At 63.5% G+C, this 57,042-nt stretch carries 51 protein-coding genes and 1 tRNA gene (2 of these 52 running past the window's edge); 24 read left to right on the top strand and 28 right to left on the bottom strand.

What is annotated here, in order from left to right; genetic code table 11:
• From ACODTA_RS02615 to ACODTA_RS02640, 6 genes are all read left to right on the top strand, one after another.
• A protein-coding gene (locus tag ACODTA_RS02615) for a TonB-dependent receptor plug domain-containing protein (RefSeq protein WP_489064248.1) crosses the window boundary here: on the top strand, positions 1-808 show its 3' end. 2,030 nt of this gene lie to the left of the window's left edge; the window shows 808 of its 2,838 coding nt (coding positions 2,031-2,838); its start codon lies beyond the left edge, outside the window; the stop codon is at positions 806-808.
• 108 nt (positions 809-916) lie between these two features.
• Positions 917-3,151: a prolyl oligopeptidase family serine peptidase gene (locus tag ACODTA_RS02620; RefSeq protein ID WP_489064249.1), complete on the top strand. Its 2,235-nt coding sequence runs from the start codon at positions 917-919 to the stop codon at positions 3,149-3,151.
• A 5-nt stretch (positions 3,152-3,156) separates the two neighbouring features.
• Positions 3,157-4,842, top strand: coding sequence for a DUF885 family protein (locus tag ACODTA_RS02625; protein ID WP_489064250.1), 1,686 nt, complete (start codon positions 3,157-3,159; stop codon positions 4,840-4,842).
• The gene (locus tag ACODTA_RS02630) at positions 4,843-5,322 is read left to right on the top strand and encodes a DUF3830 family protein (RefSeq protein WP_489064251.1); all 480 of its coding nucleotides are present in this window, start codon (positions 4,843-4,845) and stop codon (positions 5,320-5,322) included.
• A gap of 25 nt (positions 5,323-5,347) precedes the next feature.
• Positions 5,348-6,250 (top strand): bile acid:sodium symporter family protein, encoded by a 903-nt coding sequence (locus ACODTA_RS02635; RefSeq protein WP_489064252.1) that lies wholly within the window; start codon positions 5,348-5,350, stop codon positions 6,248-6,250.
• A gap of 228 nt (positions 6,251-6,478) precedes the next feature.
• The gene (locus tag ACODTA_RS02640) at positions 6,479-7,696 is read left to right on the top strand and encodes an NAD(P)/FAD-dependent oxidoreductase (protein WP_489064253.1); all 1,218 of its coding nucleotides are present in this window, start codon (positions 6,479-6,481) and stop codon (positions 7,694-7,696) included.
• A gap of 28 nt (positions 7,697-7,724) precedes the next feature.
• On the opposite strand, the gene ACODTA_RS02645 is transcribed toward ACODTA_RS02640, so the two are convergent.
• Positions 7,725-8,213, bottom strand: coding sequence for a MarR family winged helix-turn-helix transcriptional regulator (locus ACODTA_RS02645; RefSeq protein WP_489064254.1), 489 nt, complete (start codon positions 8,211-8,213; stop codon positions 7,725-7,727).
• Positions 8,214-8,378: 165 nt separating this feature from the next.
• On the opposite strand from ACODTA_RS02645, the gene ACODTA_RS02650 reads away from it, so the two are divergent.
• Positions 8,379-10,109: a DUF885 domain-containing protein gene (locus ACODTA_RS02650; protein ID WP_489064255.1), complete on the top strand. Its 1,731-nt coding sequence runs from the start codon at positions 8,379-8,381 to the stop codon at positions 10,107-10,109.
• A gap of 45 nt (positions 10,110-10,154) precedes the next feature.
• Here the strand turns inward: ACODTA_RS02650 and ACODTA_RS02655 are convergent, their stop codons facing one another.
• The 4 genes from ACODTA_RS02655 to ACODTA_RS02670 form a co-directional block, all read right to left on the bottom strand.
• The gene (locus tag ACODTA_RS02655; protein WP_489064256.1) at positions 10,155-11,639 is read right to left on the bottom strand and encodes an indolepyruvate oxidoreductase subunit beta family protein; all 1,485 of its coding nucleotides are present in this window, start codon (positions 11,637-11,639) and stop codon (positions 10,155-10,157) included.
• 2 nt (positions 11,640-11,641) lie between these two features.
• On the bottom strand, positions 11,642-13,765 hold the full coding sequence (locus ACODTA_RS02660; RefSeq protein WP_489064257.1) for a thiamine pyrophosphate-dependent enzyme: 2,124 nt from the start codon (positions 13,763-13,765) through the stop codon (positions 11,642-11,644).
• Between the two features lie 4 nt (positions 13,766-13,769).
• On the bottom strand, positions 13,770-14,549 hold the full coding sequence (locus tag ACODTA_RS02665; RefSeq protein ID WP_489064258.1) for a cyclase family protein: 780 nt from the start codon (positions 14,547-14,549) through the stop codon (positions 13,770-13,772).
• Positions 14,550-14,622: 73 nt separating this feature from the next.
• On the bottom strand, positions 14,623-16,437 hold the full coding sequence (locus tag ACODTA_RS02670; RefSeq protein WP_489064259.1) for a tetratricopeptide repeat protein: 1,815 nt from the start codon (positions 16,435-16,437) through the stop codon (positions 14,623-14,625).
• 133 nt (positions 16,438-16,570) lie between these two features.
• On the opposite strand from ACODTA_RS02670, the gene ACODTA_RS02675 reads away from it, so the two are divergent.
• On the top strand, positions 16,571-17,956 hold the full coding sequence (locus ACODTA_RS02675; RefSeq protein ID WP_489064260.1) for an amidohydrolase family protein: 1,386 nt from the start codon (positions 16,571-16,573) through the stop codon (positions 17,954-17,956).
• A 46-nt stretch (positions 17,957-18,002) separates the two neighbouring features.
• On the opposite strand, the gene ACODTA_RS02680 is transcribed toward ACODTA_RS02675, so the two are convergent.
• The 3 genes from ACODTA_RS02680 to ACODTA_RS02690 form a co-directional block, all read right to left on the bottom strand.
• On the bottom strand, positions 18,003-18,497 hold the full coding sequence (locus ACODTA_RS02680) for a MarR family winged helix-turn-helix transcriptional regulator (protein ID WP_489064261.1): 495 nt from the start codon (positions 18,495-18,497) through the stop codon (positions 18,003-18,005).
• A 174-nt stretch (positions 18,498-18,671) separates the two neighbouring features.
• The gene (locus ACODTA_RS02685) at positions 18,672-19,655 is read right to left on the bottom strand and encodes an ornithine cyclodeaminase family protein (RefSeq protein WP_489064262.1); all 984 of its coding nucleotides are present in this window, start codon (positions 19,653-19,655) and stop codon (positions 18,672-18,674) included.
• A complete protein-coding gene (locus ACODTA_RS02690; RefSeq protein WP_489064263.1) occupies positions 19,652-20,533 on the bottom strand; it encodes a bile acid:sodium symporter family protein in 882 nt (293 codons plus the stop codon). The genes ACODTA_RS02685 and ACODTA_RS02690 overlap by 4 nt, the downstream gene beginning before the upstream one ends.
• Before the next feature lie 240 nt (positions 20,534-20,773).
• On the opposite strand from ACODTA_RS02690, the gene ACODTA_RS02695 reads away from it, so the two are divergent.
• Positions 20,774-21,649 carry a LysR family transcriptional regulator gene (locus ACODTA_RS02695; RefSeq protein ID WP_489064264.1) on the top strand — a complete coding sequence of 292 codons (876 nt, stop codon included), beginning with the start codon at positions 20,774-20,776 and terminating at the stop codon, positions 21,647-21,649.
• 86 nt (positions 21,650-21,735) lie between these two features.
• Positions 21,736-22,893: a CaiB/BaiF CoA transferase family protein gene (locus ACODTA_RS02700; protein WP_489064265.1), complete on the top strand. Its 1,158-nt coding sequence runs from the start codon at positions 21,736-21,738 to the stop codon at positions 22,891-22,893.
• Between the two features lie 9 nt (positions 22,894-22,902).
• Here the strand turns inward: ACODTA_RS02700 and ACODTA_RS02705 are convergent, their stop codons facing one another.
• Complete coding sequence (locus ACODTA_RS02705) at positions 22,903-24,573, bottom strand: MFS transporter (RefSeq protein WP_489064266.1); 1,671 nt, start codon at positions 24,571-24,573, stop codon at positions 22,903-22,905.
• A 219-nt stretch (positions 24,574-24,792) separates the two neighbouring features.
• On the opposite strand from ACODTA_RS02705, the gene ACODTA_RS02710 reads away from it, so the two are divergent.
• Positions 24,793-25,311 carry a hypothetical protein gene (locus ACODTA_RS02710; RefSeq protein WP_489064267.1) on the top strand — a complete coding sequence of 173 codons (519 nt, stop codon included), beginning with the start codon at positions 24,793-24,795 and terminating at the stop codon, positions 25,309-25,311.
• Positions 25,312-25,561: 250 nt separating this feature from the next.
• Positions 25,562-28,420 carry a M14 family zinc carboxypeptidase gene (locus ACODTA_RS02715; RefSeq protein WP_489064268.1) on the top strand — a complete coding sequence of 953 codons (2,859 nt, stop codon included), beginning with the start codon at positions 25,562-25,564 and terminating at the stop codon, positions 28,418-28,420.
• 33 nt (positions 28,421-28,453) lie between these two features.
• On the opposite strand, the gene ACODTA_RS02720 is transcribed toward ACODTA_RS02715, so the two are convergent.
• From ACODTA_RS02720 to ACODTA_RS02730, 3 genes are all read right to left on the bottom strand, one after another.
• A complete protein-coding gene (locus ACODTA_RS02720; RefSeq protein WP_489064269.1) occupies positions 28,454-29,623 on the bottom strand; it encodes a winged helix-turn-helix domain-containing protein in 1,170 nt (389 codons plus the stop codon).
• On the bottom strand, positions 29,620-29,880 hold the full coding sequence (locus ACODTA_RS02725) for a hypothetical protein (RefSeq protein ID WP_489064270.1): 261 nt from the start codon (positions 29,878-29,880) through the stop codon (positions 29,620-29,622). Before ACODTA_RS02725 ends, ACODTA_RS02720 begins: the two co-directional genes overlap by 4 nt.
• A gap of 67 nt (positions 29,881-29,947) precedes the next feature.
• Complete coding sequence (locus tag ACODTA_RS02730) at positions 29,948-30,580, bottom strand: carbonic anhydrase (RefSeq protein ID WP_489064271.1); 633 nt, start codon at positions 30,578-30,580, stop codon at positions 29,948-29,950.
• A 68-nt stretch (positions 30,581-30,648) separates the two neighbouring features.
• Here ACODTA_RS02730 and lipA point away from each other — a divergent pair, with 68 nt between their 5' ends.
• Together lipA and ACODTA_RS02740 are read left to right on the top strand one after the other, a co-directional pair.
• Positions 30,649-31,581: a lipoyl synthase gene (gene lipA / locus ACODTA_RS02735; protein ID WP_489064272.1), complete on the top strand. Its 933-nt coding sequence runs from the start codon at positions 30,649-30,651 to the stop codon at positions 31,579-31,581.
• 13 nt (positions 31,582-31,594) lie between these two features.
• Entirely contained in the window at positions 31,595-32,071 is a 477-nt protein-coding gene (locus ACODTA_RS02740) for a type II toxin-antitoxin system RatA family toxin (RefSeq protein ID WP_489064273.1), read from the top strand.
• Here ACODTA_RS02740 and ACODTA_RS02745 read toward each other — a convergent pair.
• From ACODTA_RS02745 to ACODTA_RS02755, 3 genes are all read right to left on the bottom strand, one after another.
• Positions 32,017-32,559 carry a CinA family protein gene (locus tag ACODTA_RS02745; RefSeq protein ID WP_489064274.1) on the bottom strand — a complete coding sequence of 181 codons (543 nt, stop codon included), beginning with the start codon at positions 32,557-32,559 and terminating at the stop codon, positions 32,017-32,019. The genes ACODTA_RS02740 and ACODTA_RS02745 overlap by 55 nt on opposite strands.
• A gap of 190 nt (positions 32,560-32,749) precedes the next feature.
• On the bottom strand, positions 32,750-33,190 hold the full coding sequence (locus tag ACODTA_RS02750) for a hypothetical protein (protein WP_489064275.1): 441 nt from the start codon (positions 33,188-33,190) through the stop codon (positions 32,750-32,752).
• Positions 33,187-34,338: a bifunctional 2-C-methyl-D-erythritol 4-phosphate cytidylyltransferase/2-C-methyl-D-erythritol 2,4-cyclodiphosphate synthase gene (locus tag ACODTA_RS02755; protein ID WP_489064276.1), complete on the bottom strand. Its 1,152-nt coding sequence runs from the start codon at positions 34,336-34,338 to the stop codon at positions 33,187-33,189. Before ACODTA_RS02755 ends, ACODTA_RS02750 begins: the two co-directional genes overlap by 4 nt.
• Before the next feature lie 106 nt (positions 34,339-34,444).
• Here ACODTA_RS02755 and dusB point away from each other — a divergent pair, with 106 nt between their 5' ends.
• The 8 genes from dusB to ACODTA_RS02795 all read left to right on the top strand — a co-directional run bounded on the left by dusB (position 34,445) and on the right by ACODTA_RS02795 (position 44,114).
• On the top strand, positions 34,445-35,443 hold the full coding sequence (dusB, locus tag ACODTA_RS02760) for a tRNA dihydrouridine synthase DusB (RefSeq protein WP_489064277.1): 999 nt from the start codon (positions 34,445-34,447) through the stop codon (positions 35,441-35,443).
• Positions 35,419-36,540: a two-component system sensor histidine kinase NtrB gene (locus tag ACODTA_RS02765; protein ID WP_489064278.1), complete on the top strand. Its 1,122-nt coding sequence runs from the start codon at positions 35,419-35,421 to the stop codon at positions 36,538-36,540. The genes dusB and ACODTA_RS02765 overlap by 25 nt, the downstream gene beginning before the upstream one ends.
• Positions 36,537-37,976, top strand: coding sequence for a nitrogen regulation protein NR(I) (ntrC, locus tag ACODTA_RS02770; protein ID WP_489064279.1), 1,440 nt, complete (start codon positions 36,537-36,539; stop codon positions 37,974-37,976). Before ACODTA_RS02765 ends, ntrC begins: the two co-directional genes overlap by 4 nt.
• A 126-nt stretch (positions 37,977-38,102) precedes the next feature.
• The gene (locus tag ACODTA_RS02775; RefSeq protein WP_489065381.1) at positions 38,103-40,337 is read left to right on the top strand and encodes a sensor histidine kinase; all 2,235 of its coding nucleotides are present in this window, start codon (positions 38,103-38,105) and stop codon (positions 40,335-40,337) included.
• A gap of 3 nt (positions 40,338-40,340) precedes the next feature.
• The gene (gene ntrX / locus ACODTA_RS02780) at positions 40,341-41,732 is read left to right on the top strand and encodes a nitrogen assimilation response regulator NtrX (RefSeq protein WP_489064280.1); all 1,392 of its coding nucleotides are present in this window, start codon (positions 40,341-40,343) and stop codon (positions 41,730-41,732) included.
• The gene (gene hfq / locus ACODTA_RS02785; RefSeq protein ID WP_489064281.1) at positions 41,729-42,343 is read left to right on the top strand and encodes an RNA chaperone Hfq; all 615 of its coding nucleotides are present in this window, start codon (positions 41,729-41,731) and stop codon (positions 42,341-42,343) included. Before ntrX ends, hfq begins: the two co-directional genes overlap by 4 nt.
• A gap of 57 nt (positions 42,344-42,400) precedes the next feature.
• Positions 42,401-43,690, top strand: a complete 1,290-nt coding sequence (hflX, locus tag ACODTA_RS02790; RefSeq protein WP_489064282.1) for a GTPase HflX — start codon at positions 42,401-42,403, stop codon at positions 43,688-43,690.
• Between the two features lie 256 nt (positions 43,691-43,946).
• On the top strand, positions 43,947-44,114 hold the full coding sequence (locus ACODTA_RS02795; RefSeq protein ID WP_489064283.1) for a hypothetical protein: 168 nt from the start codon (positions 43,947-43,949) through the stop codon (positions 44,112-44,114).
• A 33-nt stretch (positions 44,115-44,147) separates the two neighbouring features.
• On the opposite strand, the gene mazG is transcribed toward ACODTA_RS02795, so the two are convergent.
• The 10 genes from mazG to ACODTA_RS02845 form a co-directional block, all read right to left on the bottom strand.
• Positions 44,148-44,903 carry a nucleoside triphosphate pyrophosphohydrolase gene (gene mazG, locus ACODTA_RS02800; RefSeq protein WP_489064284.1) on the bottom strand — a complete coding sequence of 252 codons (756 nt, stop codon included), beginning with the start codon at positions 44,901-44,903 and terminating at the stop codon, positions 44,148-44,150.
• 51 nt (positions 44,904-44,954) lie between these two features.
• Positions 44,955-45,551 carry a retropepsin-like aspartic protease family protein gene (locus ACODTA_RS02805; RefSeq protein ID WP_489064285.1) on the bottom strand — a complete coding sequence of 199 codons (597 nt, stop codon included), beginning with the start codon at positions 45,549-45,551 and terminating at the stop codon, positions 44,955-44,957.
• Entirely contained in the window at positions 45,548-46,315 is a 768-nt protein-coding gene (locus ACODTA_RS02810) for an MBL fold metallo-hydrolase (protein ID WP_489064286.1), read from the bottom strand. Before ACODTA_RS02810 ends, ACODTA_RS02805 begins: the two co-directional genes overlap by 4 nt.
• A gap of 25 nt (positions 46,316-46,340) precedes the next feature.
• Complete coding sequence (locus ACODTA_RS02815; protein ID WP_489064287.1) at positions 46,341-47,117, bottom strand: TatD family hydrolase; 777 nt, start codon at positions 47,115-47,117, stop codon at positions 46,341-46,343.
• A gap of 3 nt (positions 47,118-47,120) precedes the next feature.
• Entirely contained in the window at positions 47,121-48,671 is a 1,551-nt protein-coding gene (metG, locus tag ACODTA_RS02820) for a methionine--tRNA ligase (RefSeq protein WP_489064288.1), read from the bottom strand.
• 128 nt (positions 48,672-48,799) lie between these two features.
• Positions 48,800-49,780: a DNA polymerase III subunit delta' gene (locus ACODTA_RS02825; RefSeq protein WP_489064289.1), complete on the bottom strand. Its 981-nt coding sequence runs from the start codon at positions 49,778-49,780 to the stop codon at positions 48,800-48,802.
• Entirely contained in the window at positions 49,777-50,418 is a 642-nt protein-coding gene (gene tmk / locus ACODTA_RS02830; protein WP_489064290.1) for a dTMP kinase, read from the bottom strand. Before tmk ends, ACODTA_RS02825 begins: the two co-directional genes overlap by 4 nt.
• The gene (locus ACODTA_RS02835; protein WP_489064291.1) at positions 50,415-51,575 is read right to left on the bottom strand and encodes a D-alanyl-D-alanine carboxypeptidase family protein; all 1,161 of its coding nucleotides are present in this window, start codon (positions 51,573-51,575) and stop codon (positions 50,415-50,417) included. The genes tmk and ACODTA_RS02835 overlap by 4 nt, the downstream gene beginning before the upstream one ends.
• A 31-nt stretch (positions 51,576-51,606) precedes the next feature.
• Positions 51,607-52,632: a septal ring lytic transglycosylase RlpA family protein gene (locus ACODTA_RS02840; RefSeq protein WP_489064292.1), complete on the bottom strand. Its 1,026-nt coding sequence runs from the start codon at positions 52,630-52,632 to the stop codon at positions 51,607-51,609.
• Positions 52,616-53,638 (bottom strand): lytic murein transglycosylase, encoded by a 1,023-nt coding sequence (locus tag ACODTA_RS02845; RefSeq protein ID WP_489064293.1) that lies wholly within the window; start codon positions 53,636-53,638, stop codon positions 52,616-52,618. The genes ACODTA_RS02840 and ACODTA_RS02845 overlap by 17 nt, the downstream gene beginning before the upstream one ends.
• A gap of 161 nt (positions 53,639-53,799) precedes the next feature.
• Here ACODTA_RS02845 and ACODTA_RS02850 point away from each other — a divergent pair.
• Together ACODTA_RS02850 and ACODTA_RS02855 are read left to right on the top strand one after the other, a co-directional pair.
• Positions 53,800-53,889: transfer RNA gene (locus ACODTA_RS02850), tRNA-Ser, on the top strand.
• 133 nt (positions 53,890-54,022) lie between these two features.
• On the top strand, positions 54,023-55,369 hold the full coding sequence (locus ACODTA_RS02855; protein ID WP_489064294.1) for a hypothetical protein: 1,347 nt from the start codon (positions 54,023-54,025) through the stop codon (positions 55,367-55,369).
• Between the two features lie 190 nt (positions 55,370-55,559).
• Here the strand turns inward: ACODTA_RS02855 and ACODTA_RS02860 are convergent, their stop codons facing one another.
• The 3 genes from ACODTA_RS02860 to ACODTA_RS02870 form a co-directional block, all read right to left on the bottom strand.
• On the bottom strand, positions 55,560-56,048 hold the full coding sequence (locus tag ACODTA_RS02860) for a hypothetical protein (protein ID WP_489064295.1): 489 nt from the start codon (positions 56,046-56,048) through the stop codon (positions 55,560-55,562).
• On the bottom strand, positions 56,045-56,485 hold the full coding sequence (locus ACODTA_RS02865) for a hypothetical protein (protein ID WP_489064296.1): 441 nt from the start codon (positions 56,483-56,485) through the stop codon (positions 56,045-56,047). Before ACODTA_RS02865 ends, ACODTA_RS02860 begins: the two co-directional genes overlap by 4 nt.
• Positions 56,486-56,836: 351 nt before the next feature.
• On the bottom strand, positions 56,837-57,042 hold the 3' portion of the coding sequence (locus ACODTA_RS02870) for a hypothetical protein (RefSeq protein WP_489064297.1). Its footprint extends 58 nt past the window's final position; the window shows 206 of its 264 coding nt (coding positions 59-264); its start codon lies off the right edge, out of view; the stop codon is at positions 56,837-56,839.

Genomic DNA, 57,042 nt, shown 5'->3' on the forward strand with positions numbered 1-57,042 from the left:
GAATGTGCAGATCCGCGCGATCACGGGCGGCAATCCGGATCTGAGCGAGGAAACGTCCGACACCTGGTCGGTCGGCGCGGTCTTCCGGCCCGAATTCGTGCCCAATCTCCAGATCTCGGTCGACTACTACAATATCAAGATCAAGGACGCGATCGCCGTGTTCGGCGGCGGTTTGCAGCCGACGATCACCGCGTGTCGCGCCAATCTGTCGCTCACCAATCCGTTCTGCGTGCCGCTCAACCACCGCACACCCGACGGGCAGCTTTACGACGTGTCGCTGCTCAACGCGAACATCGCCAATATCTCGTCGTCGGGCATCGACTTCCGCCTCGACTATCGCTTCGATATCGGCAGCATGGGATCGATCAGCTATTTCCTGGCCGGCACTTATCTGCTCGAGAATACGACGAAGAGCAGCCCGGTGGTCGCAGCGGTCGATTGCGCCGGTTTCATCGGCGGTGGAAGCTGCGGCAGCGCCAATCCCAAATGGCGCCTGGCGCAGCGCGTGACCTGGGATATCGATCCCGTGCAGGTCTCGCTGCGGCATCGCTTCATTGGGTCGACCAGGGATGGCCGCATCGCCGCTGCGATTGCGTCGGGCGCGGCGATGCCGCTGCTCGCCGTGCCGGAAACGGGCGACGTGCACTATTTCGATCTTAGCGCCTTCGTGAACGTGACCGACAAGGTCACCCTGTTCGGCTCGATCGACAATCTGCTGGACAAGAATCCTCCCTTCCAGCTGTTCGAGCGTGAAACGTTCGACGCGATCGGCCGCCGTTTCTCGGTTGGCTTCAAGGCTACGTTCTGAGTGGCAAACGGACGGCGGCGGCGGCATCATCGCGCCGCTGTCGTCCGGTGCGCGGGGAAGGGGACGTCCCCATCATGCCGGATCGCGTTTTGTAAGGTGCTGGGTGCCATGAAGACATATCGCTTTCTCGACCGCGGCGTCGCGGCCGCCATTCTGCTGGCGCTTGGTGGCACTGCTGCGTACGCGCAGCCGCATTCCCATGCGCCCGCTGAGGGCACGGCGTCGGTCGCAGGCACCAATCTTTCGATCGATCAGCTCTATCAGTTCAAGAGCCTGATTGGCACGACGCCGGAGGGTTTCGCCTGGTCCGCTGACGGCGGCAGCGTGCTCTTCCTCTGGAATGACGAAGGCTACAGCTTTCGCGACATCTGGGCCTATTCCATCAAGACAGGCAAGAAGACGCGACTGACGTTCCTGGCCCGCGATGCGAAGCCCGAAGCCGAACAGCGCGGCATCTCGCAGGCGGTGTTCCTGGGTAAGGATCGGATCGCCTATGTGTTGAACGGCCGGCTCAACATCCTCGGCGCCGATGGCAAGGCGCAGGCTGTCGAGACCGACAAGCAGGCGGTCCGCCGCCTGACGGTGTCGCCCGACGGCAAGCGGCTTGCCTTCATTTCCGGCAATCCCGTCGATACCCGCAATCGCGTGACGCTCGGCGGAATATTGTGGGTTCGCGACGTCGCGGCGACAGGGGACTCGGAGGCTCGCCGCCTGGCCGGCAACGATGATCCGAAAATCTATGTACAGGATTATCAATGGTCCGCGAACGGCCGTTCGATCGCGTTCCAGCAGGCCGACGACCGGCTGATGCCGGAGCGCGATATCTATTATTACGCGAAGGGCGGCCTCCAGAACAATCGCGTCGCGCGCGCCTTTCCCGGCGACGAGACGACGCGTGCGACGATCGGCGTGGTCGATGTGGCGACGGCGGCCGCGCGCTTCTACGAACGCCCCGACGCCAGGCACCATATCTGGAATTATGGTCTGTCCGCCAACGGCAAGCGGCTGTTCGTCAATGGCTCCGACATGGAGGCCAAGGAACATAGCGTCTATGTCTTCGACGTCGCGACGGGCGCGCGCGAAACCTTCTACCAGCTCCGCGAAGAGAAGCATCTGCGGCCCGACTGGCAGGTCGAATGGGCACCGGGCGATGACGGGCTGATCATCCTCACCGATCGCGACGGCTGGCTCCACCTCTATCACCAGCGGACGGCAGGCGAGAAACCGCGCCAGTTGACCAGCGGCAATTGGGAGATCGCGTCGTTCAACGTCGATGCGGCGCACGGCCAGCTCTATTTTCTGGCCAATGAATCCTACCTGCCGGAGCGCCAGATCTACCGCGTGCCGGCCAAGGGCGGTGCGATCCAGCGCGTGAGCGCGGCGACACCGGGCACCTATGAGCCGGTCTTCTCGCCCGATTTTCGGCATGCGGCGAGCATGTTCACCAACGACACGACGCCGCCCGAGCTGGTGCTGACCGATTTGTCGCGACCAGGCAGCAATACCCAGGTCACGAAATCGCCCCAGCCCGAATTCTACCGCCAGACCTGGGCGAATATCGGCTATGTCGAGTTCCCCAGCCACATCGACGGCACCAATCTGGTCGGTCGACTGAGCCTGCCCGCCAATTATGATCCGTCGAAGCGCTATCCGCTGATCGTCGGCTCGATCTATTCGGACGCGGTACGCAACCAATGGGGTGGGCGGCGCGCGCATCCCACCTGGGGGCTCGACCAGTATTTCGTGGCGCAGGGCTATATCGTGCTCAACGTCAACATCCGCGGAAGCTGGGGGCAGGGGCGCGCGCATAACCAGGGCCAGCTCCACAGCTATGGCGAAACCGACATCAACGACCTCGAAAGCGGCGTGCGCTATCTTGTCGCCAAGAACTATGTCGATCCCAAGCGCGTCGGCATCTGGGGATCGAGCTATGGCGGGCTGATGACGATCATGTCGCTGGCGAAGAAGCCCGGGGTTTATGCGGCCGGCATCGCCGGCGCGCCGGCGACCAATGTCTGGCATGCCTATCCGTCGCAGATGTGGATCATGGGCCCACCCGATGGCCCCGACATGCCCGGCCGCTACGAGGCGCAGTCGGCGCTCTACCAGAGCAAGGGGATCAAGGATCCGCTGATGATCATTCACGGTACCCGCGATCCCGTGGTGCTGTATTCGGACACGATCGCGCTGACCGAGAAACTGATCGCCAACGAACAGATGTTCGAGCTGGTGACGCTGCCCGGCGCCAACCATGCCTGGGCCAGCGACAATCTTCCGCAGGCGCGATTCGCCTTCAAGAAGATGATCGCGTTCTTCGATCGCAATTTGAAGCCGGGGCAGTGAACAGCATGTCGCGTCGGCTGCTTCCGCTGTTGCTCGGCTTTGGGGCGCTGTTCGCGGCCCCCGCCGCGCATGCGGACTCCGTTCAGGAACTGGGAGCGGAGTTCTGGGCATGGCGCGCGACGACGCAGCCGGCGACAAGCGACGATATCCCCCGTATCGTCCGACCCAAGGGGTGGACGCCGGACTGGTCGGCGGATGCGGTCAAGGCGCAGAAGGAAAGGCTTGCCCAGTTCGAGGTGCGCCTGAAATCGCTCGCGGACGCGCCGCGCGGCGTTGGCGAGCGGGTCGACTATCGTCTTGTCGGATCGGCGCTGGCGCGTGTGCGCTGGGAACTCGACCATGTCGCGGCGTGGCGGCATCAGCCACATTTCTACGTCGCGCAGGCGCTCAACCCGATCTTCGAGACCCTGCTGCCGCCGCCACCGGTGGGAAGTGCGCGAGTGGAGGATGTCATCCGCCTGCTCGAACGCGTTCCCGCGACGCTTCAGGCGGGGCAGGCCAATCTTACCGATATGCGCGGGCCGTTCGTCGATGTGGCGCTGCACCAGATCGCCGACGTGCCGGCCAGCTTGCAGGGCATGGCCGCGGGGCTTCGGCCCTTCGCCAGCGCGGCGCAGCAGCAGCGGATGCAGACCGCGCTGGTCGGCGCAATCGCGGCATTTGACGGCTTCGGCGCGAATCTGAAAGCCAGGCGCGCCGGGCTTCCCGGTGGCACCGCGATCGGGCGCGACAGCTATAATTTCTTCCTGCGCAACGTCGCGCTTTATCCCTATTCGCCCGAAGACCTGTTGATCATGGGGCGGCAGGAATGGGCGCGCTCGGTGATGTTCGAGGAGCTCGAGCGCAACCGCAATCGCGGACTGCCCAAACTGCCGATCGGTTCGTCGATCGGCGCGGTGACGCAGCGGCTCGACGCCGAGGAACTCAAGGTCCGCAAATATCTGACGGATCATAAGCTGCTGACCGTTCCCGCCTGGGTCGGCCATTACAAGGCACAGCCCTTTCCAGCCTATCTGGCGCCGGTCGGCTGGCTTGGCCGCACCTTCGATCTGACGAGCCAGGCGCGCGTCGGGCAGGATGCGACGGTCTATCTTCCTGACCCTTCGCCCAAACTCGGCTATTTCAACCTGTCGATCACGCGCGATCCGCGTCCGATCATCGTGCATGAGGGCGTGCCCGGGCATTTCTTCCAGCTCAGCCTGTCGTGGAAGCATCCCAACCCGCTGCGTCGTCACTATTACGACAGCGCCGCGAACGAGGGCACGGGCTTTTACGCCGAGGAGATGATGCTCCAGGCCGGCCTGTTCGCCGATGCGCCGCGCACGCGCGAGATCCTCTATAATTTTGCCCGGCTTCGCGCGCTGCGCGTCGAGGTGGACGTCAAGCTCGCGCTTGGCCTGTTCACGATCGCGCAGGCCGCCGACTATCTCGAAAGGACGGTGCCGATGGACCGCGCGACCGCCGAGGAGGAAGCGGTCTTCTTCGCGGCCTCGCCGGGCCAGGCGATCAGCTACCAGATCGGCAAGATGCAGACGCTCGATTTCCTGGCCGAAGCGAAGATCCGCAGGGGCAAGGATTTCGATCTCAGGCATTTCCATGATTATCTCTGGCAGAACGGCAATGTGCCGATCGCGCTGCAGAAGGAAGAATATCTGTCCGCAGCAGCGGGTGAGCAGGGGAAGGGGCTCTAGATGCGTCATATCCGGTTTATCGAGCCTCGGTCGGGGCTCTCCGCCCGGTGCCTGCTGCTCGACGACAAGGCACCGGTTTCGTGCGACTTCCTCTGGGATCTCGCCGAACGCCGCGCCAGCTTCGAAGCGATGCACGCCATGTGGACAGGGCCGGAAATCTCGGTGCCGATCCCTTCAGGCATATTAGCCCAGGACATGCCGCGGCCGGTGGTGCCTGACGAGAACGCCACCGCCTTTCCAGAACAGGGCGATATCGTGCTTGCCTATCTGGCGGCAGGCAGCACCAAGGGGCTGCCGCCGGGCGATTTCTACGACATCGGGCTGTTCTACGGGCCGGGAGGGCGGCTGCTGATGCCGTTCGGCTGGATCAAGGCCAATGTCTGCGCGCGGATCCTCGACGAGGATTTCGCCAAGGCGCAGGCCGATTTCCGCACCATCCGGCGCAACGGCGCCTGCGATCTCACGATCGAAACCGCTTGACGCCGCCGGGAAGGATCACGCGACCATGCAATATTCCGATCTGATGGCGCTGATGGGCAACTGGCTGCTGCCGGGATCGCTCGTCTGCGTGATGGCCTCGATGGGGCTGTCGCTGACCGCCGACGATTTCCGCCAGGTGTTCCGCAACAAGCGCGCGTTGATCTTCGGCGTCTGCTCGATGCTGATCGTGCCGCCGCTGATCGGGCTCAGCATGGCGCTGACGGTGGCGCCGACGCCGGCGCTGGCGGTGGGCTTCGTCCTGCTCGCGACCACGCCGGGTGGCATGCTCTCCAATTTGTTCACGGACATGGCGAAGGGCGATCTCGCGCTCTCGATGTCGATGACCTTGCTGCTGAGCATGATCTATATCTTCGTCGTGCCGTTCTATGCGCATTTCGCGCTGCTCCATTTCATGGGGCTTGCGGCCGATGTGAACGTGCCGCTCGCATCTTTCTTCTGGGACATCTTTTCGATCACGGTGCTGCCGGCCGGTACCGGTTTCATCATTCGGGCTCTACGCCCGGCCTTCGCGCTCTGGATCAAACCGCATCTGAAGAATGCCGCCACGATCGTGCTGTTCACCTCGTTCGGCTTTATCCTGGTCGATCAAATCCCTGTGCTGCGCCAGAATCTCGGCGCGCTGTTCTGGATCACGGTGGCGCTGAATGTGATCATGGTCTGCGTCGTGATGACGATCGTCCGCTTCGCCGGCTTCACACGGCGAGAGAATATCGCGATCGGGATCGAACATCTGATGCGCCAGGAGGGCACGGCGATCTTCATCGCGGTGTCGATCGTCGGTAATAACGAAATGTCATTGCCGATGATCATGAACACGCCCGTTGCGCTCGTCATCGTGCTGATCTTCGTCGCCATCGCCCGCCGCACCGCCCGGAGCGGTGGCGCGGCCGAAACCGCACCCGCCTAATTCAGGAAAAACGGCCCCAGCGCGGGGCGTTCAGGAAAGTTCAGTCATGACGTTGCCGAGAAAGCCGGATCTCGCGAGGGCGCAAACCGCCACTCTCGCGATGTCCTCCCTTACCATTCGAAGCCGGCCATCGATCGGGGCATGATGCGTCATCAGCCCATCGAGCCGCGGCGCGGCAATGCGCCTTCGGGGGACTCTGTCTGGCATGCGACCGCGCGCCCCGGTCCCATGCTGGATCGTCTCACCGGAACAGTGGAGACCGACATTCTCGTCATCGGCGGGGGTATCGCCGGCCTTTCGACCGCGTTGCACCTCGCCGAAGCCGGCCTGACCGTCACCCTGGTCGAGGGCGGCCAGCTCGGCAGCGGCGCCACCGGCCAGAGCGGCGGCCTGGTCGCGCCCGACTATATCCGCCACAGCCCGGAAACGATCGGAAAGACGATCGGGCGGCAGGCCGGCGAGCGGCTGACGCGGTTCCTGGGTGGTTCTGCGCAATTCTGCTTCGACCTGATCGAACGTCATGGGATCGAGTGCGATTCCCGGCAGGACGGTTTCTGGTGTCCGGCGCATACCGATGTGCTTGTCGATGCGCAGCGCGCTTATGCCGCGCAATGGAGTTCGCGCGGCTTTGATGTCTCGTTCGTCGAGGCGAACGAGACCCGACGGGCACTGGGATCGCACCGCTATCGCGGCGCGCTGCGCTTCGCCGCGGGTGGTTCGCTCAATCCTCTGGCATATGCCCGCGGCCTGGCGCATGCCGCGCTCAAGGCCGGCGGACGAATCTTCGTGGAGAGCCCCGTCGGAACCCTGACCTCTACGGGCGACACCTGGCGCGCCGAGACGCCGCAGGGAGCGGTTGTTGCGCGCCGGCTCGTGCTCGCCGCCAATGGTGGCAATGCCGCGTTGCATCCGGCGCTCCGGCAGACGACGCTGCCGTTGCACGTCGTCGAATTCGCGACCGCACCGCTGACCGGCGATCAGCGCGCTCACGTACTGCCGCAAGGGGGAAGTTTCACCGACAAGAACCCCTATGTCTTCACCGCGCGCTATGACGGGCTTGGTCAGCTCATCTCGGCTTTTCCGGTCTCGCTGCTGGTGCGCGGCCAGGATGCGTTCCATCGGGAAGCGCGGCGGCGCCTGGCCAGCCATTTCGACGCTTTGCCGGTGCCGGAGATTGACTATCTCTGGGAAGGAACCGCCTGGATCAACACGTCGTTCCTGCCGGAAATCTACGATCTGGGCGACAATGCCTATGCCATCCAGGCGTGCAATGGACGCGGCATATCGATCAACAGCGCGATCGGGCGGGAGATGGCAACCGCGATCGCGACCAACGATCTGAACGCGCTTTCGATCGCGCCGCGCAAGCCGGTTCCGGTACGCATGCACGGCATGGCGGCGCTGATGCCGAAACTGCTGATGTCGCTCGCTTATCTGTCAAGTTGACCAGGAATGGGGTGTCTGGTCTTTGGACTTAGCCCCGCGCCAAAGGCTCCAGGTTATCGTGCATCCTGTTGAGCAGGCCGATCATCCGTTCGAACTCTTCGGGGGCCAGGCCGGTGACGAGATGCTCATAGACCGGAGCAGACGCGCGCCGGGCTTCCCGAAGCTTGTCGCGCCCGTCCTGCGTGAGCGTGACGAGCGTGACGCGTGCGTCCTCCACGCTTGCAGTCGCGGAGACGAGCCCGGCCGCCGTCATCCGCTGGATGATCCGCGTCATCGTCGAAAGGTTGATCACCGCGGCCTCGGCGATCTCGCGTGTGCCACGTGGACTGCGTTCGCCCAGGATCATCAGCACGCGCCAGGAGGGGATATCGAGCCCGATCGCGCGCAACCGCGCCTCGATGACGCCGTTATAGCGGCTCACCAGCCGATTGAGCAGGTAAAAGGGATATCGCTCCACCTTGAAAGCCGAGGTGCCGGGATTGCTCGACCGGAACGCGTCCATGCTCTCATTCTCCATGATGTCGCTGTAGGGCCTTGATCATCGGGTCGCAATCCGGGCAATTTATTTGCATATTCACGCAATAACGGTGATTGTTCGAGCGGAAAAACACAGAGGACCAACGTGCGAATCCCATTTCTCGCCTCGCGCCACAAATCGCGATCTCTTCTGCCGCCATTGTTCATGATGATGGCCGTCGCTGCATCCGGACAAGCTGCGCACGCCGGCGAAGGGGGATCGACCGGACTGGCGAACGTGATCGACGAATATGAGCGTTTCACCGAAGAGTATCCCATGGAAGCCGGTCGATCCGACCCATCCCGGGCACGGCAGGGCTGGCCGCGCGAGAAACCCGAGAACATGGCGGCGCGGCGGGCCGGATTGACGACTATCCGGAGCCATCTGCTTGCGCTGCCCTCCGCGGCGCTTGGCGACGAAGACGGGATCAATCGTGACTATCTGCGCGCCGTGCTCGACTGGCGTATCGCTGGCCTGGATTTCGACGAGCGACGCTTCGCCTTCGTCGCGCATGAGGGGTTCTATAACACCCCCTATTACAGCGCGCGCGGCACGATATTGAAGAGCGAGGCGGAGGCGCGCGACTGGATCGGCCGGCTGCGCCAGATTCCCGGTTATTTCGCCGAACAACGCGCCAATCTGGAACGAGGCATCGCGACCGGCTGGACCCAGCCCATACGGGTGGTCGATGTCGCCGTTGCCGTGCTGCGCAATCAGGTCGCGAGGCCGGTCGCGGAAGACGGGTTGCTCGATCCCATCCGTGGACTTCCTGCAACCATACCGGAAGCGAAGCGCCATGCGCTGCTGACGGAAGCGTCGGAGGTGGTGACGCGGCAGGTTCGCCCGGCCCAGCAGGTCATGCTCGCCTTTATCGACAGCCCCTATCGGGCGAAGGCGCGCCCGGAGATCGGCATCGCCTCGATCCCGGAGGGGAGAGCCTATTATGATTTCCTGCTGCGCTATTATACTACCACCGACCTGACGGCCGAACAGATCCACGCGATGGGGCTGAGCGAGGTCCGGCGGATCCGGGCCGAAATGGACGCGGTGATCGCCAGCACCGGCTTCAAGGGCAGCTTCGCCGACTGGCTGCATTTCCTGCGTACCGATGCGCGTTTCTATGCGACCAGCCGCGAACAGCTTCTGGAAAAGGCGAGCGCCGCCGCCAAGCGGATCGACGGCGTGCTGCCGCGCTGGTTCGGCACGCTGCCGCGACAGCCCTTCGTGGTCGAGCCGGTGCCGCGTGATCTGGAGGAAGGCTATACGACCGCGCGCTATGGCGGCGGCGATTTCGCGCGGGGCTTTCCCGGACGCTTCATCGTCAACACGTCGCATCTCGATCAGCGCCCGCTTTACGAACTGCCTGCGCTCACGCTGCACGAAGCCGCGCCCGGCCATCACACTCATTTCGCGATGACGAGCGAACTGGAAAAGCTCCCCGCTTTCCGCCGTCAGCGCGACATGCTCGCCTATCGCGAGGGCTGGGCGCTTTACGCCGAGCGGCTGGGGCACGAAATGGGCGTTTACCGCGATGCCTATGAAAAGTTCGGCAGCCTTTCGACGGAGATGTGGCGCGCATGCCGCATGGTCGTCGATACCGGTATTCATGTGCTTGGCTGGAGCTATGCACAGGCCAGGGCTTGCTTCACAGAGAACAGCGCGCTTGCCGACATCAATATCGACACTGAACTCGCCCGTTACATCGGTGCGCCGGGTGGGGCCGTGGCTTACAAGGTCGGTGAACTCAAGATCGTCGCGCTGCGGACACGAGCCGAAAAGATGCTGGGCGGGAAATTCGATATTCGGCGTTTCCACGATCTGATCCTCGCACAAGGCCAGGTGCCGATGAGCGTGCTGGAAACCAAGGTTGATCGCTGGATCGCGGAACAACGGTGAGCCCCAGTCCCTTTCCCCTGAAGGGGGATTGGGAGAGGGCGCGGGTCACGATGCCAGTTGCAGCTCTTCCAACGCGCCGGTCAGTGCGATGCCATCCTCATCCGCAAGGGCGGCTTCGCGAAGTTTCTTGATCGTCGCGGCGTCGACGCTGGCACCCAGTGTGCGATAACGATCGATGATCCGCGAATAGCTGGAAAGTCCGCGTGCGAAGGTATCGCCATAGCCCTTGATCAGCCGCTGGCAGAGGATCAGTTCGGTCGCGAGTGCGGAATCGCGGCCGGCAGCCTCGCGGGCAAGGTCCAGCCAGTCCTCGACACGGGCCTGTTCGATCTCGTAGCGGAGCGTGCCGCGCCGCCATCGCCGAAAGCCGGCGAGCAGCGAAAGCATCAGGAACCAGCGCAAGCTGGTGGTCTTCACATGGCGCCCCTTTTTGAACAGGGGGTGCAGCCGCCGCGACAGGCTCTCGTTTTCGAGGATCCGCCGACCAAGTCCTGCCGGCAAGGTCTCGCAAATCTCCTCGAGCCGGGGATGCATATATTCGGTGATATGGAGAAGTTGGTCGGGTGCCGCCTTCACCTCGTCACGCACGCGCGCGAAACGGCTGGCGCGGACCTTCAGGTCAGCGACGCGGATCGTGTCTTCGTAGCTCATCCAGAGCGCGAGATGGCGCGCCGCCTCGCGCGTCATCCGCCAGTCGTCGGCGCCATCGTCGACTGAACGGATGCCAGCCAAGCGATCGAGATAAAGCTCGGCATAGCGCGCGTCCTGATAGTCCATCAGGCGGCGCACGCCCTCGATCGCGAATTCATGCGCCGATGCCGGAAGCTCGCGCGCGATCCGCTCGGCAAAGGCCTTCCCCGCCGGGCTGGTCGCCTGCGGGGCAGCCTCGGCCTCCACGGTTTCGGCCATGCGCCCTTGCGCCGCATCATAGCCGGCCGCGAAGCCCGCGAGATTGGTCTGGATCGCCTTGCCGCCAGCTCGGATCGCCGCCTCGAACGCCTCGCGCGGGAAGGGCAGGGCGCCGCTGCCAGCAAGCGCGCCGAACATCACCGAGCTGATGACGCTGCCGGTTTTCGCCGACAGCGCATCCATGTCGAAGCCGATGAAGGCCCTTGAGCGTTCATTGGCGGCGGCCAGGATACGCTCGCCGCTCGCACGTCCGTCGCCCATCGCCGATTTCTCGGAAATGGCATAGACACGGTGGATCGATCCGATCAGCACCGTCCGGTCGGCGCTGACGAAGCCGCGCAGGATGGCGCGCCCCGCTTCCATCAGTTCGGAGGCGATGACGATATCGACGTCACCCGGCACCGGGGTCAGCGCCAGCACCGGCTGGGCGGGGCCATCGGGGATCATCTCGATATAATAGACGGTCGATCCGGTGCGCTGGGCGACGCCGGGCACTGATGTCCCCTGCGAAACGAAGCCGTTATGCGCGCCCAGTTCGACGATCCAGTCGGCGAGCACGCCACCGCCCTGGCCACCCAGGCCGAGCACGGCGATTGCGATGCGCTTGCGATCCTCTGTCATGGTCAGAATGTCCTTGCCGCGATCGAACGCGCCGACCGCTTCTGCACCGCGCCGATCACCCAGCCCCGCAACCGGTCGCGCGTGCGATCCCAGCGGGTGGGATTGGCGACGATCTCCGCCTTGTAGAAGGACGGGCAGAGCACCGCCGCATGGCTGACCTCGCCGCATACGCCGCAGCCGACGCAGCTATTCTCGACATGCGCGATCGGATCCTGGCGCAGCGGATCAGGATTGGGCTTGATCGTCAGCGACGGGCAGCCCGACAGACGGATGCAGCTATGATCGCCGGTGCAGGTGTCGGGATCGACGCCGAAACGTTCGCGCACCACACGCTGGCCGGATTTGATCGCCTTCGCCATCAGCGGCTTCACGCGGCGCTGGCGGTTGAGCTGGCATTCGGACTGGGCGACGAGCACTTTCGGGCCCTTTTCTGGGCTGGTCAGCGCCTCGCGGATCGCATCGCGCATGCCCGCCACGTCATAGGTGCGCGTAAGCGTCCTCGCCCAGCCGATGCCGATGCCGCGCACCGCCTTTTCGATCGGGTTGTTGGTCTGGCGATTGGCGTTCTCTGCTTTGGAGGAGAGGATGTCCTGCCCACCCGTCGCCGCCGAATAGCCGTTGTCGACGATGATCGTCAGATTGTCGTCCTGGTTGAAGACGGCGTTGCCGATGCCGGAGGTCAGGCCGTTATGCCAGAAGCCGCCATCGCCCATCATCGCGATCGCCCGCTTGCCGCGCGGCTTGAACGCCGATGCGCCGGCGGTCCCCAGACCATAGCCCATGGTGGTGTTGCCGATGTTGAAGGGCGGCAGGATGGAGAACAGGTGGCAGCCGATATCGGCCGAGACATGGAAATCGCCCAGTTCCTTCTGGACCAGCTTCATCGCCGAGAAGATCGGCCGTTCGGGGCAGCCGGTGCAGAAACCGGCGGGGCGCTGCGGCACCATGGCGGGTGTCAATGCCGGAGGAGTAGCCGGCGCTTCCGGCGGCGCCCGGTCTGGCGCCCAGGCGCGCAGAAATTTGGCGACGCCGTCGCGGATCACCTGTCCGCTATATTCGCCGGCGCGCGGCAACACCTCCTTGCCGATGATCCGCGTCTGCAGGTCTGCACGGCGTACAAGGGTATTGAGTTCATGCTCGATGAACTCGGGCTGGCCTTCCTCCACCACCAGCACGGCGCGCTTGTCCGAACAGAAATCGCGGACTTCGTCCGGGATCAGAGGATAGGTGACGTTGAGCACATAGATTGGCAACCGGGCATTGCCATAGGCGTCCGACAGGTCGAGCAGCTCGAGCGCGCGATTGAGCGAGTTGAACAGCCCGCCCTGGACGATGATGCCGATATCGTCGTTTTGCGTGCCGAAATGCTCGTTGAGCCGGTTCTCCTGGATATAGCGGATGCCCGCCGGCCAGCGCTTCTCGATCTTCTCCACTTCATGGAGGAAATTGGCGGGCGGCAGCACGATCCGTTCGGTATCGCGCGTCGGCGCTTCCGCCGCTTCCGACACGGTCAGTTTCGGTCGCTGATTGTCGCGGGCGACGAAGCTGCCGGTGACGTGGCAGGCGCGAACGCGCAGTTCCAGCATCACCGGCGTGTTGGAGGCTTCGGAGAGTTCGAAGCCTTTTTCCACCATGTCGACGATCGCGGTCAGGTTCGGGCGCGGATCGAGCAGCCACATCTGCGACTTCATCGCAAAGGCATGGGTGCGCTCCTGCATGATCGAGGAGCCTTCGCCATAATCCTCGCCCAGGATGATCAGCGCCCCGCCGGTCACGCCGCCCGACGCGACGTTGGAGAGCGCATCGGACGCGACATTGGTGCCGACCACCGATTTCCAGGCAACCGCGCCGCGCAGGGGGTAGTTGACTGATGCGGCAAGCATCGCCGCCGCACTGGCCTCGCTCGCGCTCGACTCGAAATGGACGTCCAGTTCGCGCATCAGGTCGTTCGCGTCGGCGAAGACGTCCATCAAATGGCTGATCGGCGATCCCTGATAGCCGCCGACATAAGCGACGCCCGACTGGAGCAGCGCCTTGGTGACGGCCAATATGCCTTCGCCGTGGAACACCTCGTTCGCCCCGATCCGGAGCTGCTCCACCTCGGCCTTGAACGACCGTTCCGCCACCGGTTCAGCCCCCGACCAGCGCCAGCACGCGCAGCGGGCTGCCCGATCCGCCCGCGATCTTGAGCGGGGTGGCGATCACCACGCTGCCGGTTGCGGGAAGCTGGTCGAGATTCTGCAGGCATTGCAGGCCGTAACGGCCGGCACCGTGGAAGATGCCATGCGCGGGGTAGGGCGGGTTGAGCAGATGCGCCTGGCCGGCATCGGTGCCGATCGTCTCTACGCCGAAGCCATGCGCGTCGCGCTCTTCGACGAGGAACTGAACGGCTTCAGCCGATGGCCCGGGCGTGTGCGCGCCGTCCTCGCGGCGATTGACATAATCCTCCACCGAACGCTTCGACCAGTCGGTGCGCAGCAGCACCCAGTTGCGCGGCGGGATGCGGCCATGCTCGGCTTCCCAGGCCTCAATATCGGCGACGGTCAGCAGATAATCGGGATCGGCGGCGGATTTTTCGGAAATATCGATGACGACCGCAGGCGCGATGAAATCGGCGGGCTTGATCGTGTCGAGCGCGTTATCGGGCAGGTCCTTACCCGTCACCCAGTGGATCGGTGCATCAAAATGGGTGCCGGTATGCTCGCCGACCGTGAAATTATTCCAGTACCAGGCGACGCCGCGATCGTCGTAGCGCGAGATTTCCTGCTGGCTGAAGCCGGCGCATTGGCCGAATTCGGGGGGAAGCACCAATGTCGGCGTGTCCGGGGACAGCGTCTGGGTCAGGTCGACGGTGCGGATCGCACCCGATGCGACCGCTGTGGCGAACTGCTGAAGCGTCTCAGTCGTCATTGATATTTCTCCCTCTCTCCGATCGAGTATGACTCGAAAAACGTGCACATGCAACTTTTCTTGAGTGGTGATTTCAAGCTGGAACCACGTCGAACGCGATCGTGGTTCGGTGGCCGGCATCCTCGAAGGGAATGGTGCCGTGATAAAAATAGGATGGGAAAAGCACGAGCTTGCCGATCTCCGGCCTGACCAGCCTGGAGACACGCTCGCGCGCGCCGAGATTCAGCGCGGTTTCGCCGAACTTCAGCCAGCCCTGATTGCCAGGCATGTCGTGCACGGCACGCGGCAGGCCGACATAATAGCAAGAACTGATCCAGCCCTCAGGATGGAGATGGTTCATGTGGAAGCCGGCGCTGCGCAGCCGGACCGACCATGATCCGGCGAACGCGAAATCGCTGGATCGACGGCGGAGAAAGGGATGGGCAGGATCGTCGGGCAGCGCCGCCAGATAGGCGCGTATCCGGCTTTCTATCATCATGCGGACGGCGGCGATCTCGGGAATGTCGCGATCGAGCAGATCGCCGATAGTCTGCGTGCCACCACGCAGGGTCTGTTCGAGCGGATGATGCGACATAGTATGGAGATCGGCGAGCACAGCTTCCAGTCTAGCGTTGAATGTGGCGACGTCCCCCATGCCGGCGGGAGGCGTCAGGATCGCTTCATCGACGAGACGCATATGATCGTTGATGGACCCTTCGCGCTGATCGCCTGTCAGCCGCCAGCACAATGCCCGGTAAGCGATCGCCTGCTGGTCATCAGGCTCGGCCCTCAGCAGCGGGCCGAGTTCTGCAAGGGCTTTGTCCGGTTGGTCGAGAATGATGAACGCGCGCGCAATTTCGCGGCCGATCGCGGGATTGCCCGGATCCTGCGCACGCGCCGCCGCATATGCCGCGAGCGCGGCCTCGTGTTCGCCCTGAGCCCAGAGTGACTGGCCGAAGCGGTATCTCATCTCGCTGCCGTCGACGCCACGCGCGAGTGCCGGGGCCAGCAGGGCGATGCTATCGGCGGAACGGCCGCCGAGGTTGAGCCGGTTCGCAAGGTCGGCGAGCAAACCGGAATTGTCGGGCAGATGTTTCAGCGTATCGAGATAGCTACGCAGATAGTCCGTCACATTCCCGGTCTGCCAATGAAGCCGGGCCAGCGAATCGTGCACGGCACGGTCCTCGGGGCGCAGATCGATCGCCGCGCGATAGGCGGTAGCGGCCTCGTCGAAGCACTTCAGATCCTGAAGGCAATGTCCCAGATTGTAGCGTATCTCCGCGGAGTCCGGTTGGGCGCCAGCGCAATGTTCGAACAGGGGAAGCGCCTGTTCCGCTTTCCCCGACAACCGCAGGGCCACCGCAAGATTGTGCATCGTCGGGACATGGGCCGGGCGGATGTCGAGCGCCGCACGGAATGCGGCCACCGCGTCCTCCAGCCGGCCGGCCGAACGATATGCTCGCCCCAACGCCGCCCACGCCTTGCCATTGCCTGGCGCGCTATCGACTGCGATCCGCAGGGCGTCGCAGGCGACGGCACTATCGCCGGCCGAAAGCAGTGCCAGGCCGAGATTGACCTGTGCATCGCGATGACGTGGCGCCAGCCGCAGGGCATCACGATACGCCGTGATCGCTTCGGCATGGCGATCGAGGTCGAGCAGGCTATTGCCGAGATTGTTGAGCACATCGGGTTGCACGGGGTTCGCGGCGAGAGATCGGCGGAAGAGATTGGCGGCCGCTTCATTGTCCCGCCGGCTTCGAGCGACGATGCCCAGCAATTGCAGCGCATCGGGCTGTTCTGGAACCGCGGCCAATACACGCCGCAGCAGATCGGTCGCCGTTACATGATCACCGGCGCGCGCCAGTTTCATGGCATGGTTGAGCGCATCCTGGATCGTCATCTGCCGCATCGGAGCCCGGCGCCCTTTCAACCCGCTCGCGAAATTCGAGCGGTCTGAACGAAACCAAGCAAAAGCGGCTTGTGCGGTCAAGCGAATCGCGCTTTAAATCACGTGCATATTCACATAAAATGGGAGCGTGGTAATGACAGAGGGTCGGAAATCCGGGCCAATGCGGCTTGGCGCGGGGGTGGCGCTGGCGCTTGCCGCCATTTCTGCTGGTGTCGCGCAGGCGCAACAGCGCCCGCTGGGCGACACGACCGACGATGTCCGCCGACTGCCTATTCCGCCGGTCGATCGCAGCCGAGAGCCCGTGATCGTGCTGAAGGGCGGCACGTTGCTCGACGGTCGCGGCGGTGCGCCGGTGGCCAATGCCATGGTGGTGATGCAGGGCGATCGTATCGTTTCGGCGGGGCCGGCGGGATCGACGCCGGCGCCTGTCAATGCCGCCCGAGTGATCGATGCGAGCGGGCTCTACATCCTGCCCGGATTGATCGACCTGCATATCCATTTCACCCAGCAGCGCGGCGACGACATGGGCAAATACTCGGATAGCCCCGCCGCCGCCGCCATTCGCGGCACGGCATTGGCCGGCCAGCTCATCGATGCCGGCATCACCGCCGTGCGCGATGTCGGCACGATGGATGACGTCGCGTTGCGCATCAAGGAGGGCGTCGATCGCCGGATCATCCGTGGCCCGCGGGTGATGTGGAGCGGCCGGATCATTTCAAGCACGGGCGGACACGGCGACGAAGTGACCTCGACCGCCACCGGGCGGCAGAAACCGGCGCTTGGCGGCGCCCCGCGCGGCTTCGACGGACCGTGGGAATGGCGCACGGCCGTCCGTGAGCAGGTGCGCAGCCTGGCCGACTGGATCAAGCTGGGCGCGCCGGCGGACAAGGAGGAACTCGCCGCCGCCATCGAGGAAGCCCATTCGCTCGGCACGCCGGTCGCGATCGACAGTTTCGGCGCCTACACCGACATGGCGATCGAAGCGGGTGTCGACACGCTCGAACATCCGCTGGCGATGACCGACAAGGCGGTGCCGCTCATGAAGAAGCACGGTACGGCATTCGTGCCGACGATCGGCGCGTTCGACAATCTGCTGGAGGGGGGATATCCGGTCGCGGGCATTCCCACCGGCGGCTTTTACCACACTCACTCGCGCCGCTTCGTCATCAACCAGCAGGATCATTTGAAGCGCGTCACGGAGGCTCATCGGGCAGGCGTGCCGATCGGCGTTGGAACAGACATCCCCTTCGAGAACGAGCGTCGCTATCCCGACGCTTATTTCCGCGAACTCGACTATCTGAGGCAGGCGGGGCTTTCCAATGCAGAGGTGCTCGCGTCCGCCACGCGCGTCGGCGCGCAGATCATGCGGATGGGGGACAAGCTTGGCACGATCGAACCCGGCAAGATCGCGGACATATTGGTGGTCGGCGCCGATCCGCTGGCGAACCTCTCGGGGCTGCGCGATGTTCGCTATGTGGTAGCGGACGGCCGGGTGGTGGTGGAGAAGGGGGCTCGGTAGAGATTCTGTGTCATTCCCGCGAACGCGGGAATGACATCAAGGGGCGTTACTCTATCGGTAACTTGCTCAGATTATGGCTGATCTTCTGCAACGTCTTGAGCAGTTGCGCGATGTCGCGGTCGCTGATGCCTTCGGTGGCGCGAACGAACTGACGGCCGACAATCGGGGTGAGTTTGCGCAGGGTCTGCTGACCAGCCGGGGTCAGCGTCACCTCGGTGATGCGATTGTCCTCTGGATTGGGTTCGGTGCTGACCAACCCCTGTTCGAGCATCCGGTCGATGATCCGGCTGACGGTGGAGCGTTTGGTCAGCGCGACTTCGGCAAGTGCGCCGATGCTGGCCGGCTGATGCTCGCGAAGAACCGTCATGATACGATAGATCGGCTTGGACACGCCATGCTTGTGTAGCACCTTGTCCATGTCCTCGTGATATTTATAGTCGGCATGCGCCATTAGATAGAATGGCGAATTTTCGAGCCTGAACCCCGGATTGCTCGGATCGTAGACGCTGCGTCCGTTCACCTTGTCTTCTGATTTGCTCATCGACTTCATGACCTGTTCCGGCAAAGCCCTGTTTCAACTACGCTGATGACGCTGCTCCCGCAACGCCCCGTCCGGCTCCCTTAGCAGGAGAGGCCGGGTTGTGGAGGGGATAATCTGACAAAAGACACGTGTCTTTTCACCTAATCTCCGTGAAGACGCCTGGATCTCGGAACATCAGAACGCGACCCGTGTGCCGGCGGAGGTGGAAGCTGCCGCGCGACATACCCACGCCGCGCTTGCGAGGTCCTGCACGACATGGCCGAGCGATTTGTAGATGGTGATATCGGCGACATCGACCCGGCCATCCAGACGGCCATCCATCACCGCGCCGATCTCCCCCAGGACATGCTCGTCGTCGATGAGCCCGGCCGCCTTGGCGTTGATGAACTCTGCGCCTTGCGAGAGCACGCCGGGGCGATAATCGGCGATGAAGCGCGCCCGCGCCACAAGCGTGTTTGCGATTTCTGCGGGGCCGGCACGGCTCGATCCCACCGCGTTGATATGCGTGCCCGGCTTTACGTCCTCAGTATGGAGAATGGGATCGTGCGCGGCTGTCGTGGTGCAGACGATATCGGCCTCAGCCACCGCCGACGCGACATCGGAAGTGGCCTTTGCCTCTACCCCGAGAGTTTCACCGACCCGATCGGCGAGCGCCGTGGCGATTGCGGGATCGCGACCCCAGATCGCGACATGCGAAAGCCGGCGGACATGGGAAATCGCCTCGACATGCCGCCACGCCTGCTCACCATAGCCGAGTATGGCGAGCCGCGAGGCATCGGGCCGGGCCAGCACGTCGGTCGCGGCGGCCGATGCGGATGCCGTGCGGATCGCCGTAACCTCTCCCGCATCGACGATCGCGGCCAGGGCGCCGGTCTCCGGATCGAACAATGCAATGATGCCCTGGTGCGATGGCTTGCCCGCCGCAAAATTCTCCGGAAACACGCTGACAAGTTTGGCGCCGAATGGTCCGTCGCCCCCCATGGCGCCGGGCATGACGCCGAAGGCCCGTCCTGCATCGAGATCGATGATGCCGCGAAGCAATTGTTTCGTCTGGCCGCGTGACAGGGCAATCATGGCTTCGCGCATCAACGGGATGCAGGCCTCATATGTCAGCAATCGGGCGACATCGGCGTGATTCAGGATCAGCAGGTCGCTCACGCGCTTGCCCCGGCAAGGCGTGAACGAAACCAGCGGATCAACAACATCGCATTCAGGATCATCACCACTCCGTAGATATTCTGCGTTACCGCCAGCGGCAGGCTGTCTAGCACCGTCAGGGTCAGGAAGGTCGCGAGCGTGACATTGTGCACGCCGACCTCGATCGCCAGCGTCATCGCGTCGGCATCGCTCGCACCGATCAGCCGCGCGATGCCGAGCCCCGCCGCCATTGCGGTGACGTTCAGCAACAGGATCGCCGGGCCGGCGCCGACGAGATTGGCAAGCACCATGTCGATGCTGATGCCGATGGCAAAGGCGATGACCGCGATCAGCACGATCAGCGAGACCGGGCGAAGCCAGCGGCTGGCCCGATCCGCAAAGGCGGGCAGGAAACGCCGGATCGCCATCCCGATCCCGATCGGCAGCACGGTGATGCGGACGAGCTGCATCGTCACGTCGGGGATCGAGAGGTTCGGGATCGTCCCGCCAACCGCGAAATACGGCAATGCCCAGCTCAGCAATATGGGGATCGAGAAAACCGTGATCAGGCTCGACAGAGCGGTCAGCACCACCGCGAGCGCGACATTGCCGCGCCCGACAAAGGTGAGCGCGTTCGATGTGGTGCCGGCGGGGCAGATGCCAAGGATGAACAGGCCCAGCGCATATTGCGGCGGCAATTGAAGTAGCCAACCAATCGAGAGTGCCAGCAGCGGCATCAGGACGAGTTGGCCGCCGAGCCCCGCCAGCACCGTCCAGCGTTTGGCGAGCAGCAAGCCGAAATCGCCGAGCCTGAGCGTCAGCCCCATGCTGAACATGATCAGCATCAGGCCGATGGGTACCAACCCGGTGTTGACGAACGCGATCAGCTCCGGCGACATTCCCGTCCTCCCCGCATCTTCGGCTTCTTGTCTTCACGATAGGGAGCGATTCGCTGTTTCGCGCCGGATCGCGGGCGCTGTCGACAGCAATCCGGCATGAACATTCCCCCTTGTCGGGTATGGTGATGCCAGTGCACGCGCCCGCTTGCCAAGCCCCCGCGATCCTTCGGGCATAGGGCGGAATATGTTTCGCACCGCGATGACGGCGATTACGATGGCCATGATCTTCAAGGAGTGGCGATGTTCGATTGGGACGACCTGCGTGTTTTTCTTGCCGTGGCGCGTGCCAGGCGGATGGCCCCGGCTGCGCGCGCGCTGGGTGTTGACGCCACCACGATCGGCCGTCGGCTCACGCGATTGTCCGATGCGCTGGGCGCCGAACTCTTCGAATCCGTGGGCATAGAAAAGCGGTTGACCGATCGCGGCCAATCGCTGTTCCGACATGCCGAGGCGATCGAAAGCGCGGCACTGGCTGCAATGGGCGAGGTGGCAGGCGAATCGCGCAGCCTGTCCGGCCAGGTACGGCTGTCAGTCGCCGAAGGCTTTGGCACCTGGGTTCTGGCCCCCGCGCTGCCGGCATTCCACCGCACACACCCGGATATTCAGGTCGACGTGATCACTGCATCGGGTTTCCTAAACCCGTCCAAGCGTGAAGCCGACATGGCGGTCATGCTGGCCCGCCCGCGGAGCGGCAAGCTCGTGGCGAGCAAGCTTGGCGATTACCGGCTGCGGCTTTACGCCTCGCGGGCCTATCTTGAGGCGCATGGTCGCCCCGAATGCGCGGAAGAACTCAAACGCCACACCCTGATCAGCTATGTTCCCGAATTCATCTACTCCCCCGAACTCGACTATCTCGGGGAGATCGGGCCTGGGCTGGAGCCCAAGCTGCGCAGCAGCAGCATCAATATCCAGCACAGATTGGTCAGCGGCGGGGCAGGGATCGGCATGTTGCCTGGCTTCATCGGCGAGCGCGATCCGGAGATCGTGCCGTTGCTCGTCGACGAGAAGGAGATCCGCCGCAGCTATTGGCTGGTCACCCACAGCGACACGCGCGGTCTTGCGCGGATCGAGGCCGTGGCGGACCTTCTGCACCGCTGTACCAGGGAAGTCGATTGATACTGGACCGCACCGTCTTGCCGACGCATGGGGATTGAAACCGGCATCCGTTTTTCACCCGGATGGCGCGATCTGGGAGAACGGATTTGACGGCGAACAAGGCGCAGGGGCCGCTCAGCGGGCTGAAGGTTGTGGAATTCGCGGGCATCGGGCCCGGCCCCTTTTGCGGCATGCTGCTGTCCGATCTTGGCGCCGATGTAATCCGTATCGACCGCAAGGTGCCCGGGAATGACGGCGTCGGCGTCAGCGGTAGTCCGCATGCCGTGACCGAGCGGGGCCGGCGGTCGATCGCACTGGATCTCAAGCGGCCCGAAGCGATCGAGACCTGCCTGACGTTGATGGAACGCGCCGACGCGACTTTCGAGGGGTTCCGGCCAGGCGTGATGGAGCGGCTGGGGCTCGGACCCAATGTCGCGCTCGCCCGTAATCCCAGGTTGGTCTACGGCCGCATGACGGGGTGGGGCCAGACCGGCCCGTATGCGCCGCTTGCCGGGCATGACATCAACTATATCTCGATCAGCGGCGCGCTTGATGCGATCGGTCTTCAGGACAAGCCGGTGCCGCCGCTCAACCTGGTCGGCGATTTCGGGGGCGGGGCTCTCTATCTCGCCTTCGGCTTGCTCGCCGGCGTCCTCCACGCGCGCGAGACCGGCATCGGCCAGGTTATCGATTGCGCCATGAGCGATGGCGCGGCGTCGCTCATGGCGATGTTCTACGGATTCCGCGCCCGGGGTATGTGGAACGGCGGACGGGAAGGCAATCTGCTCGATGGCGGTGCGCATTTCTATGGCACCTATCAATGCGCGGACGGCAAATGGATCTCGCTGGGGCCGATCGAGCCACAATTCTATGCCACGTTCCGCAAGCTCGCGGGAATCGACGATCCCGCGTTCGATGCCCAGGCCGATCGCGCGACCTGGCCGGCACTGCGCGAGAAGCTGGCGAAGCGGATCGCGGAACGCAGCCAGGCCGAATGGTGCGTGGTATTCGAAGGTAGCGACGCCTGCTTCGCACCGGTGCTTGGCATGGCCGAGGCACCATCCAATCCGCACAATGCAGCTCGTGGCAGCTTCGTCGAACTGGACGGCGTCGTGCAGCCGGCGCCTGCGCCACGCTTCTCGGTCACGCCCGGAGCGATCCAATCGCCGCCGCCAGCGCCCGGCCAGCATAATGACGAGGCGCTTGGCCACTGGGGGCTGAGCGCGGACGAGATCAGCGCGCTGAAGACGGCTGGCGCGCTGTAGCAACTCGAGTCAGCTTGGCTGGGTCGGATCTGTGAGCGCGGCGCCGACCCCCGGCGGATAAAGGATCGGCAGCGATCCGGTCTGACGCTCGATCATGCGGTGGACGCGCGGTTTCTCCGGCCCTTTGTGAAGTCCCATCAGCCGATCGCTATTGGCGGCGTCGGCATGGGTACGGCGCTGATTGTGCCGCACATATTCGAGCCAGGTCGCGACATGATAGCGTTCGATCCACAGATCAGGTTCCCCCAGATCGCGCATCAGCGCCCAATGCCGTGCGCCGTCACGTATGCGGATACGGCGACGTTCCGCCATCACCGCGAGGAACGAGCGGATGTCGGTCGCGGCGATGCGATATTCGATGGTGACGACGATAGGGCCGCTGCGGGGTTCGACCGAGACCGCAACCTGCGGTTCGGTCCAGCGGCTGAGTGGATCAAGATTGAGCGCCTGCACTTCGGGCAAGGGGCGCCAGAGCCCGACCATGGCGACGATCCCCTGCAATGCCGCTGCGATCAGCAATGCGATATCGACGCCATAGGCCCCGGCAAGCCCGCCGAAGAGCCAACTGCCCAGCGCGATGCCGCCGGATGACGCCATCTGATAAGATGCAAGGGCGCGGCCCACCACCCAGCGCGGAGAGGCGAACTGGACCGTGATGTTGAAGGTGGAGAGAGCGAGCACCCAGCCCGCGCCCGCCACCATCATCGCGATGATGGTGATCGGCAGGATGTAGCTGACCGCCGAGACCGCCGTGCCGACCGCGAAGGCCAATGTCGCCAGCCTCACGATCATCTCGTTCGACCGGCTGCCGCGCAGCCGGCTGCTCGACAGGGCACCCGCCACCGCGCCGAGCCCGAAAGCCCCGAGCAGCACACCATAGGTGAGCGCGCCTCCCGCGATATGATCGCGGGCGATCAGCGGCGTCAGTGCTGGCAGCGCACCGGCGGCAAGGCCGAACAGCGTCGCCCGCAACATCACGGCGCGAAGATGCGGCGACATCGCGACGTAGCGGATGCCAGCACCCACGGCTTCGCCGATCCGCTCGGGAGGAAGCAGGCGCGGTGGGAGTTGCGGCCGCCAGCGCAACAGCACGACGATCAGCCCGATATAGCTGAACGCGTTCGCGAAGAAGGCGGCGGCGGCGCCAGCGGCGGCAACGATGACGCCACCGATCGCCGGCCCCAGACTGCGTGCGAGATTGAAGCCCATCGAATTATAGGCGACCGCGGCCGGCAGCGCCGCGCGTGGCACCATTTCACCCACCGAGGCCTGCCATGCGGGGCCGTTGAACGCCGTGCCGGCGCCGATCAGGAAAGTGAAAGCGAGCAACAACCAAGGCGACAACAGCCCCTGCCAGGCGCAGATGGCGAGGATGGTCGAGACGACAAGCATGAAGCCCTGTGCCCAGAGCATTACCTTGCGCCGATCGAGATTGTCGGCGACCGCACCGGCCCAGAGCGCGAGCAGCATGACCGGCGCCATGGTCGATGCCTGGACCAATGCGATCAGCGTGGGCGACGTGGTCAGCGAGGTCATCAGCCAGGACGCGCCCACCGATTGGATCAGCGTTCCGAAGTTGGTGGTGATGTTGGCGATCCACACGGCGCGGAACACCGGGACTGAAAAGGGAGAAGGGGGCCGCTCGCCCTGCGGCGGCGATGGCGGTGACGGTTCGGCCATAAGTCCCTCATGCAGCGATGCGGCGGTCTTGAGAAGGGGCGAATGGTCGATACGCGCCAAGCGGCCTGTTCGACCGACGCTGCACATCCATCGACGAGCGTCGTCCCCCGCCTCTGGCGAGTGTGGCATCGACGCACCAGATCTCAGCAAATCGATGGAAGGCACTACGGAAACGAGATTTCCGAGCGTCATCATCGGTAGGGCATCGGGAGGTCCAGGGTGGAAATTTTTGAACGCACGCTCGAACGCGGGCAACTCGCGGTGGGCATCGTCACGAACGGACGCGTCGCGCTGGGGCTGTTCGCCGACCTGATGCGCGAATTCGATCGCGGCTTTCGCCGCTTCGCGCTGCAACGAGGGCGCAGGGTTGGGCATTTTCTGTCGATCGACGCGCTCGCCGCCGAATGCGTGATCCTTCGCCATGATCCTGGCGCATGCCATTGCGGCGTCGACGACGTGGTCGAGCGGGCGCTGGACGAGTTGCGCACGGCAATGGCGGCCATCTCCAATGGCAGCACCGATATTCGCGACCATTCGCTGTTCCGCCTGATCGACAGCCTTGGCCGTCTGGTCGGCAGCAAATGGGTGGACGGTATCATCCTGCGCAGCGAGACGCTGTTGATGATCGACAGTGGTTTCGGCGAACGCTGGCGGGCTATGCGGATGCTTTGGGCCGATGCCGATGCTGACGGAGCAGCGGACGATATCGGACCATGCCCGATCGCCCGCGCCGCCTGACGGACTGACGCTGGGGACCGGTGCGCCCAAGGGAAGGCGCACCGGCCATGATCGGCGTCCAAGCGCCGCTCTTACCCGGTCGGGAGATACGCACCCGACGAAGAAGAGATGCATGGCGCAGCGTTTTCCATAACCGTTCGTCGAAAATTTCGAAAACCGCCGGCGCGACGGTCGACATTCTCCATTCAGGCGATATCGATCTCGTTTGGAAAATGCCGGATGCGAGTCCTGGCCATGCGGGGGGATATCAATGAAGCAGCTTCGTTCCACGGCGCTCTGGGCAGTCGCGACCACGCTGGCCATACAGCCGGTTTCGGCGCAGTCACCGACAGTCCAGCCGCAGGATGCCGAATATGGCGCGCTGATCGCCAAGCATTTGCAAGACAAGCGCATCACAACCGAACTGGTCGACCATATGCCCGCTTCGGACACTGTGCCGTCGCCGCTCAAATTCTTCGGGCGCATCCCCGGCACCCCGGACGAACTGACCTATGCCAAGGATATCCAGCGCTATTATCAGGAACTGGCCCGGACCTCTCCCAACGCGCGGTTCTGGACGATCGGCAAGACCGAGGAGGGGCGCGACCTGTTCGTCATCGCGATCGCCGACAAGGCGACGCTCGACGGGCTTGAACAGAACAAGGCCGATCTCGCAGCACTTGCGGATCCCCGAAGAACGAATGAGGCGGAAGCGCGCCGGATCATCGGTACGGCCAAGCCAATCTATTGGGTGACGAGCGGCGTCCATTCTCCCGAAACCGGCGGCCCCGAAACGCTCGTCGAGACCGCATTCCGCCTCGCGGTCGAGGATACGCCCTTCATCCGGAAAATCCGCGAGAACGTCATCACCTTCATCACGCCGGTGGTGGAGGTCGATGGCCGCGAACGGATGGTCGACACCTTCTATTACGGCAAGAAGACCGGCAAGCCGAGGCCGCCGATGATGTATTGGGGCAAATATGTCGCGCACGACAATAACCGTGACGGGCTCGGCCAGTATCTGAAGATGACGCAGCACCTGACCGAAGGCGTGCTGGAATGGCACCCGACGGTGCTGCACGACCTGCACGAGGCGCAGTCGTACCTTTACACATCGACGGGAAGCGGCCCGTACAACAACTCGCTCGATCCCATCCAGTCGCAGGAATGGTGGCTGCTCGCGCAGACCGAAGTGATGGAGATGACCAAGCGGGGCGTGCCCGGCGTCTGGACCTATGGCTTTTACGACGGCTGGGTGCCCAATTACCTGTTCTGGATCGCATTGACGCACAACAGCTTCGGGCGTTTCTACGAAGTCCAGACCTATGGCCCGGATATCCGCAAGGGATTGACCTTGCCGGCGACCACCACCAGCCGCGAATGGTATCGTCCCAATCCGCCACTTCCCAAGATCGACTGGGGGCCGCGCAATCACGTCAATATCTCGCAGTCGGGCCTGTTGTTCGCGCTCAACAAGGTTGCGGCCGATCGCGAGCTCTATCTGGAAAACTACTGGCTCAAGAACCGGCGCGCGGTGGAGGCGGGCAAGTCGAGCGAGGCGATCAACGCCTGGGTGATCCCGGCCGCGCAGACCGCGAAGCTCAATGTGATCGACATGGTCAACACTTTGCGGCGGCAGGGCGTCGAGATCAGCCGTGCCGATGCCGGCTTTTCAGCGGGTGGAGTGACCGTGGCTGCAGGCGATTATGTGATCCGCGGCGACCAGCCCTATCGAACCCTCGTCGACATGTACACGAGCGTCCAGAACTATCCGGCGAGCAATCCGCGTCCTTATGACGATACCGGTTGGACGATGCAGTATATGCGCAACGTCGATCTGAAGACGGTGCGCGATCCGGCGATCCTGGAAAAGCCGATGACGCTGCTGACGGCCGATGTCGCGCCACGCGGCGGTGTCCTCGGCAGCGGATCGACGATCCTGATCAACCATAGCGGCGACAATGAACTGGTCTCGCTGCGCTTCCGCCTGAAGGGCATGAAGATGCTGGCGGCCGAACAGGCTTTCCAGGCTGGTGGGCGCGGCTATGCGGCAGGCAGCTTCATCATTCCCGATGCCGATCGCGCGGCTGTGGAGAAGGTGGTGACGGAACTGGGGCTCACCGCCCAGGCGATCGCCCGCGCTCCGGCGGTCAAGTCGCACGAACTCACCACTCCGCGTATCGGCTATCTCCATTCCTGGCTGCGCACTCAGGACGAAGGCTGGTGGCGTGCCGCGCTCGACCGTTATGGCATCCCTTATGACTATTTCGCGGACATCAAGGTGCGCGAAGGCGGCCTGCGCGAGAAATACGACGTCATCATCTACCCCACGGTCGGCGGCAGCGCGCAGGACATGGTGACCGGCGTCCCCAAGGACGACGCCGATCCCATTCCCTACAAGCGTACCGAACTGACGCCCAATCTGGGCGGCATCGATGAGGCCGACGATATCCGCGGCGGGCTGGGGCTCGACGGCATGGCCGAGCTCAAGAAATTCGTCGAGGAGGGCGGCACGCTGATCGGCGACGGATCGACGGTGGAGGCACTGGCCGATTACGGCGTCGCCACCGGCGTCACTGTCACCCGGCCGACGGACCTCTACACCAAGGGCGCGATCATGCGCGGTGTCTTCACCGACAAGACCAGCCCGCTCGCCTATGGTTATGAAGGCGGCGAACTGCCCGTCTATTTCTCGCAGGCACCGGTGCTGAGTGTCGGTCCGCGGCCGTTCCCGACACCGCCGGGCGGCCGGCAGGTGCAGAATATCACGCCCAATGCGGTACCTGCCGATATATCGTCCTGGGGTAGCGAGCCGGTGAAGGCGAAGGCTCCGGAAAGCCCATCCACGCCGGTCGCGTCACCGAGGGTAAAGCCGCCGGCCCAGAAACCGCGCACCATCATGCAGTTCCCCGCGAAGGCGGATACCATCCTGCTGAGCGGCATGTTGAGCGGCGGCGAGGCGCTGACCAACAAGGCGCTGATCGTCGACGTGCCCAGTGGCAAGGGGCATATGGTGCTCTATGCGCTCCGGCCGTTCTGGCGCTGGCAGACCCAGGGCAGTTATTTCCTGGGCTTCAACGCCATCCTGAACTGGAACAATCTCGGCGCAGGCGATCCGCCGAAGCCGTGAGCGGTGTGCTCGTCTCTCGACGCGAATAGCGGACTATCTTCGGCTTGGGTGGACCCCGTCCGTCAGGCCGAGCCAAGTCGCCATCCGTTGCAGTTCGTTGGACAAGGCGTCTCCGGCATCGTCCGGGGCGCCCGGTTCCAAACCTATCTTCTGCACGATCAAGCGCCCGCGCTGGCGATCGGCCTTCACATCGACGCGCCCCACCAGCCGGCCATCGAGCAGGAAGGGCAGGTCGTAATAGCCGTGCGTCCGCTTCTCGGCAGGCGTGTAGATGCCGATCCGGTAATGGAAACCGAACAGGCGCTCGGTTCGTGCGCGCTCCCAGATCAATGGATCAAAGGGCGCCAGCAAGGCCGTGCCGGCAATGCGGCGCGGCCAATGCGCGTCGCGATGGACGAAGACGGACTTTGCCCATCCTTCGACACGCACGGGCAATAACAGACCTTCCTCGACAAGAGCAGCAATCGCCGGCCGGGCTTCATCGGGTTTGAGCCGGAAATAGTCGCGCAATTCACTTTCGGATGCGATGCCGAGTGCCCGCGCCGCACGCTCGGTCAATGCGCGCTGCGCATCGGCTTCATCCGGTGTCGGCAGCGCGAGGATAGTGGGAGGAATGACGCGCTCGGTAAGGTCGTACACGCGCTCGAAACTGCCCCTGCGCGTGGCGGTGGTGATATGCCCCGCCCAGAACAGCCATTCGAGAACGCGCTTGGAATCGCCCCATTCCCACCAGCCGCTGCGGCTGCGTCCATGCTCGAAATCGGAAATGGCGACAGGGCCATCACTGCGGATCCGGTCAAGGACGGCCTGAGCTTCACCGCGCCGTTCGGTTGCATAGGCGCGCAAGGCTGACCATCCCGATCCGCCGCGATCGGCGCGGGCCATGCGCCAACGGAGCAAGGGGTGAAATTCGAGAGGCAGCAATGATGCCTCATGCGCCCAATATTCGAACATGCGGCGCTCGCGTTTCGGCCCCCAGGCGGCGCGATCGAGCAGGCCGCGATCGTAATCGCCGAGCCGCGAGAATGCCGGCAGATAATGTGCGCGCGTGACAACGTTGACGCTGTCGATCTGATGAAGGCCCAGCCGTTCGATCGTGCGACGGAGATGCCCCTGATCCACCTTGGCTGGCGGGGGCCGTCCGAAGCCCTGCGCGAACAGGGCGATCCGACGCGCCTGGTCCAGCGTGATCCGTTCGGTCACGTGCGCCCGATGCGGGCCGCGGCCCAGGCATAATCCTCGGCGGCCTTCCGGTCCTTCGCGTCCTTGAATACCGTCGCTGGATCGGGCGCCGCACCCAGGGCATGCATCAGCGTCCATAGGGCGAAGCGCCGGCCGGCGTCTCGTTCGGTGCCGAGCGCCACGCCCAGCCGCTCCAGCCCGGTATCGAACGCGGCATCGTCGAGCGTCTCGATCGCGGCCGTCCCGAAATAGAAGGTGAGAAGCTCGTCGAAGTCCATGATAGCCCGGTATATTGCGCGATCGCCCGCAGTTCGACCGAAATCACGATCGAGACAAGATGGTTGGTCAGGCCGGACGGAACTCATCTGTTTGCGTGTCGAGCAGATGCAGCGCGCCGTCCGCGATTGCGAAATAGGCGCCGTGGATCTTCAGCTTGCCGGCCGCTTCACGCTCTGGAATGCATGGAAAGGTCCGCAGGTTGGCGATGCTCACGCGCACTGTCTCCAGTTCGAGCGCGCGGACGGCTTCCACACCATGGCCGAGGTCGTCGACGATCCGGTCTCGCGCCTCGTCGAGCAGGTCCACCCAATGCGCGATGAAGCCGCCTTCGCCGGGCGCCGCATGCTCGAACCGGCGTGTCAGCGCGGCGTGGACACCGCCGCATGCGCCATGTCCGAGCACGACGATCTCCGGCACTTCGAGCTGGGTGACCGCGAATTCGAGCGCCGCCGACACGCCGTGACGACCGCCGCCCAGTTCGAACGGCGGCACGAGATTGGCGATGTTGCGCACGACGAACATTTCTCCGGGCGCGGTATCGAAAATCTGTGTTGGATCGACTCGGCTGTCCGAACAGGCGATCACCATCACCTTTGGGCTCTGCCCCTCGGCCAGTTCCGACCAGCGCTCGCGCTGGCGGGCCCAGCCGGTTTCACGGAAGCGGCGATAGCCGGAGAGAAGCGCGTTGAAGTCTGTCATGGCCATGCGCGTTAGCCTGATGGGGGCAGGGGTGGCAACCGGGCGATGAAATCGCTATCTGCGCGTGCATGAGCGAAGCCGATCCTGCCATCACCCCCGAAGCCCGCCCGCCGCGCCAGCGCAAGCCCGACTGGATTCGCGTCAAGGCGCCCACCAGCGTTGGTTTCGGAGAAACGCGCGCATTGATGCGCCGGCTCAACCTGGCCACCGTCTGCGAAGAGGCCGCGTGCCCCAATATCGGCGAGTGCTGGACGAAGAAGCATGCCACGGTGATGATCCTGGGCGACGTCTGCACGCGCGCATGCGCCTTCTGCAACGTCAAGACCGGCATGCCGCGCAAGGTGGACCCGCTGGAGCCCGAGCATGTCGCGGTCGCCGCCGCTGAACTGGGGCTGGAGCATATCGTGATCACCTCGGTCGATCGTGACGACCTGCCCGATGGCGGCGCGTCGCAGTTCGTGAAGGTGATCGAGGCGCTTCGCCGCAACACGCCCAAGACCACGATCGAGATCCTGACGCCGGATTTCCGGAACAAGGCGGAAGCTGCGGTCGAAGCGATCGTCGCCGCGCGGCCCGACGTCTACAATCACAATCTGGAGACAGTGCCCCGGCTTTATCCGACGATCCGGCCCGGTGCGCGCTATTATGCGTCGCTGCGCCTGCTGGAATCGGTCAAGCGCCACGATCCCTCCATCTTCACCAAGTCGGGCGTCATGCTCGGGCTTGGGGAGGAGCGGCTGGAAGTCCATCAGGTGATGGACGACATGCGATCGGCCGATGTCGATTTCCTGACCATGGGCCAGTATCTGCAGCCCACACCCAAGCACACCAAGGTGATGGAGTTCGTGACGCCCAAGGCGTTCGATGCCTATGCCGCCATCGCGCGCGCGAAGGGCTTCCTGCTCGTCGCATCGTCGCCGCTGACGCGCTCCAGCTATCATGCGGGTGAAGATTTCGAGCGGATGCGCGCCGCGCGCGAGGCGAAGCTGGCACGGCGGTAAACGACGATCCGACATGCCACGTCATTCCGAAACCCGTCATCTTCCCTATTCGCCGCAACAGGTGTTCGATCTGGTCGCGGATGTTCCCAGCTATCGGGAATTCCTGCCCTGGGTGAGCGCGGTGCGGGTTCGTTCGAACAGCGAGACCGAGATGGTCGCGGATCTGATCGTCGGTTTCTCGGCGCTGCGCGAAACCTTCACGTCGCGGGTGAAGAAGGGTCGTCCGCACGCGATCAGCGTCGATTATGTCGATGGGCCGCTCAAATATCTGCGCAACGAATGGGCGTTCCGGCCTGACGGGCAAGGCGGCACCTTCGTCGATTTCGCGGTGGATTTCGCGTTCCGCTCGTCATTGTTCGAGCGGCTGGCGGGGCAGATGTTCGATCGCGCGCTCAGGAAGATGATCGGCGCATTCGAAACGCGAGCCGCGGCACTTTACGGCGCCGGCGATCCGGGCATCAGCAGTTCAAGCGCACACAGCGCCGCCTGAAGCCTGATCCCGCCACGACCGAGATCGCCGAACTCCCGGCTGTCGGCGATGATGTCCTCCGGATCGGACTGGCGTTCGGCACGCGCGAAGACGACGGTGCCGACAGGCTTGCGCTCGCTGCCGCCGTCGGGCCCCGCGACGCCGGTGATCGCGACCGCCACATCCGCATCCGAACGAACGATCGCGCCACGCGCCATCGCCCAGCCGACCGCGATCGAAACCGCGCCGAACGTCTCGAGCACGTCCAGGCTGACGCCCAGCATCGCGATCTTGGCTTCGTTCGAATAGGTGACGAAGCCGGCTTGGAAAACGTCCGAAGAGCCGGGAATCTCCGTCAGCGCGGCACTCACCAGGCCGCCCGTGCAGCTTTCGGCGACGGCGATCCTGCGTCCGGCTGCCCGGTTCGCCTCGATCACCCGGCGCGCGGCATCAACCAGCGCGGCGGGCAGGGTGGTGTTCTTCTTTTTCGCGGTAGCGGTCACAAGCATCTCGAATTTCGTTACAACGCCTCAACAAGCGTCAAGGTTGCGCCCTTTCGCCTGCACCGGCGGGTGCGGCGACGGGGCAGATCCTCAGATCATCCTCCCAATTCGGGTTCTTCTTGTTCTTGTCGGCATTCTTCTCGGCCTTGTCTTCCGAAACGATTTGAAGGATGGCCGTGAAAAGGCCCGCCAGATTTTACGGTGGCAGTGGATCGAGAAGGCTGGCCAGCCGATCCGCTGCGACGCATTCCTTGGGTTTGATCTTGGCGATCGCCTGCGGGATCATGCTTTCCATCATCGCACGCGTCGCATCCGCATCGATCAGCGGATTGAGCTTCGCCTTGTCCAGCCCGCTGATCTTCAGCATTGCCTTGTGCGCGGCGGGCCAGAGCGGCGCCCCGATCACGCGATAGCGTTCAGCCAGTTCGCGCGATGATTTATTGAGATAGGCGGTTTCGGGAAGGTGGGGCTTGCAGGTGCTGCTGGCTGCCTCGATCAGCTTTGGGGCGAGCGAGAGCAGCAACGCGTCGACCTCCTCCGGCTGCAGGCACGGCTTCGCCTTCGTCTGCGCTGCGACGGGCGTGGCCAGAAAAGCGAGCACGCCCAGGGTCAGCGAAAGCGGCGATCGAGGCTTCATGTCATGTCCCCCAATGCGATCGTGGCCACCGCCTGCACGGCGATCCCCTCGCCACGGCCGGTGAAGCCCAGTCGCTCCGTCGTTGTCGCTTTAACGCTAACGCGGCCCAAGTCGAGCCCGAGTAATTCGGCGATGCGCGCCTGAATGGCAGCGCGGTGCGGGCCAATCTTCGGCGCCTCGCAGATGATGGTCAAATCGACATGTTCGATTCGGCCGCCAGCTTGGATGATCAGAGACGCGGCATGGAGCAGGAAGCGATCCGATGATGCGCCCCGCCACTGCGGATCGGAGGGCGGGAAGTGCTGGCCGATATCGCCGGCCGCGATGGTGCCGAGCAACGCGTCGGTAAGTGCGTGAAGGGCGACGTCTGCGTCGCTATGGCCGGAGAGCCCCTGGCGATGAGGGATCAGAATTCCGCCCAGCCACAGTTCCTCACCATCGACCAATCGATGGACGTCATAGCCCATGGCCGTCCGTGTCGAGGCCTTGACCGCAAGTCGTGCTTCCGCCGACGCGAAATCGGCGGGATGGGTGATCTTTTCCAGCGCAGGGTCTCCTTCCACGATCGCGACCGGATACCCTGCCGCGCGGGCGATCTGGGCATCGTCGGTCGCCTCGAGATCAGCGGGCCAGCCGCGATGCGATGCCATGATATCCGCGAAACGGAACGCCTGCGGGGTCTGTACGCGCACCAATTCGTCGCGCGAAACCGTGTCGCCCAGGACATCACCGGCGCGCGCCAAGGTATCCGCAACGGGCAGGGCAGGAATGGCTCCCGCATGATCGTCGAGCGCGGCAAGCAGTCGATCGATCACCGCGGTTGGCAGCAGTGGGCGGGCGGCATCATGGATCAGCACGCGCGATGCCGAACCGATCGCTTCAAGACCCTTGAGAACCGACTCGCGTCGCGTGGCGCCCCCGGCCACGAACCGATAGTCACCGACGGCAGCGCGAGCTTCTGCTTCCTGCCCGTCGCCGATGACAATCACGACGCTGTCGATCGACGGATGGCGCGTGAATGCCGCGAGACTGTGTGCCAGCACCGGCCGGCCGGCCAGACGAGCGAATTGCTTCGGAATGCCCCCGCCTGCGCGCTCGCCTTTTCCGGCAGCGACGATCAACGCAACAACTGGCCCAGCCTTATCCATTGCGCGCGCATAGAGGCTGATCGCTTCGGGTGGAAGCCGCACCGCACCGATCACTTGCCCGGCGGACCCAATCCCGCTATGGCGCTGCCTCTTTTTTAGGCAAATGATGACCAAGCTCGCTCCCATCGATATCGGCCCTGTGCGGATCGACATGCCGGTGATCCTGGCGCCGATGACAGGTGTCACCGATCTGCCGTTCCGTACGCTCGTCCGTCGCTTCGGTTCAGGACTGAACGTGACCGAGATGATCGCCAGCCAGGCCGCGATCCGCGAGACGCGCCAGTCGATCCAGAAGGCGGCATGGGATCCGGCCGAAGAGCCCGTCTCCATGCAACTCGTCGGCTGCACTGCCAAGGAGATGGGGGAAGCGGCCAAGCTCAGCGAGGATCGCGGTGCCGCGATCATCGACATCAATATGGGTTGTCCGGTACGCAAGGTGACCAATGGCGATGCCGGATCGGCGCTGATGCGTGATCTGAAGAATGCAGCGTCACTCGTGGAGGCCACGGTCAAGGCGGTTTCGATACCCGTCACGCTCAAGATGCGGATGGGCTGGTGCCATGACAGCCTGAACGCGCCCGAGCTTGCCAGGATCGCCGAGGATCTGGGCGTTAGGCTGGTGACCGTTCATGGCCGCACGCGCAATCAGATGTACAAGGGATCGGCCGACTGGGCCTTCATCCGCAAGGTCAAGGATGTCGTCTCGATCCCCGTCATCGCCAATGGCGATATCTGTTCGATCGACGATGCGGAGGCCGCGCTGGCCCAGTCGGGCGCCGATGGCGTCATGATCGGGCGTGGCGCCTATGGACGCCCTTGGTTGCTCGGGCAGGTGATGCACTGGTTCCGCACCGGCCAGGCGCTCCCCGATCCATCGATCGAAGAACAATATCACGCCATCATAGGCCATTATATGTCGATGCTCGATCACTATGGTGAGTTCACCGGCGTGAACATGGCGCGCAAACATATCGGCTGGTACACCAAGGGGCTGCCGGGATCGGCCGAGTTCCGCAATGCGGTGAACCAGGAACCCAAGGCGGAAACGGTGCTGGCGATGCTGGCGGATTTCTACGGTCCATGGCTCTCCCGGGTAGCCGCCTGATCCGCTTGGGCAGACGCGGAGCGCAGGCTCCTCGCCCCGAATCGCCAGCTCTGGCGGAACTGTTCGCGGTTCTGCCGACGCCGATGCTGATCATTGATCCGGACGGGCTGATCACTGAGGCCAATGTGGCGAGCGAGACGCTGCTCAACCTTGGCCGCAATGCCATAATCGGCCGATCCATGGAGACGCTGACGGGGCACCCGCTGACCTCCATGGCGAAGGATTCGCCCTTCTCAGCGTTCGACCTGCCCATCGATCTGCCGGGCGGACGCACGCAGAATGTCGATATGATGGCCGCGCCCATGCCCGATCATCCCGGATGGCGCGTGGTCACCATCCATGTGCGATCCACAGCGCATCTGGTGGGACGCCGCACCGAACGGGAAGGGGGGAAGCTGACCGCCGTCGGCGCGGCGGCGATGCTTGCTCATGAGATCAAGAATCCGCTTTCGGGTATTCGTGGTGCGGCGCAATTGCTAGACAAAAGCGTTGAGCCGGGTGCCCGCGACCTGACCCGGTTGATCCGCGATGAGGTCGATCGCGTCGCCGCGCTGATCGATCGGATGGAAGGTTTTACCGACACGCGCCATGTCGAACTCGAGCCGCAAAACATCCATGCCATCTTGAGCCATGCCCGCGAGGTCGCACGCCAAGGGTTCGCGCACGCCGTTCCGATCCGGGAGGCCTATGATCCGTCGCTTCCCGAAGTGCTCGGCCACCGCGATTCGCTTGTCCAGATCTTTATAAACCTTCTGAAAAACGCGGCGGAAGCAATTGGTAATCGCGAAAACGGGCAGATATTGATCAGGACAGCCTATCGCCACGGCGTTTCCTTCTTGAAGCATGGGGCGGACGGCAAGCAGTCGCTGCCGATCGAGGTCTGCGTGATCGACAATGGCCCGGGCGCTCCGCCCGAGATCGGCGAACATTTGTTCGATCCGTTCGTCACTTCCAAGCGAACTGGAAGCGGACTGGGATTGGCCCTCGTCGACAAGCTCGTCACCGATCAGGGCGGTGTGGTCGAATATGCGCGTGAAGGACATCCGGAAATGACGGTTTTTCGCCTCTTGCTGCCCCGCGCGCGGGATCGCGGATGATCACGGGCCGCATCCTGGTCGTCGACGACGACGCCGCGATCCGCACGGTCGTACGCGAAGCGCTTCGTCGCGAAGGCCATGACGTCGAGACCGCCGCATCGGTCGCCGAACAACGCAAGGCGATGTCGCGTTTTTCACCCGATCTGCTGGTGACCGACGTGATGTTGCCGGACGGCAACGGACTGGATCTGGTACCGGAGATGCTGGCCCAGCATCCCGGCATGCCGGTAATCGTGCTTTCCGCACAGAACACGCTGGCGACGGCGGTCCGCGCGACGGAGCAGGGCGCGTTCGAATATCTGCCCAAGCCCTTCGACCTTGAAGAATTATGCCGCGCCGTCGCGGACGGGCTACGCAGCCGCGCTGCGCGCACCGATGCCGAGCCCGAGGGTATCAAGGACGATCTGCCTCTGATCGGCCGGTCTCCGGCCATGCAGGATGTCTATCGCACGATAGCACGCGTGGTTTCGAACGAACTGACCGTACTGGTTTTCGGTGAATCCGGCACAGGCAAGGAATTGGTCGCGCGTGCGATCCATGATCTCGGCGCACGACGCGGCAAGCCCTTTGTCGCGATCAACATGGCGGCGATCCCACGTGAACTGATCGAATCCGAGCTTTTCGGTCATGAGCGCGGCGCCTTCACGGGCGCGCAGGCGCGCACGGCCGGCAAATTCGAGCAGGCCCAGGGGGGTACGCTCTTCCTGGACGAGATTGGCGACATGCCGATGGAAGCGCAGACACGGTTGTTACGCGTACTGCAGGAAGGCGAGTTCACTACCGTGGGCGGCGCGAGATCGATCCGTGCCGATGTGCGGATCATCGCCGCGACCCACAAGGACCTGCCGGCGATGATCGCCAACAACATGTTCCGTGAGGATCTGTTCTACCGGTTGAACGTGGTGCCGATCCACCTGCCGCCGCTACGCGATCGCCAGGGCGACATTGCCGAGCTTGCGCGCCATTTCCTCGATCGCGCCGGACAGGAAGGGCTTTCACGCAAGCGGCTCGGCTCGGATGCTCTAGCGCGACTGACGGCGCATGGCTGGCCAGGCAATGTCCGCGAGCTCGAAAACCTGATGCGTCGTCTAGCCGCGCTCAGCCGCGAAGAAGTCATCGGCGCAAGGCTGATCGACCAGTCACTGTCGGGCGGTGCCGAGACACCCCTGCCGCTGTTGGTGGGGCGGGGCCTGTCTGACGCGGTTGAAGCCAGTCTTTCCGGCTATTTCGCGAGTTTCGGTGACGAACTGCCGCCCGATGGACTTTATGATCGCGTGCTCGCGCAGATGGAAGAGCCGCTGCTCCGGCTGACGTTAGCCGCGGTGCGCGGAAACCAGCTCCGAGCGGCCGAACTGCTCGGCATCAACCGCAACACCTTGCGCAAGAAACTGACGGATCATGCCATCGATCTTGCCAAGCTGCGCCGAGGCCCCTGACGGGATTGCGTCGGATCGTGCCGCGCGCGCGATGGGCTTTCCTCCATATCGGCGCAGAGTGTGTTTGTCTTGCAACGGGAATGTTGTAAGCACGCAACGGTGAACGCGCTCGATCGTGACTATCCGATGAAACCCGCCAGATGGCGGCGCGCACTCACAGCCTTTTATCGCCGCAACAATCTGGTCGCCTGGGTCGAATTGGCGACGCTTGCGGTTGCGGTCGCGATCCTGGTTGCCAGCTACTTCATAGTCACCGCTGAATCGACGGCGGATCGACTGTTATCGCCGGCGATGGTGGCGCTGTTGCTGATCTCCAATCTGGTGCCCGGCGTCGCTCTGTTGGTCCTGATCGGTCGCCGCATCGCCAAGCGGCGCGCGGCTCGCTCGCTGGTCGGCGGCGGCGGGCGCCTGCACGTTCGGCTGGTCGCGCTGTTTTCGCTGATCGCGGCGGTTCCGACCTTGCTGGTGGTGATCTTCGCGTCGTTGCTCTTCCAATATGGTGTGGAATTCTGGTTCTCCGATCGTGCGCGCGGCATGCTGGAGAATGCGAGCATCCTGGCGCAAGAGACCTATGCTCAGAACCGTGACGACGTGCAGGCGCAGACCGTCACCATGGCGTCCGACCTCATCCAGTTCCTTCGGGAAGCGCCGATTGAAAATCCGCTGTTTCAGGAGGCGTTCGCGCGCCAGGTCTATCAGCGCGAATTGTCCGAAGCGGCGATCCTCGTGGCGAAGCCGGGTGTCGGACTGCAGACGCTGATCATGGTTGATCCCTATGATCGGGGCGAATCCAATGTGGTCAAGCCGGAGGTGATGGAGAAGATCCGGCGGGGTTCGCCGGCGGTGGTCACTGAAACCAACGACCGGATCGAGGCGGTGGTGCCGCTTGGCGTGAAGGAGGAAGCGTATTTGTGGGCGGCGCGCGTCGCCAACCCCAAGATGCTTGCGCAAGCACAGCGCGCTGACACGGTGCTTCAGGATTACAAGCGATTGCTCGGGCGATCGCGTGCGTTGCAACTCCAGTTCAACATCGCTCTGCTCGCGGTTTCGCTGCTGATCGTCGGTGCCGCCGTGTTCATCGCGCTCGCGGTCGCGGACCGGATCGTCCGTCCACTCGGAGATCTTGTCGATGCGGCGCAACGCATTGCCGGCGGTGATCTGACGGCCCGCGTCGAACAGCCTGTCCGCCAGGACGAGATTGGCAGCCTCGCCAACGCGTTCAATCGCATGACCCGGCGGATCGAGGAGCAGACCGGCGCACTCGAACGCCGCCGCGCCTTTATCGAAGCCGTCCTGTCAGGCGTCAGTGCCGGCGTGGTTTCGGTCGATGTTCACGGGAAGGTGCTGCTGATGAACAGTCAGGCCGCTGCCCTGCTGAAGGTCGGCCCGCTCCACGCGGTCGGGCGAAGCCTTGCCAACCTTGCCCCGGAACTTGGCGCGCTTGCGATGAGTGGCGACCGGAGCGAGATCGTGCAGCTCAATTCGACGGGGGAGGCGCGCACCCTGGCGGTTCGCGTGGTCGGCGACGAAAGCGGGCGGGTTCTCACCTTCGATGACATCACGCAGCAATTGCTCGATCAGCGCCGCGCCGCGTGGTCGGATGTCGCACGCCGTATCGCGCACGAGATCAAGAATCCGCTAACCCCCATCCAATTGGCCGCCGAACGGTTGCAACGCCGGTACGGCAAGCAGATCAGTGACGAGACGGGCACGTTCACGCGCCTGACCGAGACGATCGTGCGGCAGGTGGCCGATCTACGCCGGATGGTCGATGAGTTCTCGTCGTTCGCGCGTATGCCCAAGCCGGTCTTCCGCCCGGAATCCCTGACGGACATCGCACGCCAGTCGCTCTTCCTCCACGAAGTCGCGCATCCGGAGATCCGCTTCGACTTCCAGCAGGAGGACGATGCACAGCCGATGGTCTGCGATCGGCGCCAAATTGGGCAGGCATTGACCAATCTCGTCAAAAATGCGGTAGAAGCCATTGAACAAAAGTCTGAATCTGGTGAAGATGGCTATGCCGGGCAAGTGACGCTCTCAATCGCCCGGTGCGATGATCCCGCACGGGTGACTGTGACAGTCACCGACAATGGCATCGGCCTGCCGCAGGAGCGGGACCGGTTGGTCGAACCTTATGTTACCACGCGCGTGCGCGGCACGGGATTGGGCCTCGCGATCGTCAAGAAGATCGTCGAGGAGCATTTTGGCACCATGCAGCTCGCCGACAATCCGGGCGGTGGCACAATCATCACGACGAGCTTCGACCTCGAGATGCTCGCTAATATCGCACGCGACGATGCGGCGATCGACCTTGACGAGGATGAAAGGACTCCGCGGTTGACGCGGAAAGGAGAAGGCTGACCCATGGCGCTAGACATTCTGATTGTCGATGACGAACAGGATATCCGGGACTTGGTGTCGGGTGTTCTGGAGGACGAGGGCTATTCCCCCCGTACCGCGGGCAATAGCGACGCCACGCTTGAAGCGATCGCCGAGCGGAGACCCTCGCTGGTGCTGCTCGACGTCTGGCTGCAGGGCTCCAAGCTCGACGGACTCGATCTGCTCGACGAGATCAAGCGCCGCGATCCTTCGTTGCCCGTCCTGGTGATGTCGGGCCATGGCAACCTGGACACCGCCGTCGCGGCGATCCGGCGCGGCGCCGTCGATTTCATCGAAAAGCCGTTCGAAGCCGCCCATCTGCTCCATCTGGTAAGTCGCGCCACCGAAACCGAGAAGCTTCGCCGTGAGAATGCCTCGCTCAAGGCGCAGATCGGCCGGGAAGAGGAACTGACCGGCAATTCGACGTCGATAAACGCAGTGCGCGCCACTCTGAAGCGCGTGGCGGCGACGGGCAGCCGTGTGCTCGTCACCGGGCCGGCGGGCGTCGGCAAGGAAGTCGCGGCGCGGCTGCTGCATATGTGGAGCAACCGCGCGGCCGCACCCTTCATCGTCGTCAGCTCGGCGATGATGGAACCCGAACGCGTCGAAGAGGAGTTGTTCGGGGTGGAGGAGGGGGGCGAACTCGTCCGCCCCGGACTGCTCGAACAGGCGCATGGCGGCACGCTGTTCCTCGACGAGGTAGCGGACATGCCGCTGACCACCCAGGCCAAGATCCTGCGCGTGCTGACCGATCAAAGCTTCACGCGTGTCGGCGGCCAGCGCATGGTGAAGGTGGAATTCCGTGTGGTTTCGGCAACGTCACGCGACCTGAGCGACGAGATTGCGGGCGGGCGTTTCCGCGAGGATCTTTATTATCGGCTGAACGTGGTGCCCGTTCATATCCCGCCACTGTCCGAGCGGCGCGAAGACATTCCCGGCCTGATCGATCATTTCGTTGCGCGCTATGCCAATGAACGCCGCGTGCCGCCGCCCGGCGTTGCCGGCGACGCGATCGCGGCGCTTCAGGCCTATGACTGGCCCGGCAACGTCCGCCAGCTTCGCAACGTCGTCGAACGGACGATCATCCTGGCTCCCGGCGACCGGATCGGCCAGATCGACCTGGACATGCTTCCCCCCGAAGTGATGGGCGCGCAGGGCGATGCCAGCATGGGCGGCAATGCGGCATCGGCGATCATGGGCGCGCCGCTCCGCGAGGCACGCGAAACCTTCGAGCGCGAATATCTGCGCATCCAGATCCGGCGTTTCTCGGGCAATATCTCGCGCACGGCGAGTTTCATCGGCATGGAAAGATCGGCGCTCCATCGCAAATTGAAACTGCTCGGCATGGCGGATTCGAAGCCCGACGGCGACGAATGACCGGCGACGGTGGACGAAGCCGGCGCGACGCACTAGATAGGGAGCGCCACAACGGCAGACCAAGCCCGCCGCAACGGGCGACTGCGGACCGCGATCCGCCAAGAACAGGACACTTAGAAATGGCCGACAAGATCAACAATCTGCAGGATATTTTTCTCAACACGCTGCGGCGCACCAAGACGCCGGTCACCATGTTCCTGGTGAAGGGCGTGAAACTCCAGGGCATCATCACCTGGTTCGACAATTTCTCGGTGCTGCTGCGCCGCGACGGCCAGTCGCAGCTTGTCTACAAGCATGCGATCTCCACCGTCATGCCGGCAGCGCCGATCGATCTGAAGCCGATCGAAAAGGCGTTCGACGAGAGCCGTGGCAAATCCAAGTCGTTGCAGGAAGTTTTCCTGAGCGCGGTCCACAAGTCCGAGGCGCCGGTCACCATGTTCCTCGTCAACGGCGTCATGTTGCAGGGTGAGATCGTGGCGTTCGATCTGTTCTGCATGCTGCTGCAGCGCGACGGGCTGTCACAGCTCGTCTACAAGCATGCGATCTCGACGGTGCAGCCCGCCCATCCGCTCAACCTCGCCGAGGAGAGTGGAGATTCGGAAGAGGATTGAAGGCGCCGGATCAACTCCGTCATTCCCGTGACGGCGGGAATGGCGGAATGAGGGTCTATGAGCGTATTTCAGCGTAGCGAAGACGAAGGATTGGGGCGCGGTGCGCGGGCGATCGTGGCATTGCCCGACACCGGCGGATCCGCGCGCGATACCGACGCGCGGCTGGAGGAGGCCGCCGGCCTTGCCGAAGCGATCGGCATCGATGTCGTAGAAAAGCTCCATTTCCGTGTACGGCAAGCCAAGCCGGCGACCCTGTTCGGCAGTGGACAGGTGGACCAGCTCGCGGTCGCCGTCCAGCAGAATGAAGCCGAACTGGTGATCGTCGATGCTTCGGTGACGCCGGTGCAGCAGCGCAATCTGGAAGACAAGCTCAAGGCCAAGGTGATCGACCGGACCGGTCTGATCCTTGAAATCTTCGGCGAACGCGCAGCGACGGCCGAAGGCCGGCTTCAGGTAGAGCTGGCGCATCTCGACTATCAGGCGGGCCGGCTGGTGCGGAGCTGGACCCACCTCGAGCGCCAGCGTGGTGGTTTCGGCTTTCTGGGCGGCCCCGGCGAAACGCAAATTGAGGCCGATAGGCGGATGATCCGGGATCGCATGGCGAAATTGCGCCGCGAACTTTCCGATGTCCGGCGAACGCGTGGGCTTCACCGCGATCGGCGACGGCGCGCGCCCTGGCCAGTGATTGCGCTTGTCGGTTATACTAATGCTGGAAAGTCGACGCTTTTCAACCGAATGACTGGCGCCGACGTCATGGCCGAAAACCTGCTGTTCGCGACGCTCGACCCGACGATGCGGCAGATCCGCTTGCCCGGCCTCGACAAGGCGATCCTGTCCGACACGGTGGGTTTCGTCTCCGATCTGCCGACACAACTCGTCGCGGCATTCCGGGCGACGCTGGAAGAGGTGACGGCGGCCGATCTGATCGTGCATGTCCGCGATATCGCGCACCCCGACAGCGAAGCGCAAAAGGCCGATGTCGAACAGGTGCTGGCCGAGATCGGCGCGCGTGAGGATACGCCGGTGATCGAGGCGTGGAACAAGGTCGATCTTCTCGATCCCGACACGCGCGCCGAGCTAACGGGGGAAGCGGCCCGCCGCGATGATGTCGCGATGCTCTCGGCGCAGACGGGGGAGGGCGTCGATGCGCTCCGCCAGACGGTATCGGACCTGCTGACCGCCCAGAACCGCGTTCGCACCGTCCGGCTTTCTCAGGCCGATGGCGCCGGCATCGCCTGGCTGCATCGTCATGGCGAAGTGCTCGATACTGTCGAAGAGGGCGAGTTGCTGCGCATGGACGTGCGCATGTCCGAACTGGATTGGGGGCGGTTCGAAGCGCGGGGATAACGCCCCCGGTTCCGCCCGCGATGAAGGAGGAGAACCGATAATGCGGGGCGGGACAATGGCGGAGGAGATCGCGACATGGCGCGCGCCGCGCGCATGATCATGCTGTTGTTGAAGCTGCTGCTGTTCGCGGTCATCGTCGTGATGGCGATCGGGCTTGTCGTCCGTTTGCTCAATCCCTTGCCTCCGTTGGAACCGCGCACGCCCTCACAGGCGCTGGGAGATACCGAAGATACGCCGATCGGCCGTTTCGCGACCGATGCCGCTCGCCGGCACCCGGGCCTCTCGGGCGTTCATCGGCGAGGTGCGCGCCGCCGCCGATCGCGGCGTGCGGGTGCGGATGCTGCTCGACGACAATGACGTAGCCGGCCTCGATCCGGTGCTCGCCGCACTCGATGGCCATCTGCCGATCGAATGGCTCCTGTAGCGCTCGATCGTCCCGGCCGAGACGGCGTGGTCATCAGGTCTTGCTCTTGACCTGTTCCCAGAGCGTATCCTTCTCGTCGAGCGACAGTCCCGTGAAGGTATCGCCGGCCTCGGTCTCCATGGCGCGGAAACGGGTCTCGAACTTGCAATTGGCACGCCGCAACGCGGCTTCCGGATCGATGCCCAGATGGCGCGACCAGTTCACGCAGGCGAAGAGCAGGTCGCCGATTTCATCTTCGAGTTCATCATTGTTTGAACATTGTTCAATTTCAGTGAGTTCTTCATCGATCTTTAGACGGGGTCCTTGGGAATCCGGCCAGTCGAAGCCGGTTCTGGCAGCGCGCTTCTGGAGTTTCTCGGCACGCAGCAGCGCGGGCAAGCCCAAGGCGACGCCGGCGAGTGCGCTCTTGTCGGGTTTGGCGTCGCGCTCGGCGGCCTTGATCGCTTCCCATTGGGCATGGCCGGTCTCGCGAGGATCGGATCCGAAGACATGTGGGTGGCGGCGAACCATCTTGTCGGAGATCGCGGTAACGACGTCGCCGATCGCGAAGTGGCCGGCTTCCTCGGCGATACGGGAATGGAATACGACCTGGAGCAGCAGGTCGCCGAGCTCATCCTTGAGATCAGCCATGTCGCGGCGCGCGATCGCGTCGGCGACTTCATGGGCTTCTTCGATCGTGTAGGGCGCGATCGTCTCGAAGCTCTGCTCGACATCCCAGGGGCAGCCATTCTCGGGATCGCGCAATTTGGCCATGATCGCGACCAAATCGTTCAATGGGGGGCTCGTCACCGGGGCAGCTCCATAAGTTCGATAATATACATTATGTAAAATTCAGATGCATCAGGACTCGAGGATCAGTGTGCGCCCTTCCACGCGCCAGTTCCGCAGGGAGGACAGGAAATTCATGCCGAGAAGGTTCGTGTCGTCCAGATCATCCATTACGAAGACGTGCATGTCTTCACGCTTGATCTGGCCGAGTTCGAAGCGCTCGACGCTGGAGCGTTGCGCTTCGGCCAGTCCATTGGCGGTCTCGACGATCGCCGGATAACCGACACCGTCGAGCGGAATGCCCACCGCCTTCGCCGTATCGCGCGAAACCGACGTCACCGTTGCACCGGTATCGATCATGAACCGGACGCTGTGACCATTGACCGTCGCCACGGCATAATAATGTCCGTCCTCCGACGCCGGGATACGCAGGCTGCCGCCGACGGCTTGGCCGCCATCGCCGATCGCGGCTGTCTTCACCTTCTGCCAGACCGCGCCAAAATCGTCGCGCAGCGCGACGATGACGAACAGCCCGCCAAAGATGGCGATCCAGGCCAGCGCCATCTTGAGCGTCTGTCCCATCGGCAGGCGCCGCGCCGCCAACGAACTGCCGACCAGCACCAGCCCGCCGATCGCATAGATCAGATTGATCGATTGATCGTCGCTCAAACCGTGCTGGCCTCCAACCCGTCCCATCCTGGCTCGACGCCCATGGGAAGCGCGGCGCACAATGACGCATAATCCATCGATTGGTCCATATGCGTCAGGATCGCGTGCCGCGGTGACAATTGCTCGATCCAGCCAAGCGTCAGCGCCAGATGCGGATGCGTCGGATGCGGCCGATGACGTAATGCATCGACGATCCAGATATCGATATCCTCGTAAAGGATCTTCATATCCAGTGTGAATTCATTGAAATCGGTGGAATAGGCGATCGACCCGTTCGATCCGTCGAAGCGCAGGCCCGCCGACGTGATGGTGCCGTGCGGCTGATCGGTCACGCGAACCCTGATGTCGCCGAGGATCCAGTCGTCTTGCAGGACTTGGCCCGTCACCGTCGGCGGATAGCCGTCCTTGCCGTCAAAGGCATAGGCGAAACGCGCCCTGAGCGACGCCAGCGTTTCCGGACGCGCATATGCCGTCACCGGCCGGCCGCGCGCATGGAAGAGTTGTCGAAGGTCATCGATGCCATGGCAGTGATCAGCATGGTCGTGTGTCCAGATCACCGCATCGACATCGTCTACATCGGCACGCAGCAACTGTTCGCGTAGATCCGGTGACGTATCGACAAGGATCCGTGTGGTATCGCTTTCGACGACGATCGACGCCCGGCTGCGGCGGTTTCTGGGCTCGGCTGGATCGCAATCACCCCAATCATTGCCGATGCGCGGTACGCCCGATGATGTGCCGCATCCCAGGATGCGCACCTTCATCGGGCGTTCCTGCGCGGCATATGCTTCACACAGCCGCCTTGCTGAACAGTGTCCGGAAATTGCGTGTGGTCTGCTCGGCCAGTTCCTCCACGCTTACACCACGCAGGTTGGCCAGAAACCTTGCGGTATCTGCGACATGGCCGGGTTCGCAGGTCTTGCCGCGATGCGGCACCGGCGCCAGGAACGGCGCGTCGGTTTCGATCAGCAGGCGATCGGCGGGCAGCCGCGCCGCAGTCTCTTGCAGATCCCTGGCATTCTTGAACGTCACAATTCCGGAAATCGAGATATAAAGGCCAAGTTCCAAAGCTTTATCGGCGAATTCTCCACTGGCGGTGAAACAGTGGATTACGCCGGGATAAGCCCCCTTCCCCATTTCCTCACCCAGGATCTCGGCCGTATCTGCTTCGGCATCACGGGTGTGGACGATCAGCGGCAGGCCGGTTTCGCGCGCCGCCACGATGTGCGCACGAAAGCTCGCCTTTTGCTGCTCGCGATCCGAATGATCGTAATAATAGTCGAGCCCGGTCTCACCGATGCCTATCACACGGTGGTGCGCGGCCTTGGCAACAAGCTTCGCGGTATCGACGTCAGGATGATGATCCGCTTCGTGCGGATGGATGCCGACGGTCGCCCAGACATCCGCCTCGTGCTCGGCGGTGGCGATGACGTCATCCCATTCGCGCTCGCGCGTCGCGATGTTGAGCATCGTGCCGACACCGGCGGCGCGCGCGCGCGCCAGCACCGCCGGCTGTTCCTCTATCAAGCCCTTATAGTTCAGATGGCAATGGCTATCGACGAACATGGATCACGCCTCCGCCGGCAGCTCGAGCCTTGGGAAGATCGGGCTTGGCGGCGCGAGTGCGAAGCCCGACGCCACAAGGGCGTCATACCAGTCATTGTCCTCCAGCGCCGCGAAATCGCGGGCCTCGACCCCCATCTGATCGAGCAGTTTGGTCGATGCTGCCGGGATCACCGGCGTGATGACGATCGCGAGATCGCGGATCGCGCGATACAGCGTCGCCAGCACCGCCGTCATCCGGTCCGGATCGCTCTTGCGCAGCGCCCATGGCGCCTGCGCATCTATATATTGGTTGCAGGCGAACACGCCGCGCAGCCAGGCTTCGATGCCCTGAGACAGGCCAAGATCGGCAAAGGCGGCGGGCACATCCTTACGCGTGATCTGCGCGATCAGCGCCAGCAGGTCGGCGTCCGCAGGCTCGCTACGGCCGCCGCCGGGCAGCGCGCCGAGATTCTTGGCGATAAAGCTTAAGGTGCGCTGGGCGAGATTGCCGAAGCTGTTGGCGAGATCAGCATTGCAGCGCGTGACGATCGCCTCCGCGCTGTAGCTGCCGTCATTGCCGAAGGTCACTTCGCTCAGCAGGAAATAGCGAAGCTGATCGACGCCGAACGCCTCGGCGAGTTCGAGCGGATCGGCGACATTGCCGAGTGACTTCGACATCTTCTCGCCGCGATTGAGCAGGAAGCCGTGGCCAAAGACCTGCCTGGGCAGCGGAATCCCGGCGGACATCAGGAAGGCCGGCCAGTAGACCGCGTGGAAACGCACGATATCCTTGCCGATGATATGATAATCGGCCGGCCAGTATTTCCGGAACTCTTCGCTATCCTCGGGATAGCCGACACCCGTCAGATAATTGGTCAGCGCGTCGACCCAGACATACATGACATGGCCGTCGCTGCCCGGCACCTTCACGCCCCAGTCGAAGCTGGTGCGCGACACCGACAGATCGGACAAGCCGCCCTCGACGAAGCGCATTGTCTCGTTGCGGCGGCTGTCGGGGCGTATGAAATCGGGCTGCGCATTGTAGAGATCGAGCAAGGGCTGCTGATATTTGGACAGCCGGAAAAACCAGCTCTCCTCGGCCGTCCAGGTGACAGGCGTGCCCTGCGGGGACAGCTTCTCGCCCCCTTCCCCTTCGACCAGTTCCTTCTCGTCGTAAAAGGCTTCGTCGCGGATCGAATACCAGCCTTCGTAGCGATCGAGATACAGGTCGTCATTCGCCTCCATCGCTTGCCAGATCGCCTGACTGGCAACATGGTGCGCGGGTTCACTGGTGCGAATGAAGCGATCGTACGAAATGTTGAGACTGTCATCCATCTTCTTGAAATAAGAAGACATCTCTTCCGCCAGGGCGGAAGTTTCGATTCCCTTGTCTCGCGCTGTCTGGACCATCTTCAGCCCGTGCTCGTCGGTACCGGTCATGAAGAAGACGTCGCGGCCCATCAGCCGCTGGAAACGAGCGATCGCGTCGGTCGCGATCGCTTCATAGGCGTGTCCGATATGGGGGCGACCATTGGGATAGCTGATCGCGGTGGTGATATAAAAGGGCTTGGCCATGCCGCGGCTTTAGAGTGGTTCCGAGGTAGGTGGCAACACCTGCCGGCTCGGGAATCGCGGCAAACTCCCGATTGGCAGACGCGCCAAATCAGATCCGTTCGTAGGAGCGGCAGGCATTTGCAGGCGGCTCAGGCCGCGCGTCGCCGCGCAAGCCCGGCGATCAGCGTGCCGAGCTCGAAGACCACGCTTTGCGGATCGAGCGAAAGGCCGACTGCGCCGGCCGCGAGATCGCGCGCATCGCCCCAGAGCTTCAACGCATCGACAAGCTGCTGCCCCGAACGCGTGCGCGCGGCGGTTGCGATGAAGCCCGGCGCGCGCTGCAGAAAGGCTTCGTAGCGCGGCTGGGCGGCCTTGAGCGCGAGCGCCTTGGCAAGCGCCGTGCGCGATGCCGCAGCGGGATCGCCGGTAGCGGCGATGCTCGCCATCGCCTGATCGAGACCCGCGATATCGAGCCCGGCAAAGCCGAGCGCGCGCCCGGGCGCCCCTTCCCCGACCCGCACCAATGCGGCGATTTCGTCCGCATCGGCCTCTGGCAGCTCGGCGCGCAGCACCCTGGCCATTTCCTCTGGCGCGAGTGGACCAAAACGCAGGACCCGACAACGCGAACGGATCGTCGGCAGCAACCGCCCGGGCGCGTGGCTGACGAGCAGGAACACCGTGTCGGCCGGCGGCTCCTCCAGATTCTTGAGCAGTGCGTTGGCGGCCGCGCGTTCAAGATCGTCGATCGCATCGATCACGATCACCCGGCGCGGCGATAGCGAGGGCGTGGTCGCGAACAGGCCCTGAAGCGAACGGACCTGCGCGATCGGGATATTGCGCGCAAGGTCGCCCGTCCGCTCATTGGGCAAACGATGTAGTCGGCGAAAGTCCGGATGGCTGCCTGCATCAATTAGCCGGGCAATCGGATGATCGGCGGAAACCTCCAGTCCCGGCGCGGTCGGTGGTGGACCGGCGGCCTCGGCGAGCATGCGTAGCGCCGCGGCCTCGGCGAAGCGCCCCTTGCCTACGCCCTGCGGCCCGGCAAGTAGCCAGGCATGATGCAGGCGCCCGCTGGCCATCGCATCCATAAAGGATGCGATTTCATAGCCATGGCCGACAAGGGACGTCATGGCAGCAGATCCGCCAGAGCATCGAGCAGGCGCTCCGTGATATGCTCGGCGATGCCGCTCGCATCGACGACGCGAAAACGGTGTGGATCTTCTTCCGCATGATGCGCGAAGGCCTGCGCGACGCGGGCGTGATAGATGGCGTCACGCCCGCCGATCCGGTCGGCGCCGCCGCGATCGCGCGCCGCGGCACGCTCGGCCGCCACGGCTTCGGGCAGGGTCAGCAGCAATGTACGATCAGGCAACCGCCCCTCGCTGCCGATCCGGTGCAGCGTCAGGATATCGGCGTCGGCCAGACCGCTCGCTCCCGCCTGATAGGCGCGCGAACTGTCGAGGAAGCGATCGCTCAACACCCATTGCCCATCGGCCAGTGCCGGCAGGATCGTCTTTTCCAGATGATCCGAGCGGGCGGCCGCGAAAAGCAGCGCTTCAGCGCGCGGTCCCCAGCGGCCGGCATCCCCTTCCAGCAGCAGGCGGCGGATCGCCTCCGCGCCTTCGCTGCCCCCCGGTTCGCGGGTAACGAGCACATCCACGCCCCGCGCACGCAACGCCGCCGCCAAAGCCGCGATCTGCGTCGATTTACCGACGCCTTCACCACCTTCCAGGGAAATGAAGCGGCCCGTGGCCGCGGTGGCGGTCACCCGAAGATCGACATCAGCCCGGCCCAGGCGCGGCCGAAGAAACCGGCCTCGCCCACATCGCTCTCGGCGACGAGCGGCATGGTCTGCGGCGGCGTGTCGGGTGTGGTCACGACCAAATCGGCAATATGCTGGCCGGCCTTGATCGGCGCCTTGATCGGGCCGTTATAGACCACCTTCACCTGCATGGTGCCCGCAACGCCGTTGGGCAGTGTCACCGCCAGGTTGCGCGGCGCGACCAGGCCAACTTCGCTGTCGCTGCCCAACTGCACCTCGGCGGTCTCGACCTTCTTGCCCTTGGTGAAGAGCGGCTTGGTCGTCCAGGCCTTGAAGCCCCAATCGATGAAGCGCACCGATTCCTCGATACGGCCGTTGAACGAATCCAGGCCGGCGACGACCATCACCAGGCGGCGGCCATTCTGCTCCGCCGATCCGGTGAAGCCATAGCCGGCTTCCTCGGTATGGCCGGTCTTGAGCCCGTCAGCGCCCGAAACGCGGCCCAGCAGCGGATCGCGATTCTCCTGGTTGATCGTCTTGCCGTCGCTCAACGTGCGGCTGTAGTCCTTGCGCGCGTAGAAATCCTTGTAGAGCTGCGGAAAGTCCTCGATCGTCGCGCGCGCCAGCGACGCCAGGTCGCGGGCGGTGACATAGGTCACGCCTTCGTCGGGCCAGCCATTGGAATTGCCGAAATGGCTGTTGGCGAGGCCCAACTCCTTCGCCTTGGCGTTCATCAGCGCGACAAAGGCCGGCTCGGTGCCGGAAATCCCTTCCGCCAGCACGACACAGGCGTCGTTGCCGGACAGCGTGACGATGCCGTGTAGCAGGTCGCGCACGCTCACCTGCTCGCCAGTCTCAAGGAACATCGTCGATCCGGCGGCGGGGCCATGCCATTGCCGCCAGGTTTCGGGGCGCACCGCGAACGTCTGATCCAGCTTGAGCTTGCCCTGCTTGATCAGATCGAACGCGACATAGACCGTCATCATCTTCGCCATCGATGCCGGCGGCATGCGGACATCGGCGCCCTTGTCGTACAGCACCGCGCCCGACGAGAGATCCTGCAGGAACGCGACCTTGGCCGTGCTTTCATAGGGCGGCGCGGCGGCGGTGACGGGAACGGCGGCAACCAGGGCGGCGAAGGAAACGAACAGGACGGGTTTCATGGGGCTATACTCGCGACAGGCGCGGCGGGCGTCAGCCGCCGCTCAGGATACGTGCCTCCGGATAGCCCTTCGCCTTGATGCTCCGCAATGACTCATTCGCGGCGGCCTCGTTCGCGAACGGCCCGAAGCGGACACGGAACAGTGAACCGACGACATCGACGCGCGCACCGGCCTTCTTGGCGAGCGCCTCCGCGCGGGGCTTGTTCGAAAAGGCGCCGAGCTGAACGAACCACTTTCCGCCAGCGGTTATCGCTGGGGTGGGGCTCTTGGCTGCCGGCTTGGGCGTTTCGATGGCGTCCGCAGCCAGCCCCTCGCTGGCGACGACCAGCTTCGGCGCCAACGCAGGCTGCTCGACGGCGGACGGCGGAATCGGGGTCGTCGCGATTGCCGTCGGCGCCGGATTGGGCGGCTTGGGCGCCGTAGCGGCAACCGCCATCGGGGGAGTCGGCGTGATGCCGAGCTTGCGGCGCAATGCCGTCAGCATCATCACCGGGCTTTCGAGCCGTTCCGCAGCCGAACCGCCCTGGCGCAACACCGTGCGTTCCTGCTGCGGCGGATTGACCCGCCTGACACGAACAGGGGTGCGCCCCGCCCCCGCGATCCCCAGTTGGCGCGCCGCACCGTCCGAAAGATCGATCAGCCGATCGTTGGAAAAGGGGCCGCGATCATTGACGCGCACCAGGATCGTACGTCCGGTCTCGAGCGACGTCACTTCGACATAGCTGGGTATTGGCAATGTGCGATGCGCGGCGGAAATCGCATTCGGATTGAACGCTTCGCCGTTGGTTGTGGTATTTCCCCGAGGGGGCTCGGCATAGGCGGCCGCGTAGCCGACATCGTCATAGTCGGCCCGATCCTCAGGGCGATAGACGACGTCCCCCACCTTGAAGGGTTCGCCCAGCATGACGGGAACATCGCTGGCGCCAGCCGTATTCACGGCGGGCAATGCACCTTTGCCTTCCGGAGTGCGTTTGTCCTTTGCCTCCGCGATGCCTTGCCCCGAAAGGGCCAGCATCATCGCGCCGGCGATCATCGTCCGTTCAACGTTCCACTTCATCCGCAAGCAACCCCACCGACAGCGCGTAGAAATTCGAACAGTTGTAATCGAGGATGACCCTATAATTTCCGGTTAGCAGATAGGCGGTCTTGCCGGGTCCATCGGGTTCAAGCAGCGAGGCCATTTCTGTATCGCGCAACCGTGGTCCTGAAACTTGCGCGATTCCCAAGCGGCGCCATTCGGCCATGCTGAGATAGCGACTGTGGCGATCATGCACCCGAGGGCAACGCGGAGAGTTGATCTTGCTGCGCAATGCCGTGCGATCCAGTCCGGCCGGCACGTTGACGGCAACGCCCCAGGGCACATTGGGCCGCCAACCGGCATTGACGAAATAATTGGCGATCGACGCCAGCGCGTCGGCCTCGCTCGTCCAGATATCCTTACGCCCGTCGCCGTCGCCGTCGCGCGCCAGCCGCAGATAGACCGAAGGCAGGAATTGTGGATAGCCGGTGGCACCGGCCCAGCTTCCGACCAGACGGCTGCGCGGCACGCCCTGATCGATCATCTTCAAACCGGCGATGAACTCGTTCGCGAACAGGTCGCGCCGGCGCCCTTCATAAGCCAGGGTTGCCAGTGCGCGCAGCAGATCGAAGCTGCCCATCACCGATCCATAGCCTGTTTCATGGCCATAGATCGCAACCATGATCGATTCGGGCACGCCGGTTTCACGCTCGATCCGCGCGAGATGGTGACGCAGCGCCTGATATTTGGCGCGCCCGCGATTGATCCGCGGCGCATCGACATGCCTGATCCGATAGGGCGCGAAATTGGGTATCGGCGCATTGACCGAGCCGCCGGGCTGGTCGCGGTCAAGCTCGACCACGCGCGCGTTGAACGTCAATGTCGGCATAACCGATTCGAGCGTGGCACGACTGACGCCCTGGCGTTCCGCCAGAGCGCGAAGCTGTGGCAGATAGGCCTGGAATGCCGCCTCCTCGCTCTGTGCGATCGCCGGGGCCGGTGCGAACAGGCCTGTTACCGGCAACGCAATGGCTGCCAACGACATCGAAATCGGGATTAAAAGACGCATACAACTCCCTCAATGACGTCAGACTGCCACAGGCTTCGCGTCAGGTGAATCCCCTTTCGACCCGCATCCGGCACATCAAGGCCGATGCACCGACCCCCCTTTCCCTTTTTCCTCCGAGCGAATATGCCGCGCGAGCCGGACGGGTGGCCGAGTGGTTTAAGGCAGCGGTCTTGAAAACCGCCGTGGGTGCAAGCTCACCGTGGGTTCGAATCCCACCCCGTCCGCCAGTTGGCCCTAAAAATTCAAAGAAATGCGCCATTTTTGATGTGGCCGAATCTTTTTCCCCACCAAAACGCCCACACAATCAATTGTCGACCGAATCCTGTTCAAGCGCATAGTGTGGCTCGTGGGGAGGATGCGATGTCCGAAAAGTATACGTTCGGAAGAATTTCCGATCTTCAGGTTCTCAGGCTCGGCGAGGCGCTGACCAATCTCAGTGACCAAGGAAGAATGCAAGCCTGGGTCGGCGACATCGAAGTGGTGAGGCTAGAGCGACCGGAAGCCAATTCGACCAAACTGAGTGAGAATCTTGCCGCGTCGCTCAACGCCAATTCTTACATTTTGACGCGCATGCACTGGTCAATGGACGTGGCATGGGTCGAGTACCGGCGCGCCCAGCGTTGGGGCACGAACCGCAATGGTAGCGAGATGTGGCTGCCGTCGACGAACGCATTTATCGACAGCTTGGAAATCGAATTTGGAGGCGATCAAACCCATGTCGAAAAGATAGTTCCAATTATTACCAACCTTCTGTCTATGGCTCCGCCCGTGGACGCAGATGATAAGAATGGTAATGAATCTAACAAATCGGCTGCTATCTTAAACCAGATGACGGGCGTTGTAGCCGAACTCGTTCAGCACACCTCCAGTCGGCAATTGGAGCTTGATGCCTACCGTCAGAAGATTGAGAGTGAAAACAGGGCTGCTCTCACTTCGGAAAGGCAGGGGCTTGAGCTAGAAATCGAACAAATGCGCGAGGATTTGCGCAAAAGATATCAAGAGCTTGCAGAGCGCGAAGCTGGACTTGATGATCGCGCCAACACACATGTCCGGCGAGAATTTGCAAAGCAGATGGCCGAATTGTCTGACACGCGCCTAAGCAAAAACCTTTTGCAGCAATCGAACGCTAGCTTCTTTATTCCGCTTGGGTTGGCGGTTATGGCCGCCACAGCCCTCGGCATGCTCGTTCTTTCAGAAATTGATCAAGTGAATGACTTCGTGGGAGGTATCACAAAGATATCTAACGACATTACGATTCGCTCGGATCAAAAGCCCACATTGATTGCGGCGCTAAACTCTCAGATCCTATTCGCTCAGATTCGAGCCGGCCTCCAATCGGTTGGCGCTGCGGCCCTCATTTGGTTCGCACTCCGTTTCGCCTCTGCGCGCTATCGCTCAGTAAGCAACTGGGAGCGCGATTTGCACCGGTTTCGATTGGACACTGAGCGAGCAGGCTTTTTGGTGGAAGGCGATCTAGAAGCCCGCAAGGTGAATGATCAGGGGCTACCGGACGTCCTTTTGCAGAGCTTTTCCAGAGGGCTTTTCAGCAGCGCCGATTCGGAAGCCCATGATAGCGCGGATGGGATGGGCGCGACCCTCAACACCATTCTTGGCCAAGCCGCTAAGCTTCGGATTGGGCCGGATGGTGCGACGGTCGAGGTTGAGGGTAAGGGACTGCGCCGCGCACGGCGAGAATTGGACGAATAGTGCAGCTACCATTCGGTGACAGGTGCGCCGGCTTCGAACCAATTAGTGAACACCCCGACCGATGCCCTAGCCCCGGCCACTACGCCCTAGACGTGGGGTGTTGCGATTTGCGACTCCCCGGCCCCAAAGTAAAGCCCCGGCCGAATGAACGACCGGGGCAAATTCGCAACGATTGGGATTTCAGGTTTTGTCAGGTCGGCGGCACCAGCCGGATCGGTGGCCATGCCCGCCGACTGTACGGCTTGGGATGCGGCTGGCTCTCCCGGTCTCGTTCCAGATGCGCATTTACGGCGGCGGTATAGTTCACCGGCCCGCTGCTCTGGTCCTCCCCATATTGCGGGGCGTCCAGTTCGTCCGCCTCCCAATCGCAATCAGAATCGCCGATCGGGCAACCTGGGCCGTGACCGGTGAGGACATCGGCGGTCAGTCCCTCGTCTTCTGCGTTCCCGGTGTCCAGCTCGTCGCCGTAGGGCTCGTTGTCGGCGTCACCGTCGATCGCGTCGAGCCGATCTATCATCCGCTCAACCGCCCGCTCCAGCGTCGTGCGCGGCAATGATGGCATAGCCATCAACAGCGCCTCAAGCTGGACCGGCGTGGTCGAGAGGCGTTGCACGTCCCGGCGCATCCACGGGCGGCGCTGTGGACCCTTCTCGAGCATCTTGCGGCGCGGATGGGTCATGACCATGCCTCTGGAACACGGGCGAGCCATGCAGCACGCTTCTCTTTGTAAATTGGAGCGGTTCCAACGGTGACGCAGCAGCGCCCGCACGCCTTCACGGACCGAACGAAGTCAGCGCACTGCGTTTTGGTCAAGAACGGAAGCTGCGACCAACGCTCAATTAGATCGAACAAGGCTGCAATCGCCGCGGATTCCGCTTCTCCCGCCCGCTTGAGCTGTTGGCATGAGGCGCCCGAGATGCGGAAATAGCAAAGCTCGGTAGCTGCGGCCTCAGCCCGAAAACGTGCGATCTCGGTCAGGCGGCAGAAATGCCAGTGTTCGTCGCGGGCGCGGCTCCTCACCCTCCGCCGCTCTTCGACCCGCTCAACCTCGGTTAGCGCGTCCTGCGCGATCAGTTTGGAAATGAAGGCGGCGGCCTTGGTTTGACCGTTTATCATCGCGCGACCTCCCCACGCTCAGGGCAACCAGGTAGGGAGCACCGTTCTCCATATTCGGGATGCCAGTTTGATACGCCGCATATCGAGCAAGGACATGACGAGGTTTCGCCGAAGCTCCGGGCCACCAAATAGGCGGCGAGGGCGGCGCCATGGTCGCGGTCGGCGATGATTTGGGCACGTAGCCCATCCAGCTTGTGACAGGCCGCGCGGTCGATCGCACGGAAGCGTGACAGATATAGCCGATCCTGCGCGACCATGGCGATTCCGCCGTTGTCGGACCATGCAGCGAACCAGTCGGCCGGGGTGAAGGTGGGGGCCGAAGCCCCCGACACGATTGCGGGAGCAGGCATGTCAGTTCGCCCCCATTTCGGAGTAGTGCATCTCGTAGGAGATGCCGTTGTGCGTCATCACGTCGCCCGCGAACTGCCGTTCGATGTCTTCGAGTATCGCGACCATGACAGCGCACTTGACGCCGCATTTTCGGCATCCGCGTTCGCAGCCCGGAGTTGGACGAAGAACGCCATGTCGTTCGGTGCCAGCGTCGATCGCGGCACGAT

This window comes from Sphingomonas sp. FG14, from assembly GCF_057809675.1.

What these genes read in the sequence shown, in the direction of transcription:
- ACODTA_RS02865 (WP_489064296.1), bottom strand. Translation starts at nt 56,485, where the DNA reads ATGATAAACGGTCAAACCAAGGCCGCCGCCTTCATTTCCAAACTGATC.
- ACODTA_RS02755 (WP_489064276.1), bottom strand. Translation starts at nt 34,338, where the DNA reads ATGGATAAGGCTGGGCCAGTTGTTGCGTTGATCGTCGCTGCCGGAAAA.
- lipA (WP_489064272.1), top strand. Translation starts at nt 30,649, where the DNA reads ATGAGCGAAGCCGATCCTGCCATCACCCCCGAAGCCCGCCCGCCGCGC.
- ACODTA_RS02680 (WP_489064261.1), bottom strand. Translation starts at nt 18,497, where the DNA reads ATGAGCAAATCAGAAGACAAGGTGAACGGACGCAGCGTCTACGATCCG.
- ACODTA_RS02750 (WP_489064275.1), bottom strand. Translation starts at nt 33,190, where the DNA reads ATGAAGCCTCGATCGCCGCTTTCGCTGACCCTGGGCGTGCTCGCTTTT.
- ACODTA_RS02765 (WP_489064278.1), top strand. Translation starts at nt 35,419, where the DNA reads ATGGCTCTCCCGGGTAGCCGCCTGATCCGCTTGGGCAGACGCGGAGCG.
- ACODTA_RS02690 (WP_489064263.1), bottom strand. Translation starts at nt 20,533, where the DNA reads ATGTCGCCGGAGCTGATCGCGTTCGTCAACACCGGGTTGGTACCCATC.
- ACODTA_RS02635 (WP_489064252.1), top strand. Translation starts at nt 5,348, where the DNA reads ATGCAATATTCCGATCTGATGGCGCTGATGGGCAACTGGCTGCTGCCG.
- ACODTA_RS02620 (WP_489064249.1), top strand. Translation starts at nt 917, where the DNA reads ATGAAGACATATCGCTTTCTCGACCGCGGCGTCGCGGCCGCCATTCTG.
- ACODTA_RS02655 (WP_489064256.1), bottom strand. Translation starts at nt 11,639, where the DNA reads ATGACAGAGGATCGCAAGCGCATCGCAATCGCCGTGCTCGGCCTGGGT.
- ACODTA_RS02730 (WP_489064271.1), bottom strand. Translation starts at nt 30,580, where the DNA reads ATGACAGACTTCAACGCGCTTCTCTCCGGCTATCGCCGCTTCCGTGAA.
- ACODTA_RS02840 (WP_489064292.1), bottom strand. Translation starts at nt 52,632, where the DNA reads ATGAAGTGGAACGTTGAACGGACGATGATCGCCGGCGCGATGATGCTG.
- dusB (WP_489064277.1), top strand. Translation starts at nt 34,445, where the DNA reads ATGACCAAGCTCGCTCCCATCGATATCGGCCCTGTGCGGATCGACATG.
- ACODTA_RS02665 (WP_489064258.1), bottom strand. Translation starts at nt 14,549, where the DNA reads ATGACGACTGAGACGCTTCAGCAGTTCGCCACAGCGGTCGCATCGGGT.
- ACODTA_RS02745 (WP_489064274.1), bottom strand. Translation starts at nt 32,559, where the DNA reads ATGCTTGTGACCGCTACCGCGAAAAAGAAGAACACCACCCTGCCCGCC.
- hflX (WP_489064282.1), top strand. Translation starts at nt 42,401, where the DNA reads ATGAGCGTATTTCAGCGTAGCGAAGACGAAGGATTGGGGCGCGGTGCG.
- ACODTA_RS02845 (WP_489064293.1), bottom strand. Translation starts at nt 53,638, where the DNA reads ATGTCGTTGGCAGCCATTGCGTTGCCGGTAACAGGCCTGTTCGCACCG.
- ACODTA_RS02630 (WP_489064251.1), top strand. Translation starts at nt 4,843, where the DNA reads ATGCGTCATATCCGGTTTATCGAGCCTCGGTCGGGGCTCTCCGCCCGG.
- ACODTA_RS02860 (WP_489064295.1), bottom strand. Translation starts at nt 56,048, where the DNA reads ATGACCCATCCGCGCCGCAAGATGCTCGAGAAGGGTCCACAGCGCCGC.
- ACODTA_RS02705 (WP_489064266.1), bottom strand. Translation starts at nt 24,573, where the DNA reads ATGGCCGAACCGTCACCGCCATCGCCGCCGCAGGGCGAGCGGCCCCCT.
- ACODTA_RS02775 (WP_489065381.1), top strand. Translation starts at nt 38,103, where the DNA reads ATGAAACCCGCCAGATGGCGGCGCGCACTCACAGCCTTTTATCGCCGC.
- ACODTA_RS02815 (WP_489064287.1), bottom strand. Translation starts at nt 47,117, where the DNA reads ATGTTCGTCGATAGCCATTGCCATCTGAACTATAAGGGCTTGATAGAG.
- ACODTA_RS02695 (WP_489064264.1), top strand. Translation starts at nt 20,774, where the DNA reads ATGTTCGATTGGGACGACCTGCGTGTTTTTCTTGCCGTGGCGCGTGCC.
- ACODTA_RS02855 (WP_489064294.1), top strand. Translation starts at nt 54,023, where the DNA reads ATGTCCGAAAAGTATACGTTCGGAAGAATTTCCGATCTTCAGGTTCTC.
- ACODTA_RS02740 (WP_489064273.1), top strand. Translation starts at nt 31,595, where the DNA reads ATGCCACGTCATTCCGAAACCCGTCATCTTCCCTATTCGCCGCAACAG.
- ACODTA_RS02835 (WP_489064291.1), bottom strand. Translation starts at nt 51,575, where the DNA reads ATGAAACCCGTCCTGTTCGTTTCCTTCGCCGCCCTGGTTGCCGCCGTT.
- ACODTA_RS02810 (WP_489064286.1), bottom strand. Translation starts at nt 46,315, where the DNA reads ATGAAGGTGCGCATCCTGGGATGCGGCACATCATCGGGCGTACCGCGC.
- ACODTA_RS02670 (WP_489064259.1), bottom strand. Translation starts at nt 16,437, where the DNA reads ATGCGGCAGATGACGATCCAGGATGCGCTCAACCATGCCATGAAACTG.
- ACODTA_RS02825 (WP_489064289.1), bottom strand. Translation starts at nt 49,780, where the DNA reads ATGACGTCCCTTGTCGGCCATGGCTATGAAATCGCATCCTTTATGGAT.
- ACODTA_RS02650 (WP_489064255.1), top strand. Translation starts at nt 8,379, where the DNA reads ATGATGATGGCCGTCGCTGCATCCGGACAAGCTGCGCACGCCGGCGAA.
- ntrC (WP_489064279.1), top strand. Translation starts at nt 36,537, where the DNA reads ATGATCACGGGCCGCATCCTGGTCGTCGACGACGACGCCGCGATCCGC.
- ACODTA_RS02675 (WP_489064260.1), top strand. Translation starts at nt 16,571, where the DNA reads ATGACAGAGGGTCGGAAATCCGGGCCAATGCGGCTTGGCGCGGGGGTG.
- ntrX (WP_489064280.1), top strand. Translation starts at nt 40,341, where the DNA reads ATGGCGCTAGACATTCTGATTGTCGATGACGAACAGGATATCCGGGAC.
- ACODTA_RS02645 (WP_489064254.1), bottom strand. Translation starts at nt 8,213, where the DNA reads ATGGAGAATGAGAGCATGGACGCGTTCCGGTCGAGCAATCCCGGCACC.
- hfq (WP_489064281.1), top strand. Translation starts at nt 41,729, where the DNA reads ATGACCGGCGACGGTGGACGAAGCCGGCGCGACGCACTAGATAGGGAG.
- ACODTA_RS02725 (WP_489064270.1), bottom strand. Translation starts at nt 29,880, where the DNA reads ATGGACTTCGACGAGCTTCTCACCTTCTATTTCGGGACGGCCGCGATC.
- ACODTA_RS02640 (WP_489064253.1), top strand. Translation starts at nt 6,479, where the DNA reads ATGCTGGATCGTCTCACCGGAACAGTGGAGACCGACATTCTCGTCATC.
- ACODTA_RS02715 (WP_489064268.1), top strand. Translation starts at nt 25,562, where the DNA reads ATGAAGCAGCTTCGTTCCACGGCGCTCTGGGCAGTCGCGACCACGCTG.
- metG (WP_489064288.1), bottom strand. Translation starts at nt 48,671, where the DNA reads ATGGCCAAGCCCTTTTATATCACCACCGCGATCAGCTATCCCAATGGT.
- ACODTA_RS02795 (WP_489064283.1), top strand. Translation starts at nt 43,947, where the DNA reads ATGCCGCTCGCCGGCACCCGGGCCTCTCGGGCGTTCATCGGCGAGGTG.
- ACODTA_RS02625 (WP_489064250.1), top strand. Translation starts at nt 3,157, where the DNA reads ATGTCGCGTCGGCTGCTTCCGCTGTTGCTCGGCTTTGGGGCGCTGTTC.